This window comes from Xanthobacter sp. DMC47 (genome assembly GCF_056313845.1).
In genome coordinates this window covers 166,889-222,831 of sequence record NZ_JBQUZM010000001.1, presented here as the reverse complement: position 1 = coordinate 222,831, position 55,943 = coordinate 166,889, and the positions used below count along the sequence as shown (strand labels likewise).

General features: G+C 68.6%; 51 protein-coding genes and 3 tRNA genes (2 of these 54 running past the window's edge). 31 read left to right on the top strand and 23 right to left on the bottom strand.

Translation table 11 applies throughout. From position 1 onward, the window contains the following. The 5 genes from nuoN to ACT54R_RS01060 all read left to right on the top strand — a co-directional run. Positions 1-1,214 carry the 3' portion of an NADH-quinone oxidoreductase subunit NuoN gene (gene nuoN, locus ACT54R_RS01080; RefSeq protein WP_168458146.1) on the top strand. 217 nt of this gene lie to the left of the window's left edge, so 1,214 of the gene's 1,431 nt are visible here — the last part of the coding sequence; the start codon falls outside the window, past its left edge; its stop codon occupies positions 1,212-1,214. Positions 1,215-1,218: 4 nt separating this feature from the next. Continuing rightward, positions 1,219-1,986 (top strand): biotin--[acetyl-CoA-carboxylase] ligase, encoded by a 768-nt coding sequence (locus ACT54R_RS01075; RefSeq protein ID WP_476322561.1) that lies wholly within the window; start codon positions 1,219-1,221, stop codon positions 1,984-1,986. 173 nt (positions 1,987-2,159) lie between these two features. After that, positions 2,160-3,830 (top strand): ribonuclease J, encoded by a 1,671-nt coding sequence (locus ACT54R_RS01070; protein WP_168458144.1) that lies wholly within the window; start codon positions 2,160-2,162, stop codon positions 3,828-3,830. A gap of 138 nt (positions 3,831-3,968) precedes the next feature. After that, a complete protein-coding gene (mce, locus tag ACT54R_RS01065; RefSeq protein WP_168458143.1) occupies positions 3,969-4,373 on the top strand; it encodes a methylmalonyl-CoA epimerase in 405 nt (134 codons plus the stop codon). A gap of 151 nt (positions 4,374-4,524) precedes the next feature. Then, the gene (locus ACT54R_RS01060) at positions 4,525-4,794 is read left to right on the top strand and encodes a DUF1467 family protein (protein WP_168458142.1); all 270 of its coding nucleotides are present in this window, start codon (positions 4,525-4,527) and stop codon (positions 4,792-4,794) included. 46 nt (positions 4,795-4,840) lie between these two features. On the opposite strand, the gene ACT54R_RS01055 is transcribed toward ACT54R_RS01060, so the two are convergent. Next, positions 4,841-8,662 (bottom strand): sensor domain-containing protein, encoded by a 3,822-nt coding sequence (locus ACT54R_RS01055; RefSeq protein ID WP_476322556.1) that lies wholly within the window; start codon positions 8,660-8,662, stop codon positions 4,841-4,843. 273 nt (positions 8,663-8,935) lie between these two features. Here ACT54R_RS01055 and ACT54R_RS01050 point away from each other — a divergent pair, with 273 nt between their 5' ends. The 7 genes from ACT54R_RS01050 (at position 8,936) to ACT54R_RS01020 (ending at position 13,745) form a co-directional block, all read left to right on the top strand. Continuing rightward, complete coding sequence (locus ACT54R_RS01050; RefSeq protein WP_168458140.1) at positions 8,936-9,334, top strand: HesB/IscA family protein; 399 nt, start codon at positions 8,936-8,938, stop codon at positions 9,332-9,334. A gap of 135 nt (positions 9,335-9,469) precedes the next feature. Then, positions 9,470-9,895, top strand: coding sequence for a DoxX family protein (locus tag ACT54R_RS01045; RefSeq protein ID WP_476322552.1), 426 nt, complete (start codon positions 9,470-9,472; stop codon positions 9,893-9,895). Positions 9,896-9,983: 88 nt separating this feature from the next. After that, positions 9,984-10,068, top strand: a tRNA-Leu gene (locus tag ACT54R_RS01040). A 160-nt stretch (positions 10,069-10,228) separates the two neighbouring features. Continuing rightward, positions 10,229-10,978, top strand: coding sequence for an AzlC family ABC transporter permease (locus ACT54R_RS01035; RefSeq protein WP_476322549.1), 750 nt, complete (start codon positions 10,229-10,231; stop codon positions 10,976-10,978). Beyond that, positions 10,975-11,334: an AzlD domain-containing protein gene (locus ACT54R_RS01030; RefSeq protein WP_476322546.1), complete on the top strand. Its 360-nt coding sequence runs from the start codon at positions 10,975-10,977 to the stop codon at positions 11,332-11,334. Before ACT54R_RS01035 ends, ACT54R_RS01030 begins: the two co-directional genes overlap by 4 nt. Before the next feature lie 193 nt (positions 11,335-11,527). Next, a tRNA-Met gene (locus ACT54R_RS01025) sits at positions 11,528-11,604 on the top strand. Positions 11,605-11,822: 218 nt separating this feature from the next. Beyond that, the gene (locus ACT54R_RS01020; protein WP_476322543.1) at positions 11,823-13,745 is read left to right on the top strand and encodes a sensor domain-containing phosphodiesterase; all 1,923 of its coding nucleotides are present in this window, start codon (positions 11,823-11,825) and stop codon (positions 13,743-13,745) included. Here ACT54R_RS01020 and ACT54R_RS01015 read toward each other — a convergent pair. Further along, positions 13,732-14,307: a CGNR zinc finger domain-containing protein gene (locus ACT54R_RS01015; protein WP_476322540.1), complete on the bottom strand. Its 576-nt coding sequence runs from the start codon at positions 14,305-14,307 to the stop codon at positions 13,732-13,734. The two genes, ACT54R_RS01020 and ACT54R_RS01015, sit on opposite strands and share 14 nt — an antisense overlap. Positions 14,308-14,489: 182 nt before the next feature. On the opposite strand from ACT54R_RS01015, the gene ACT54R_RS01010 reads away from it, so the two are divergent. Together ACT54R_RS01010 and ACT54R_RS01005 are read left to right on the top strand one after the other, a co-directional pair. Next, positions 14,490-15,392 carry an alpha/beta fold hydrolase gene (locus tag ACT54R_RS01010; RefSeq protein WP_476322537.1) on the top strand — a complete coding sequence of 301 codons (903 nt, stop codon included), beginning with the start codon at positions 14,490-14,492 and terminating at the stop codon, positions 15,390-15,392. A 120-nt stretch (positions 15,393-15,512) separates the two neighbouring features. Continuing rightward, positions 15,513-16,487 carry an alpha/beta fold hydrolase gene (locus ACT54R_RS01005; RefSeq protein ID WP_476326328.1) on the top strand — a complete coding sequence of 325 codons (975 nt, stop codon included), beginning with the start codon at positions 15,513-15,515 and terminating at the stop codon, positions 16,485-16,487. A 58-nt stretch (positions 16,488-16,545) separates the two neighbouring features. Here ACT54R_RS01005 and ACT54R_RS01000 read toward each other — a convergent pair whose 3' ends face one another. Both ACT54R_RS01000 and ACT54R_RS00995 read right to left on the bottom strand, forming a co-directional pair. Continuing rightward, on the bottom strand, positions 16,546-17,184 hold the full coding sequence (locus ACT54R_RS01000; protein WP_476322534.1) for an NrsF family protein: 639 nt from the start codon (positions 17,182-17,184) through the stop codon (positions 16,546-16,548). Beyond that, positions 17,181-17,732 carry a sigma-70 family RNA polymerase sigma factor gene (locus tag ACT54R_RS00995; protein ID WP_168458135.1) on the bottom strand — a complete coding sequence of 184 codons (552 nt, stop codon included), beginning with the start codon at positions 17,730-17,732 and terminating at the stop codon, positions 17,181-17,183. Before ACT54R_RS00995 ends, ACT54R_RS01000 begins: the two co-directional genes overlap by 4 nt. Positions 17,733-17,977: 245 nt before the next feature. Here ACT54R_RS00995 and ACT54R_RS00990 point away from each other — a divergent pair, with 245 nt between their 5' ends. Then, on the top strand, positions 17,978-18,247 hold the full coding sequence (locus ACT54R_RS00990; RefSeq protein WP_476322531.1) for a hypothetical protein: 270 nt from the start codon (positions 17,978-17,980) through the stop codon (positions 18,245-18,247). 68 nt (positions 18,248-18,315) lie between these two features. Here the strand turns inward: ACT54R_RS00990 and ACT54R_RS00985 are convergent, their stop codons facing one another. From ACT54R_RS00985 to ACT54R_RS00975, 3 genes are read right to left on the bottom strand one after another with little or no spacing between them, the layout of a single operon-like run. Continuing rightward, on the bottom strand, positions 18,316-20,331 hold the full coding sequence (locus tag ACT54R_RS00985; RefSeq protein ID WP_476322528.1) for a hypothetical protein: 2,016 nt from the start codon (positions 20,329-20,331) through the stop codon (positions 18,316-18,318). Between the two features lie 16 nt (positions 20,332-20,347). Further along, positions 20,348-21,139 carry a molybdopterin-dependent oxidoreductase gene (locus ACT54R_RS00980; protein WP_476322525.1) on the bottom strand — a complete coding sequence of 264 codons (792 nt, stop codon included), beginning with the start codon at positions 21,137-21,139 and terminating at the stop codon, positions 20,348-20,350. 15 nt (positions 21,140-21,154) lie between these two features. Then, on the bottom strand, positions 21,155-21,796 hold the full coding sequence (locus ACT54R_RS00975; protein WP_476322522.1) for a cytochrome b/b6 domain-containing protein: 642 nt from the start codon (positions 21,794-21,796) through the stop codon (positions 21,155-21,157). A 140-nt stretch (positions 21,797-21,936) separates the two neighbouring features. Between ACT54R_RS00975 and ACT54R_RS00970 the strand changes: the two genes are divergently transcribed. Then, entirely contained in the window at positions 21,937-22,407 is a 471-nt protein-coding gene (locus ACT54R_RS00970; RefSeq protein ID WP_476322519.1) for a PRC-barrel domain-containing protein, read from the top strand. 16 nt (positions 22,408-22,423) lie between these two features. Here the strand turns inward: ACT54R_RS00970 and mtnK are convergent, their stop codons facing one another. From mtnK to ACT54R_RS00935, 7 genes are all read right to left on the bottom strand, one after another. Next, entirely contained in the window at positions 22,424-23,686 is a 1,263-nt protein-coding gene (mtnK, locus tag ACT54R_RS00965) for an S-methyl-5-thioribose kinase (protein WP_476322517.1), read from the bottom strand. A 12-nt stretch (positions 23,687-23,698) separates the two neighbouring features. After that, positions 23,699-24,568 (bottom strand): nucleoside phosphorylase, encoded by an 870-nt coding sequence (locus tag ACT54R_RS00960; RefSeq protein WP_476326326.1) that lies wholly within the window; start codon positions 24,566-24,568, stop codon positions 23,699-23,701. Positions 24,569-24,577: 9 nt separating this feature from the next. Next, complete coding sequence (locus ACT54R_RS00955; protein WP_476322514.1) at positions 24,578-25,306, bottom strand: glycosyltransferase family 2 protein; 729 nt, start codon at positions 25,304-25,306, stop codon at positions 24,578-24,580. Further along, positions 25,307-26,374, bottom strand: coding sequence for a radical SAM protein (locus tag ACT54R_RS00950; protein ID WP_476322511.1), 1,068 nt, complete (start codon positions 26,372-26,374; stop codon positions 25,307-25,309). A 37-nt stretch (positions 26,375-26,411) separates the two neighbouring features. Next, positions 26,412-27,206, bottom strand: a complete 795-nt coding sequence (locus ACT54R_RS00945; protein ID WP_476322508.1) for a TIGR04282 family arsenosugar biosynthesis glycosyltransferase — start codon at positions 27,204-27,206, stop codon at positions 26,412-26,414. A 98-nt stretch (positions 27,207-27,304) separates the two neighbouring features. Continuing rightward, on the bottom strand, positions 27,305-27,952 hold the full coding sequence (locus tag ACT54R_RS00940; protein WP_476322505.1) for a pyridoxamine 5'-phosphate oxidase family protein: 648 nt from the start codon (positions 27,950-27,952) through the stop codon (positions 27,305-27,307). A gap of 139 nt (positions 27,953-28,091) precedes the next feature. After that, the gene (locus ACT54R_RS00935; RefSeq protein ID WP_476322502.1) at positions 28,092-28,652 is read right to left on the bottom strand and encodes a carboxymuconolactone decarboxylase family protein; all 561 of its coding nucleotides are present in this window, start codon (positions 28,650-28,652) and stop codon (positions 28,092-28,094) included. A gap of 136 nt (positions 28,653-28,788) precedes the next feature. On the opposite strand from ACT54R_RS00935, the gene ACT54R_RS00930 reads away from it, so the two are divergent. The 5 genes from ACT54R_RS00930 (at position 28,789) to ACT54R_RS00910 (ending at position 32,868) form a co-directional block, all read left to right on the top strand. Continuing rightward, a complete protein-coding gene (locus tag ACT54R_RS00930; protein WP_476322499.1) occupies positions 28,789-29,736 on the top strand; it encodes a LysR family transcriptional regulator in 948 nt (315 codons plus the stop codon). 128 nt (positions 29,737-29,864) lie between these two features. Next, positions 29,865-30,833, top strand: a complete 969-nt coding sequence (locus ACT54R_RS00925; RefSeq protein ID WP_476322496.1) for a metallophosphoesterase family protein — start codon at positions 29,865-29,867, stop codon at positions 30,831-30,833. A 63-nt stretch (positions 30,834-30,896) separates the two neighbouring features. Continuing rightward, complete coding sequence (locus ACT54R_RS00920; protein ID WP_168458121.1) at positions 30,897-31,244, top strand: cupredoxin domain-containing protein; 348 nt, start codon at positions 30,897-30,899, stop codon at positions 31,242-31,244. A 53-nt stretch (positions 31,245-31,297) separates the two neighbouring features. Continuing rightward, positions 31,298-32,041, top strand: coding sequence for a sigma-70 family RNA polymerase sigma factor (locus ACT54R_RS00915; protein ID WP_476322493.1), 744 nt, complete (start codon positions 31,298-31,300; stop codon positions 32,039-32,041). After that, a complete protein-coding gene (locus ACT54R_RS00910) occupies positions 32,038-32,868 on the top strand; it encodes an anti-sigma factor family protein (protein WP_476322490.1) in 831 nt (276 codons plus the stop codon). Before ACT54R_RS00915 ends, ACT54R_RS00910 begins: the two co-directional genes overlap by 4 nt. A gap of 9 nt (positions 32,869-32,877) precedes the next feature. Here the strand turns inward: ACT54R_RS00910 and ACT54R_RS00905 are convergent, their stop codons facing one another. From ACT54R_RS00905 to ACT54R_RS00895, 3 genes are all read right to left on the bottom strand, one after another. Continuing rightward, entirely contained in the window at positions 32,878-33,615 is a 738-nt protein-coding gene (locus tag ACT54R_RS00905; RefSeq protein ID WP_476322488.1) for a haloacid dehalogenase type II, read from the bottom strand. 39 nt (positions 33,616-33,654) lie between these two features. Next, positions 33,655-34,254: a TetR/AcrR family transcriptional regulator gene (locus ACT54R_RS00900; protein WP_168458118.1), complete on the bottom strand. Its 600-nt coding sequence runs from the start codon at positions 34,252-34,254 to the stop codon at positions 33,655-33,657. A gap of 63 nt (positions 34,255-34,317) precedes the next feature. Further along, complete coding sequence (locus ACT54R_RS00895) at positions 34,318-35,016, bottom strand: glutathione binding-like protein (protein WP_476322485.1); 699 nt, start codon at positions 35,014-35,016, stop codon at positions 34,318-34,320. A 163-nt stretch (positions 35,017-35,179) separates the two neighbouring features. Between ACT54R_RS00895 and ACT54R_RS00890 the strand changes: the two genes are divergently transcribed. Continuing rightward, positions 35,180-35,887, top strand: coding sequence for a glutathione S-transferase family protein (locus ACT54R_RS00890; RefSeq protein ID WP_476322482.1), 708 nt, complete (start codon positions 35,180-35,182; stop codon positions 35,885-35,887). A gap of 18 nt (positions 35,888-35,905) precedes the next feature. After that, positions 35,906-36,712, top strand: coding sequence for an SDR family NAD(P)-dependent oxidoreductase (locus ACT54R_RS00885; protein WP_476322479.1), 807 nt, complete (start codon positions 35,906-35,908; stop codon positions 36,710-36,712). Between the two features lie 3 nt (positions 36,713-36,715). On the opposite strand, the gene ACT54R_RS00880 is transcribed toward ACT54R_RS00885, so the two are convergent. Both ACT54R_RS00880 and ACT54R_RS00875 read right to left on the bottom strand, forming a co-directional pair. After that, a complete protein-coding gene (locus ACT54R_RS00880) occupies positions 36,716-38,914 on the bottom strand; it encodes an amylo-alpha-1,6-glucosidase (protein WP_476322476.1) in 2,199 nt (732 codons plus the stop codon). Then, complete coding sequence (locus tag ACT54R_RS00875) at positions 38,901-39,983, bottom strand: glycosyltransferase family 4 protein (protein WP_476322473.1); 1,083 nt, start codon at positions 39,981-39,983, stop codon at positions 38,901-38,903. The genes ACT54R_RS00880 and ACT54R_RS00875 overlap by 14 nt, the downstream gene beginning before the upstream one ends. A gap of 286 nt (positions 39,984-40,269) precedes the next feature. Between ACT54R_RS00875 and recA the strand changes: the two genes are divergently transcribed. The 4 genes from recA to ACT54R_RS00855 all read left to right on the top strand — a co-directional run bounded on the left by recA (position 40,270) and on the right by ACT54R_RS00855 (position 47,412). Continuing rightward, positions 40,270-41,355, top strand: coding sequence for a recombinase RecA (gene recA, locus ACT54R_RS00870; protein WP_168458112.1), 1,086 nt, complete (start codon positions 40,270-40,272; stop codon positions 41,353-41,355). A 296-nt stretch (positions 41,356-41,651) separates the two neighbouring features. Then, entirely contained in the window at positions 41,652-44,303 is a 2,652-nt protein-coding gene (alaS, locus tag ACT54R_RS00865) for an alanine--tRNA ligase (protein WP_476322469.1), read from the top strand. Positions 44,304-44,486: 183 nt separating this feature from the next. After that, entirely contained in the window at positions 44,487-46,229 is a 1,743-nt protein-coding gene (locus ACT54R_RS00860; RefSeq protein WP_476322467.1) for a cation:proton antiporter domain-containing protein, read from the top strand. 7 nt (positions 46,230-46,236) lie between these two features. After that, positions 46,237-47,412, top strand: a complete 1,176-nt coding sequence (locus ACT54R_RS00855; protein WP_476322464.1) for a cyclic nucleotide-gated ion channel — start codon at positions 46,237-46,239, stop codon at positions 47,410-47,412. 95 nt (positions 47,413-47,507) lie between these two features. On the opposite strand, the gene ACT54R_RS00850 is transcribed toward ACT54R_RS00855, so the two are convergent. Beyond that, entirely contained in the window at positions 47,508-48,722 is a 1,215-nt protein-coding gene (locus tag ACT54R_RS00850) for an NADP-dependent isocitrate dehydrogenase (RefSeq protein ID WP_476322461.1), read from the bottom strand. Between the two features lie 233 nt (positions 48,723-48,955). Here ACT54R_RS00850 and ACT54R_RS00845 point away from each other — a divergent pair, with 233 nt between their 5' ends. Then, positions 48,956-49,792 (top strand): RNA methyltransferase, encoded by an 837-nt coding sequence (locus ACT54R_RS00845; protein ID WP_476322458.1) that lies wholly within the window; start codon positions 48,956-48,958, stop codon positions 49,790-49,792. A 77-nt stretch (positions 49,793-49,869) separates the two neighbouring features. On the opposite strand, the gene glnA is transcribed toward ACT54R_RS00845, so the two are convergent. Both glnA and ACT54R_RS00835 read right to left on the bottom strand, forming a co-directional pair. Next, positions 49,870-51,285 (bottom strand): type I glutamate--ammonia ligase, encoded by a 1,416-nt coding sequence (gene glnA / locus ACT54R_RS00840; RefSeq protein WP_476322456.1) that lies wholly within the window; start codon positions 51,283-51,285, stop codon positions 49,870-49,872. A 61-nt stretch (positions 51,286-51,346) separates the two neighbouring features. Then, a complete protein-coding gene (locus ACT54R_RS00835) occupies positions 51,347-51,685 on the bottom strand; it encodes a P-II family nitrogen regulator (RefSeq protein ID WP_012115561.1) in 339 nt (112 codons plus the stop codon). Between the two features lie 222 nt (positions 51,686-51,907). Here ACT54R_RS00835 and ACT54R_RS00830 point away from each other — a divergent pair, with 222 nt between their 5' ends. After that, the gene (locus ACT54R_RS00830) at positions 51,908-53,398 is read left to right on the top strand and encodes an NAD(P)H-hydrate dehydratase (RefSeq protein ID WP_476322453.1); all 1,491 of its coding nucleotides are present in this window, start codon (positions 51,908-51,910) and stop codon (positions 53,396-53,398) included. A gap of 141 nt (positions 53,399-53,539) precedes the next feature. Here ACT54R_RS00830 and ACT54R_RS00825 read toward each other — a convergent pair whose 3' ends face one another. Beyond that, on the bottom strand, positions 53,540-54,781 hold the full coding sequence (locus ACT54R_RS00825; protein ID WP_476322451.1) for a multicopper oxidase family protein: 1,242 nt from the start codon (positions 54,779-54,781) through the stop codon (positions 53,540-53,542). Positions 54,782-55,236: 455 nt separating this feature from the next. On the opposite strand from ACT54R_RS00825, the gene ACT54R_RS00820 reads away from it, so the two are divergent. After that, positions 55,237-55,321: transfer RNA gene (locus ACT54R_RS00820), tRNA-Leu, on the top strand. Between the two features lie 157 nt (positions 55,322-55,478). Beyond that, positions 55,479-55,943, top strand: the 5' portion of a protein-coding gene (gene tig / locus ACT54R_RS00815) for a trigger factor (RefSeq protein WP_476322448.1). It continues 888 nt past the right edge of the window; only the first 465 of its 1,353 coding nucleotides appear in the window; it begins with the start codon at positions 55,479-55,481; its stop codon lies beyond the right edge, outside the window.

The following is a 55,943-nucleotide window of genomic DNA, read 5'->3' as shown; positions in this document are numbered from 1 at the left end:
CCTTCGGCCGCTTCATGAAGGTGCTGGCGTCCATCGGCGCGCTGGTCTCCCTCATCATGTCGGTGGACTGGCAGGCGCGGGAGAAGCAGGCGAAGTTTGAATATGCAGTGCTGGTGGTCATCGCCACGCTCGGCATGTTCATGCTGGTGTCCGCCGGCGACCTCATCGCCCTCTATCTCGGCCTGGAGCTGATGAGCCTCTCACTCTATGTGGTGGCGGCCATCAACCGCGACTCGGTGCGCTCCACCGAGGCGGGCCTGAAGTATTTCGTCCTCGGCGCGCTCTCCTCGGGCATGCTGCTCTACGGCGCCTCGCTGATTTACGGCTTCACCGGCTCGGTGAACTTCCTGCAGATTGCCGCCGTGGCGAAGGAGCCGAGCATCGGCCTCATCTTCGGCCTCGTGTTCCTGGTGGCGGGCCTGTGCTTCAAGGTCTCGGCCGTGCCGTTCCACATGTGGACGCCGGACGTGTATGAGGGCGCGCCCACCCCGGTCACCGCCTTCTTCGCTTCCGCCCCGAAGGTCGCCGGCATGGCCATCTTCGTGCGCGTGCTCATCGAGGCGTTCCCGCACGTCTCGCACCAGTGGCAGCAGATCGTCGCCTTCGTCTCGCTCGCCTCCATGGTGCTCGGCGCCTTCGCCGCCATCGGCCAGCGCAACATCAAGCGACTGCTTGCCTATTCCTCCATCGGCCACATGGGCTTCGCCCTCGTCGGCCTCGCCGCCGGCACCACCGAGGGCGTGCGCGGCGTGCTGCTCTACATGGCCATCTATCTGGTGATGACGCTCGGCACCTTCGCCTGCGTCCTCACCATGCGCCGCAAGGGCCAGGCGGTGGAGACGGTGGACGACCTCGCCGGCCTCGCCCGCCGCAACCCGCTGATGGCGCTGATGCTCGGCGCTCTGATGTTCTCGCTGGCCGGCATCCCGCCGCTCGCGGGCTTCCTCGCCAAATATTACGTCTTCGTCGCCGCCATCCAGGCCGGCCTCTACGGCCTCGCTGTGGTGGGCGTGCTCGCCTCGGTGGTGGGTGCCTTCTACTACCTGCGCGTCGTCAAGATCATGTATTTCGACGAGCCGGTGGACGCCTTCGACCCCATGCCGACCGAGCTGAAGGCGGTGCTGGCGGTGAGCGGCCTTTTCACCATCTTCTATTTCGTCTATCCCGCTCCTCTCATTGAGGCTGCGAGTGCCGCTGCCCGTTCGCTCTTCTGAGACGATGGCTCATTACGAATTCCAGGGTTCCACGGTTCCCATCGTCCGCTTCACCCAGATCGGCTCCACCAACGCCGAGGGGATGGCGCGCCTGCAACGCGGCGAGACCTTCCCGGTGTGGCTGGTCGCCGACATCCAGACGGCCGGGCGGGGACGCCGCGGCCGGCCGTGGACGTCCGAGCTCGGCAATCTCTTCGCCACCCTCGTGCTGCCCAACCCGGCGCCTGTGGCGAATCTGGCGCAGCTCTGCTTCGTCGCCGGCCTCGCGCTGCGTGATGCGGTGATCTCCGCCGCGCCGCAGATCGCGACGGACAACATGAAGCTCAAGTGGCCGAACGATCTCTTGATCGACGGCGGCAAGGTCGCCGGCATCCTGGTGGAGGGCGGCACCGATCCGCATGGCCGCCCGGCTGCGGTCATCGGCTTCGGCGTCAATTGCCTGCACCATCCCGAGGACCTGCCCTACAAGGCGACGAGCCTCGAGGCGCTGGGCGCGCCCACCGCGCCGGATCGGATGCTGGAAGCGCTCGACCTCGCCATGGCGGTGCGCCTCAATCAGTGGAACGCCGGCGCCGGCTTCGCCGCCATCCGCTCGGACTGGATGCGCCATGCCTTGGGCATGGGCGACCAGGTGAGCGTGAAGATCGGCGAGCGCGAGGTGGTCGGCCGCTTCGAGAATATCGACACCCGCGGCGCCATGATGCTGCGGCGTCGGGATGGCGTGGCCGAGATCATCACCGCGGGCGATGTCTCCCTCGGCAAGCCCGACTGATCGTCGCGGCCGAGCTCTGAAGGCTTGCATTGCTGCGGCGGGACCCCATCATACGGCCGCCCGCCTTTTCCTGAGCCTCGCGTCGCGGGGCTCTTCCTGTTTGGCGCGTCACGCGCTTGCCGGCACGCCCATGCGCCGGCGCGCAGGGCGCCGCGTTTGGAAGTGACCCCCTGATGGCACCCACGGATGAACTGGTCTTCGCGCCCCTCGGCGGCGTGGGCGAGATCGGAATGAACCTCGGCCTTTACGGCTTCGGCCCGAAGAAGGCGCGGGAATGGCTCGTGGTCGATCTCGGCATGAGCTTCGCGGGAGAGGAGGCCCCGGGCGTCGACCTGGTGCTGCCGGACATCCGCTTCCTGGAGACCGAGCGCAAGAAGATCGCCGGGCTCGTGCTGACCCATGGTCATGAGGACCATATCGGCGCGGTGCTGGACCTCTGGCCACGCCTGAAGTGCCCCATCTACACCACCCGCTTCACCGCTGGCCTGCTGGAGGCGAAGCGCGCCGGGGAGCCGGGCGCGCCGTCCGAGCTGCCCATCGAGGTGGTGCGCGCGCGGCAGCCCGTGCAGATCGGGCCGTTCTCCGTAGAGTTCGTGCCAGTCTCGCACTCCATCCCGGACAGCCACGCCCTCGCCATCCGCACCAAGGCGGGGCTGGTGGTGCATACCGGCGACTGGAAGCTCGACCCGACCCCCCTCGTGGGCGAGGCCACCGACGTGGCGCGCCTGAAGGCGCTGGGAGATGAGGGCGTGCGCGCCATCATCTGCGATTCCACCAATGCCATCCGCGACGGCATCTCCCCGTCCGAGTCAGACGTGGCCGCCTCGCTGAAGGGCATCGTCGCCAAGGCGAAGCACCGCATCGCCTTCACCACCTTCTCCTCCAACGTGGCGCGCATCCGCGCCATCGCCGAGGCGGCCCATGCCAACGGGCGCGAGGTGGTGCTGGTGGGCCGGGCGCTGGAGCGCGTCATCGGCGTCGCGCGCGAGCAGGGGTTGCTGGACGGCATTCCCGCCTTCCGCGGTGCGGACGCCTATGGATACCTGCCGCGCGAGCGCGTGGTGGCCATCCTCACCGGCAGCCAGGGCGAGCCGCGCGCCGCGCTGCGCCGCATCGCCGACGATGACCATCCGGAGATCGCGCTGTCGCCGGGCGACCAGGTGGTGTTCTCCTCGCGCACCATTCCCGGCAACGAGAAGGTGGTGAACCACATCGTCAACGCGCTCATCAAGCGCGGAGTGGAGGTCATCACCGACCGCACGGCCCTCGTCCACGTCTCCGGCCATCCGCGCCGGGGCGAGCTGGAGGAGATGTACCGCATGATCCGCCCGCAGGTGGCGATTCCGGTGCATGGCGAGGCGCTGCATCTTCACGAGCACGCGCTGCTCGCCCGCCGCCTCGGCGTGCCGGAGGTGGTGAATTGCTACGACGGCAATGTCATCCGCCTCGCCCCCGGCCCGGCCGAGCGGGTGGACGATGTGCCATTCGGCCGCCTCTACAAGGATGGCCGCCTGCTGCTCGCCGAGGGCGCCCGCGCCATCCCCGAGCGGCGCAAGCTCGGTTATGTGGGCGCCATCTCCATCGCCGTTGCGGTGAACAAGCAGGGCGGCCTTGCGGGCGATCCCTCCGTCGAGATCACCGGCGTGCCGGAGCGCGGGGAGGGCGGCATCGACATGCTCGACCACGTGCTGGACACGGTGGTCGCGACCCTCGACAACCTTCCCAAGGCCCGCCGCCGCGACCCCGAGGCGCTCGCGGAGAGCCTGGAGCGGGCGGTGCGCTCGGCCGTCAATGCGGCGTGGGGCAAGAAGCCGGTCTGCCACGTCCACGTGCTGGAGGTGTGAGCCGGTTCGGAGGCCGCGTATCCGAACCAAGCCTGCGCGGCGCCTGAGCGGGGCAACCCAACATCCGCTCTCCTGCGGAGGTCGTGTTTCTCGGCTCGCCTCGTTGCGCTATGGATCGGTGAGGAACCGGAGGGAAACATGATCGGACGGCTCAACCACGTGGCCATCGCGGTGCGCGATATCGCGGCCGCCTCGGCGCTCTATCGCGACACGCTCGGCGCGGAGGTCTCCGCCGCGGTGCCCCAGCAGGAGCACGGGGTGACCACGGTGTTCGTGACCCTGCCCAACACCAAGATCGAGTTCCTGGAGCCCCTCGGCGCGGATTCGCCCATCGCCAAGTTTCTGGAGCGCAATCCGGACGGCGGCATCCACCATCTGTGCTACGAGGTGGACGACATCATCGTCGCCCGCGACCAGCTCAAGGCGAAGGGCGCGCGCGTCCTCGGCTCGGGCGAGCCGAAGATCGGCGCCCACGGCAAGCCGGTGCTCTTCCTTCATCCGAAGGATTTCAACGGCACGCTGGTGGAACTGGAGCAGGCCTGAGCCCATCGCCTGCGGGCTTGTCTCACGGGCCGTGCCCAGCCCGCGCGGCGCGAGAACGAGCCCTTTCGGCGCCGGTCGAAGACCGGGGCCGATGGCCTGAAATTCCCTTCGCGGCGCCGGCCTCACGGCGCCGCCAGTCAAGGAAGACGCCGTGTCGGTCGGTGCCGTCGTCGCCATCTATTTCATCGTCTGGTGGACCAGCCTGTTCGCCGTGCTGCCGTGGGGCGTGCGCTCCCAGGCCGAGAGCGCGGACGTCACGCCGGGCACCGATCCCGGTGCGCCGGTGCGGCCGCTGATGCTCTACAAGGTGATTGCCACCAGCGTCATCGCGCTCATCATCACCGCCGGCATCGTCTACATCATGACCAGCGGCATCATCTCGCTGGAAGACATCCCGATGCCCTTCAAAACCCAGGAATAGGCAATAACCGGGAATAGGGCCGCCTTCCGAAATCAGCTTCCCGGCATCAGTGCAGGGAGGTGCTGCCGATCGGTCCCGCGCCGCGCGGCGCGGCCGGTGCAGGCCCGGGCGCCAGCGGGCCGCTGAGCGCAAGGCGCAGAAGGCGCTCGCCTGTCACTGCCCGGCTGAACAGGTGGCCCTGGCCGAAGTCGCAGCCGCGCGCCTGCAGGAAATCGTGCTGACGCGGATCCTCGATGCCCTCCGCCACCACCGAGAAGCCGAGCGCACGGGCGATGGAGATGATGGCCGTGGCGATCTCCGCGTCGGCGGTGCGCGGCAGGTCGCGTACGAAGCTGCGGTCGATCTTCAGCTTGGAAATGGGGAAGCGCTTGAGATAGGCGAGCGAGGAATAGCCGGTGCCGAAATCGTCCAGCGCGATGCGCACGCCGGTTTCCTTGAGCTGGCGCAGCTTGCGCTCGGCGGCCGCGCGGGCGTCGAACAGCGTGCTCTCGGTGATCTCCACCTCCAGCTTGTGCGCGGGCAGGCCGGTTCGGCGCAGCACGTCGTCCACGAACTCGCACAGGGCGCCGCGCTGGAACTGGCGCGGTGACAGATTGACCGCGACGAAGTCGAGATCGGCGCCCTTGTCGAGCCATTCGACCATCTGCCGGCAGGCCGCCTCCATCACCCAGTTGCCCAGCGGCTCGATGAGGCCGGTTTCCTCGGCGAGCGGGATGAAGCGGTTGGGGGTGACGAGACCGTGGGTCGGGCTCTGCCAGCGCACCAGCGCCTCGGTGCCGCTGATGCGGCCGGTGGCAAGGTTCACCACCGGCTGGAAGTTCAGGATGAATTCCTCGCGGGCCAGGGCGCGCCGCAGGTCCGCCTCCATCTCCATGCGCACCCGGGCGCCGCGGGTGAGCGCCTGGGTGTAGAAGGCGTAGCCGCCGCGGCCGTGGGACTTCGCCTCCGCCAGCGCCGAATCCGCGTGCTGGAGGAGGCTCGCCGGCGTGTCCGCATCCTCGGGGAACAGGCTGATGCCGACGCTGGCGCCGAGGTAGATTTCCCCGCCGTTCGGCATGGCGAAGGGGCGGCCCATCTCCTGGATGATATGGGTCGCGACGGTGGCGGCCGTCTCCGGCCCCTCGATGCCCTCGAGGATGATGACGAACTCGTCGCCGCCGTGGCGCCCGAGGGTGGCGCCGCTCTCCAGCCCGTCCTGGATGCGCTGGGCGGCCATCTGCAGCACGGTGTCGCCGGCCATGTGGCCGAGGCTGTCGTTGACGGTCTTGAAGCGGTCGAGGTCCACGAACAGCACCGCGCAGCGTGATCCCGGCCGGCTCAGGGCGAGGTCGAGCAGCGAGGCGAGAAGCGTCCGGTTCGGCAGATCGGTGAGCGGGTCGTAGTGGGCGATCCGGTCCAGCTCGAATTCGGAATGCTTGGTCTGGGTGATGTCCTGGAAGGCGCCGACGAAATTCTGCGCGGCGCCGCTGTCGTCGTAGACGGTGGTGATGTTGAGCTGCTGGAGGAAGATCTCGCCGTTCTTGCGGCGGTTCCAGATTTCGCCCTGCCAGATGCCGGTGGTGGTCAGTTCGCTCCACAGGCTGCGGTAGAATTCGCGGTCGTGTCGGCCGGAATGCAGGAGCCGCATGTTCTGGCCGAGGATTTCCTCCTCGGTGTAGCCGGTGATGCGCGAGAAGGCCGGATTGACGGCGGACACCTCGGACCTGAGGTTCGTCACCACCAGCCCGTCGTGGGAATTTGCGAACACCGCCGCCGCGAGCCGCAGGTGGCGCTCGGTCTGCTTCGAGCCCGTGATATCCGCGAGAAGCCCGACCGCGCGGCTGACGGAGCCGGCGGCATCCCGGGCGGCGAGGCCGTGCCAGCGGAAATCGTGATAGCTGCCGTCGGGCCGGCGCAGGCGGATGTCCAGCTCCAGCGTCGGCGCCCCGCCGCTCAGGAAGGCCTTCCAGGCAGCCGCCACCTTGCGGCGGTCGTCGGGGTGAAGCAGCTCGTGCCAGGGGCGCTGGACGTCCACGGCCTCGTCGGCGCCGACACCGAGCATCTCGCGCGCCCGCTGCGAGAGATAGAGTCCGCCGGTGCGCAGGTTGAGATCCCACACGCCCTGGTCCGAGCCCTTCACCGCCAGGCCGAAGCGCTCCTCGCTCTCGCGCAGGGCGGCCTCGGCGGCGCGCCGGGCGGAGATGTCCTGGGCCACCAGGAGGATGTGGTCCGCCTCGCGATCGGCATTGCGTACCAGCGAGAAGGTGAAAGCGAGCCAGACCGCCGAGCCGTCCGGCCGCACGAGGCTCTCCTCGGTGTCGATCTCGGCCGTCCGGCCATCGAGCAGCGGGCGGATCACGTCGGTGCCGGCGGCGGCGTGGTCCGGCCCCCTCAGGTGCCAGAGGCTTTCGCCGGCGAGCGCACTCGCCGGCCGGCCAAGCATCCCGCAGGCCTTGTCGTTGGCCCGCAGAATGGTGCCGTCGAGGTCGAGGTGGAGGATGCCGGTCGCGGCCTGATCGAAAGCGGCGCGGAAGCGCGCTTCCGCCTCGCTCACCGCGCGGGCCGCGGACAGCTCCCGCGCCGCCTCGCGCATCCGAGATTTCTGCAGGAGGCCGCGCCCCACGGCCAGGGCCAGCAGTAGAAGCACGCAGGCGAGCGCCGCCGAGAAAAAGGCAGAGGTGCGCGCACCGCTCAGAATCTCGTCGCGGTTCACCTTGAGCACCAGGGCCGACTGATCGCCGGGGATGGCCGTGCGCACAGCCAGCACGGCGCGGCCGGAGGGATCGGCACCGGTCCCGGCGACGCCAGGCCGATCGCTGCCGGCCGCGAAGGCGAAAGGATCGGCGATGAAGGTCCGCGGCAGCGGGGCGGCCTGATCGCGCGAGACCGCCGAGGTGACGCGCACGCCGCCGCGCGGGTCCGGCCCCACCAGCAGCGCCTCGGCGGTGCGGGCGGTGCGGAACACGGCCGAGAGCATGGGGTGGGCTTCCGGCCGCACCGCCGACTGCAGGAACAGCACGCAGCACGGATCATGCGTGGCATCCCGCACCGGCACATTGACGAGAAAGGCGAAGCCGTGCGCGCGGGCGGAATCGCGCGGCGGAGGGGCCTCCGACATCTGGCCGGTGGCCGCAACCTCCCGCACCGCCTCCGCCACGTCCGGCCGGCCGGGCTCCGCGCCGGAGGCCATAATGAAGGCCCCGTTGTTGGCCCACAGCTCGGCTCCGGTGAAGCCGAAGGCGCGCGCGCTCTCCCCCAGCAGCAGACGCAGGCGCTCGCGCCGCTCGGATGAGGGCTCCGCGTGCCAGCCGGCCACGTCGTCCGCCAGGAAGCGGCTCGACCCGAGGGCCAGCGCCCCGGTCTCCAGCCGCTGCCGCTCCTGGGCGAGGCTGCGCACCTGCACCTCGGCGAGGGTGGCAAGAAGTCGCCGGGTGTCGGCGATCGCCGTCTGCACGCTCGCTTGATAGACGAGGACCGTGACCACGAGGAGGAGCGCGCCCAGCCCCAGCAGCAGGAGCACGGCGCGCATGGCGCCGCTGGGCAAGGCCGGGGCTGCGCCGTTCATCCCTGGCTGTCCTGCCGCCGGACGCCCGGTCGCGGCTCGTTCCGTTGCAGCCTTCCCTGTTACGGCCATGACCGTCGCCGGTTGGCCGGTGCCGGCCCCCGCTGCCGCGCGGCGCCGGGTGACGAGGAGCGTGGCCATGAACGCGGCAGCGCCGATTGCTGCGGCTGCAACGAGGGCGATGAGCGTGGTCTTCAGTGTGGGCGCGCCGCCGAGGCTGCCGGGGGATAGGGAGGGCTGGGCTTCGGCCGCACGGCTCCACAGCACGGCAACCGCCATGATGGCGGTCGCCGCGCGGAACCGCCCGCTGGCCGGTTGCGCCCTCATGATGCCTCGTTCCGCCGCCTTAGGGCCGGCGTTTAGCCGCCGCTCTGATGCCCGTATCCTGGACCTATATCTTGGCCTGTGCCGGGAAAAAGCGAAACCACGCAATTTCCCTGATAAAAAGGTTTTAGAATACCGAACGTGCGTTGCGTGGCGATCCTGTGGGATGGGTGACCCTCCGCACCCTTATCCTGAGACTTGCTCCTGCCGCGATCATCCACCATTTGTATGAGGCTGGCCCGCCGACCTTGAACCGGCCGGGTCTGGAGGTCTGCCATGAGTGTCGCCGAAACGCCCCCCGTCCGCCCCGCCCGGCGCAGCCTGCCGCCGGTCATCCGCATCACCGACATCGCCGCCGAGCGCCTGCGCGAGATTCTCGCCGATGCCGAGCCGGGAACGGCTGTGCGGGTCGGCATCGAGAACGGCGGTTGCGCCGGCATGTCCTACAAGCTCGATTTCACCACCGACGTGGCGCCGCTCGACGCGGTGGTCGAGGACAAGGGCGTGAAGGTGGTGGTGGATTCCAAGGCGGTGCTCTTCCTCATCGGCACCGAGATGGATTTCAAGACGGACAAGGTCTCGTCCCAGTTCGTCTTCAACAATCCCAACCAGACGTCATCCTGCGGCTGCGGCGAATCCGTCGCCATCACTCCGGCGGCCGCCGACGCGTCCTGAGGGCCGGCCGCGCGCAGGACGGGCAGGGCGGTTCAGCCGCCGTTCAGACTGGCCCGGGCAAGAGAGGGGCGTTGCATGGCGCCGGCTTCGGCCGGCGGTTCGTGCGCGCTGCCTCAACTGCCCACAGGTGCCATCTTGACCCCTCGTCCCATCGCCGCACTCCTGTCGAGCCCCGCATTCGGCATCGTCGCCCGTGCCCTGCTCACCTTCATCTTCTGGGGAGCGGGCCTGGACAAGCTGTTCAATTTCGGCGAGGCGCTGGCGCTGTTCGAGTTCTTCGGCGTCAAGCCTCCGCTGTTCTTCGTGCCGCTGGCCATCGTCGTGCTGCTCGGCGGCTCGGCCATGGTCATCGCCAACCGCATGGCCTGGCTCGGCTTCGGCATGCTCGCGGTGTTCACCGCACTGACCATCCCCATCGCGCACCCCTTCTGGACCATGCAGGGCGAGCAGCGCCTGTTCGAGTTCCACGTGGTGGTGGAGCACATCAGCCTGATCGGCGGCCTGATGATCGGCGCCATCCTGTGCTGGCGCCTGGAGAAAGAGCGCACCGGCAGGCGCTGACCCCCGCCCACGGCGCGTGCGGCGGGAGGTACACTCCCGCCGCGAAACATGCTCTAAGACACGTCCGCCGGGCCCTGTGCCCGGCCCCGCGGACGTGGCGAAACCGGTAGACGCACGAGACTTAAAATCTTGCGCCGCAAGGCGTGCGGGTTCGAGTCCCGCCGTCCGCACCACCCACTGACTCCCGCGCCAGACGTTCCATTCCCGCATGACCGGCGTCGGCGCCCTGCGGCGGCCTCACTCCCCGGCGATGGGCGGAAGTGCTATTGGGAGGCATTCGCCGGCTTCTGGCGACCAGCATCTCCTCTGCCCCTCGCCCCGGACCCACGCCGCGTGAACGTCCCGCCGTCCCTCCACCACGCGCATCATGCGCCGCCGGTCTATTTCCTCCAGGGGATGCGCCGGTCCGTTTCGGTGCCTGCGCTGGTGCTGTTCGCGAGCTATCTCGGATTCGGCGCGGTGCTGCAGGGGGTGGGCTTTCCCCTCGGGGCCGGCGTCGCCTCGACCTTTCTGGTGTGGGCGCTGCCGGCGCAGTTGATCCTCATCGGCGGCCTTGCGGCAGGCACGGCGCTGCCGGCGATCGCGCTCGCCGTCGGTCTTTCGTCCATACGCCTCCTGCCCATGGTGGTATCGGTGGCACCCTATATGCGCGGCCCGCGCCGCAGCCTGTTCTGGGAGCTGGTCTGCGCGCATTTCGTCGCGATGACGGTCTGGCTCGAAGGGCTCCGGATGCTCCCGCACCTGCCGGGCGAGGCGCGGGTGCCCTTCACCCTCGGCCTCGGCCTGTCGCTGATCGGCGTGAGCTGCCTCGGCACGGTGGCGGGCTATACGGTGGCGGGCGAGGTGCCGGGCTGGGTCGCGGCCGGGCTGCTGCTGCTGACGCCCCTGTCCTTCACGGTGCTGATGGTGCGCAATTCCGTATCCGTCACCGACTGGCTGGCGCTCGCCGCCGGTCTCGTCCTGATGCCGCTGACGCTGAACCTTGAGGGCGGCCTCGACCTGATGATCTCCGGCATCGGCGGCGGCACTCTCGCCTACATTGCCGGCCGGCTGCTCGAGCGGCGGCGAGGGGCCACCCCATGATTGCTCCCACGATCGCCCCTATGAGTGAGGGCGCCGCTCTGCTGCTGGTCGTCCTCATCGGCTTCCTGCCGACGGAGGTCTGGCGCACCCTCGCCGTCATTGCTGGCCGCCGGGTGGAGGAGGGCAGCGCCGTCTTTCACTGGGTGAAGGCGGTCGCCACCGCACTGCTCGCGGCCGTGATCGCGCGCCTCTTGTTCGCGCCGGCCGGCGCCCTCGCCGAGGTGCCGCTGGCGCTGCGCCTCGGCGCGGTCGTGGCGGGGGTCGCGGGCTTCCTCGTTGTGCGCCGCTCCGTGTTCGTCGGCGTGGTGGTGGGCGAGATCGTGCTCATGGGCGGCGCCTATCTCCTTCATGGCTGAGGCTGCGCCGTACCTTCGCCAGCCGTTGCGGGGGAAGGCGTTGCGGGTGGCAGGCCGGCCTCCGTCGTCATGCGTCATCCACAGGGCAGGCGTGTCGGGCCATAAATTATGGCGCGTGCCCTTTCCATCGGGGGCGGGGATTGCTACATACGCCTCGCCGAACACCGGTTCGCCGGCAAAGTCTCGGTTCTGACGCGGGGTGGAGCAGCCCGGTAGCTCGTCAGGCTCATAACCTGAAGGTCGCAGGTTCAAATCCTGCCCCCGCAACCAAAATCCTTGATCTCAAGGTCTCAAAGGGTCGCCGCAAGGCGGCCCTTTTGCGTTTCCGCCCGGCGCGGCGGGACCCGGGTAAGCCCAAGCTTACGTATCAATCCCGAGACGGCTCAGCGCACGCTCTCCTCGCGTTCCCGGTCGCCTGGTGCTACTTTAAAGCGAAATAACGACCCGGTTTCGTGCGGCTTAACCTGCTGGCGAAAAGGGGAAAAGGGATGAAATGTCCTCCAATACCTCCCCACGAGAAGGACAGGCTCGCGGCGCTCGATAGCTACGGCCTTGCCGGGCAGGGAACGGTCGCGGGGCTCACGCCGTTGGTGGAGATGGCGCTGCGCATCTTCAATGTGCCGATGGCCGCCGTGAACATGATCGGCGCCGACAGCGTCTTTTTCGCCGCAAGCGCGGGCTTCGGCGACGACGTGGACAAGCGGCGGGAAGTCTCCTTCTGTGCCCACACCATCCTTCAGGGCGCCACCATGGTGGTGCCGGATGCCACGCACGACGAGCGCTTCCACGACAATCCCCTTGTTTCCGGGGCCACCAACATCCGCTTCTATGCCGGATTCCCCCTGCTCTCGTCGGACGGGCATGCCATCGGCGTGCTCTGCATCCTCGATACGGTGCCCTATGACGGCTTTACCGACGAGGATCGCATCCGCCTGAGCGATCTCGCGCACATGGTGATGGACCGGCTGGAGATTCGCCGAATGGCCATCGCCGCCTCGGTGGGCGGGATGGCGACAGCGAGCCCGGTGGTGGCGCCGGAACAGCTGGCACATCTCGCCCAAATCGATGCCCTGACGAGCCTGCCCAACCGCCGCCACTTCTATAGAGCGGTGGAGGCGGCGCTTCTCACCGGCCGGCCGTGCGGGCTGCTGATGATCGATGTGGACGGCTTCAAGGACATCAACAACATCCTCGGCCCCACCTCGGGCGATGACGTGTTGAGAGCGATCGGTCAGGTGCTGTCCACCGAGGTGCCGGCGAGGGCCGCCGTCGCCCGCATGGGCGGCGACGAGTTCGCCGTTCTGGTTGGCGGTCTGACGGAGGAGGCGGCGGAGCCCTTTGCGCGCAGGCTCCTCGGAAGGATCTCCGAGCTCGCGCCCACCGGGCACGAGGAGATGCAGATCTCTGCCAGCTGCGGCATCGCGCTTTCGCCACGGGATGCCCTGGAGCCGGTGGAACTCATCGGCGACGCCGACCTCGCGCTCCATGCCGGCAAGGCGAAAGGGAGCGCGAGCATCGCGGTTTATTCGCCGGCGCTGCGCACCGATGCGCTCGACCGCCGCCTCTCCAGCATCGATCTCCACCGGGCGGTGGCCAACGGGGAGTTCGTGCTCTTCTACCAGCCGCAGGTGCGGTTGTCCGACGGCGCGCTGGTCGGCGCGGAAGCGCTCATCCGCTGGCTGCATCCCAGCCGCGGCCTGCTGTCGCCCGCGGTCTTCCTGCCGACGCTGGAAGCGGGCGCGCTGGCGCCACAGGTCGGGCATTGGGTGATCGAGGAAGGGTGCGCACAGGCGGCCCGCTGGCGGCGGCAGGGGGCCGCGGATTTCCGCATCGCCGTCAATCTCTTCGCGTCGCAGTTCCGCACCGGCGATCTGCCCCGCGAGGTGGCGGAGGCCCTGGCCCGGCACGGCCTGCCGCCGGAGGCGCTGGAGCTCGAGATCACTGAGAACATCGTCCTGTCGGACCATTCCACCGCCATGGATATGCTGACGCGGCTGCGGCAGATGGGCGTGCGCATCGCCTTCGACGATTTCGGTACCGGCTATGCCTCGCTCAGCATGCTGACGCGGTGCCCGGTGAACTGCATCAAGATCGATCGCAGCTTCGTTCAGGCCATGCTGCGCTCGCCGCGCGAGGCGGCGGTAATTTCCGCCATCCTGGAGATGGGGCGGACGCTGGACATGGATGTCATCGCCGAGGGCATCGAGACCGAGGCCGAGCGCGCCTACCTCACCGAGCGCGGGTGTCCCGAGGGACAGGGCTATCTCTTCGGCCGGCCCGTCCCGGCGCTGGAGTTCGAGGCCCGTCTGGGCCGCGCAACCTTCTTCGTGCCGCCGGTCGATGCGGACTGCCAACCGCCGGCAGGGGCGCTTGCGAAGCGACGCAGCTATCGGCGCCCTAGCCCTCGGTGACCGCCGAAGCCCGCAGGCGGTGGCTCCGCACCTTGCTGCGGTTGCCGCAGGCGGCCATGGAGCACCAGCGGCGGGTGCCGTTGCGGGCGGTGTCGTAGAAGACGAGGCTGCACTCGGGATTGGCACAGTGCCTGAGCCGCGCAGGCTCATAATGGGCGGCGAAATCGGCGAAATCGGCAGCGATGGCGGCCAGCGGCCCGGCGCCTTCGGGCCGGCGATGCTCCACCTCCAGCGCATCACCCCGCCAGACAAGGTGCGGCTGGGGCACACCCGCCGCCAGCAGGGCATTGATGGCCTCAACATCCGCCGGCTTCGGCTTCGCGCCGGTGCTCAGGCATTCGAACAGGCGGGCGAGCGTCTCGCGCAGGGCGAGCGCCTCCCGACGCAACGCCTCGGCGCTGGCCGCTTCGAGGCCGGCCGCTTTCAGCCAGCGCTGCCAGCCCTCGTCGGTGCCCAGAAAATCCCCCAGCGCGACCGGGGCGGAATTGACGAGATCGATCCACAGGCGGCTGCCCAGGAAGGGCATCCCGTCGCGGAAATCGCTCTCTTGCGGTGTCGTCACGCGATCCTCTCGTCTCTGCCCGTTCTGGGCCGCTTGGAATGGAGGTGTAACCGGAAAGATAGGCCATTACCGGTCGGGCACAAGCGGGCATCGTCTCCGTAACCACTAAAAATAGCGTTGACAGGTTTGTTCAGGCGTGTAACCCCATAATTGGCATTAAGCTAGTTACGTGGAGACATCCCATGCACGCCGTCAACACCGCCGCGCGCTCCGGCGCCGGAACCGAGGTCGCCTATCACCGTGCCGCCATCCAGGGGCTGGACATCTTCTACCGGGAGGCCGGCCCGGCTGATGCGCCGGTGGTCGTGCTGCTGCACGGCTTTCCCTCCTCCTCGCACATGTTCCGCAACCTCATTCCGGCCCTCGCCGACCGCTACCGGGTGATCGCGCCCGACTATCCGGGCTTCGGCCAGTCCAGCGCGCCGGCGCCGGAGGCTTTCGCCTACAGCTTCGACAAACTCGCGGACGTGGTGGAGGCGCTGCTCGAAGGGCTCGGCATCCGCCGCTATGCCCTCTACATGCAGGATTACGGCGGTCCGGTGGGCTTCCGGCTCGCGGTCCGGCATCCCGAGCGGGTGACTGGGCTCGTCGTGCAGAATGCGGTGGCGAACCTCGAAGGCTTTCACGCCAATGCGGCCGCCGCTTTCGGCCCCTACTGGACCGACCGCAACGCGGAAACGGAAAAGCCGGTCCGCGGCTTCCTCGCCGCCGAGACCACCCGCTTCCAGTATGAGCACGGCTCGTCCAGCCGCGCCGACCGCCTCTCGCCCGACACCTGGACCCACGATCAGGCGCTGCTCGACCGCCCCGGCAATGACCGCATCCAGCTGGAGCTGCTCTATCGCTATCAGGACAATGTGGGCGCCTATCCCGCCTTCCAGTCCTACCTGAAGGACCGCCAGCCCAACATCCTGGTGGTGTGGGGCGACAACGATCCCTTCTTCACCGCCGAGGGGCGCGACTTGTTCAAGGCGCTGGTGCCCACCACTGAAGTGCACGCCTACGACGCCGGCCATTTCGCGCTGGAAACCCACCTGCCCGAGATCGCCGGCGCCATTCGCGGCTTCCTTGCCCGCGTCGCCTGACGCCCGTCCCGGTCCTCGCCGCGCCGGAGAATCCGGCGCGGCCTTCCCTTCAATGGAGCCAGCCCCGTGCCCCTGACCCTGTCCCCGTCCTCCATCTCCGGCCGGATCTCACTTGCCGCGATGGCCGTGCTCGTCGCTCTGTCGCTGCCGACACCCACATCCGCCGCCCCGCCGTCCGCAGCCGCGGCTCCGGCCACGCTCTCGCCCACGGTGCACTACCGCTCGAAGAGCATCGGCGGTGTCGAGGTCTTCTATCGCGAGGCGGGCCCGGTGGATGCGCCGGTGCTTCTGCTGCTGCACGGCTTTCCGTCCTCCTCGCACATGTTCCGAAACCTCATCCCACTGCTCGCCGACCGCTACCGGGTGATCGCGCCGGACTATCCAGGCTTCGGCCACAGCGGCGTGCCGGATCGGGCCCAGTTCACATATGGCTTCGCCGCCTTCGCCGATCTGGTCGACGGCCTCATGGGCACCCTCGGTGCGGAACGTTACGCGCTCTACGTGATGGATTACGGCGCGCCGGTGGGGTACCGGCTGGCGCTCAAGCATCCCGAGCGGTTGACCGCGCTGGTGGTGCAGAACGGCAATGCCTATGAGGAGGGCCTGAGCCCGTTCTGGTCGCCGCTCAAGGCCTATTGGGCGGACGCATCACAGGCCAACCGCGAGGTGCTCCGCGCGGGCCTCACCCGCGAGGCGACCCGCTCGCAATATGTGAACGGCGTTGCCGATGTCTCGCGTGTCGATCCCGACACCTGGCTGGTGGCCCAGGCCCTGCTCGATCGGCCCGGCGTGGACGAAATCATGCTCGATCTGTTCAAGGACTATGCGAGCAACATCGCTCTCTATCCGCAGTTCCACGCCTTCTTCCGTGAGCGGAAGCCCCCGACGCTGATCGTATGGGGAGCCAATGACGAGATCTTCCCGGCGGCCGGCGCACGGGCCTATCTGAGGGATCTGCCAAAGGCGGAGCTTCACCTCCTGAACAGCGGCCACTTCGCCCTGGAGGACAAGGGCGCCGAGATCGCCGTCCTGATGCGTGACTTCCTCGGACGCTCGCTCCCGGCCAACGCGCCCGGAAAGCCCGCGGCGCGTTGAGAAGAGAATGACCGGCCGCCGTCCGCGCTTCCCGGGCGGACGGTGGACCGGGCTGGGCTCACCACTTGAGGAAACGCGGTCCCGTCAGCCAGCCGAAGCCGGCGACGATGGCGAGTGCGGCCGCATACCAGACGCCCACATAGGCCGGCGCGTCGTTCACGCAGAAAGACGCATAGGCGAGGGCGCCGATGCCGCCGGCCACGAGACCAAGCAGCGCGCCGCAATAATGCAGATCGGTCGGCGCCGTCTCGCGCAGCACCAGGGTCAGCACCACGAGCGGAATGACCGACAGGAGCGGGATGGCGACCACGCAGACCAGCCAGTCCTTGAACATGCCTCCGAGGCTGCTCGACGCCGGCAGGGCGACGATCTGGATCACCGCCGCGAACCACACCAGCGCCAGAGGCAGGAGCACAAGGCGCAGCAGCCGTCCGTTCGCGCGGCCCGCACGGGCCGCGCGGCGCAGACCGTGGGCCGCGATGACCACCACCGCCGAGAGGAAGCCGACCTTCACCACGAAGCCGAACGTGCCGATGGCCTTCAGCAGGTCCGGCCGCACCCCCAGCGCGAAGATGCAGGCGACCGCAGCGAGGCAAAGCGAGCCGGCCATGGCGAGCGTTAGCAGCCGGTCCTGCCGGGCGGGGTCCACGGCCTCGACGCGGGTGGCGAGGAAATCGATAAGGTCGTCGGTGTTCATGGGCGTGCCTCCGACAAAAGGGCAGCAAGCTTCTTCATGCCGCGATGGATTCCGATTTTCACCGCGGCATCGCTCATGCCGATGCGGGCTGCGGCTTCGGCGATGCTGAGGCCTTCGATCTTCACGTATTCGATGGGGAGGCGAAAATGCCGGGGCAGCGTCTCCAGCGCCCGGTGCAGTTCCCGCGATGTATCCACCGCCTCGTATCTGTCGACGTCGGCGAGATCGTCCATCTCATCGATCTGAACATTGCGCAGCGCCCGCGCATTGAGGCGCAGATGGTCGATGAGCTTGTAGCGGGCAATGCCGTAGATCCAGGCGAGGACGGGCGAGGAGCCGTCATAGGTGTGGCGCTTGGTATGGATCACCAAAAGCGTGTCCTGCACCAGATCCTCCGCATCGTCCGGTCCGGCGCCGCTGCGGCGCAGGCGGTTGCGGAAATAGCTGCGCAGGCGCACGGACACATGCTGCAGAAGCACACGGTGCGCTTGCGTATCGCCGGACTGGCTCGCGCGCATCAGCGCTTCCAGGTCGGGTTCTCGGCTCATGAAATTCCCCCTCATGAGCACGTCTTCGCGGGCCGGTGTTCACAGGTTACGCCCCGCGCGATCACGAGGACGCGAGGCGTCGGAGGCGCAGCGGAGAGACATTGATGCGCGAGCGTTTACGGACGGGACTAAGGGGAAATGCGCGGCCTCAAAATCTGTTGAACATGTCTTTCTCGCTCCCTGTAACCAGGGTGCATAGACTTGCGGAATATCCAGCATCATCGCTTCGATACTGGAGAAGATACATGCGTAAGTCGATCCTGCCCTTCGTCGTCCTCGCATCCGCGCTGGCCTTCGGCACCGCCGCTTTCGCGGACGAGACCGAGACCGCCGTGAACCGCGAGAGCCTGCGCGTCGCCGCCGGCATCGGCCCCGCCGATCAGGCCCCGCTCGGTTATGGCGCCATCTCCGGCGGCCACCGCGGTTTTGCCGGCGCGCAGAGCGCCGAGCACACGCTTTCCGACGCCGACCGCGCGCTGTTCAAGCTCGGTGATCGCGGCCTCGGCAGCAACTGATCAGGCCTGAAAAAGCCGGCCGCGGTGGTTCGCCCATCGCGGCCGGCTTTTCGCGTTCAAGAGCGAGATCAGCGTGCGGCCTCGCGCGCCACATAGATGCGCCAGCGCCCGTCTTCCTCCTGTGTCAGCCGATAAAGCGGACTGGACGCGAAGGGATCGGCGGACCAGGCGCCGTCCTGCGCCGTGACGACGATGGCGCCGCAGCCGAAGGCCCTGCGCAAGGTCGCCACGTCCTCCGCCGTTCCGGTTCCGGAGAACACCCGGTCGAAGAGCCCCGCCGCCTCCACACGCTCCGACGCGGAGAGAGGCGCGAAGGCGAGCGCCATCTCCCGTCCGCCGAAGCAGGAGCGGCGGCGTGACAGGAGCGCCCATGACAGGTTGATGGGCCAGGGCGTCAGCTTCTCCAGCCGCCCCGGGTTGCTGGCGATCCGCACCTTCGGGCCCACCTCCCGCCGCACCGCCCGCCACAGGGCCGGGTCGCCGGCGAAGACGCGGCCCTCCGCGCTCGGTTCGCCCGTGATGTTGCGCTGGGCGAGGGCGAAGGTGTCGGGCAGTCCGAGGGCGATGAGGGCGAGGCCGGCGGCGAGAAGGGGGCGCGCGCGCCGAGACCGCATCGTCTGTGCCGCCATCGACAGCGCCGCCGAGAGCGCGACGCCCGTAAAGGCCGCGAGCACCAGGACCGCGGGCAGCACGGCGCGCCAGCCGAGATCGTTGTTTTCGCCCGCCGTGCTCTGCAGGGTGGCGCTCACCAGCAGTGCGACAACCGCCAGCGCCGCCAGAGGAGGCGTGAGCCGCCGGGCCGGCCTTCCGCCCAGACGCCTAGCAAGCCCCAGCGCCAGACCCGCCCCCCCGACAAACAGGATGGCCGGAAACTCCACCGGCAGCAGCACTAGCCAGTAGGCGAGAGGATCGAGCACCGCCCGTGCCGCGTCCGTCCAGGCGGAGCCGAGCACGGGCATCGGGGCGAGTTGGATGGGCGTGCCGCCGCCCCGCGCCGCCGCGGCCTGAATCTGCGCCATCAACAAGGGCGCGGTGAGTGCGAGTGCTACCAGCGCCGCGCCCGCGAGCGCCAAGACGACGCGCAGGCGTCCCTTGGCCGGAGGCAAGAACACCACCACAAGCGCCGCCGCCGTTCCTGCCAGCGCGAAGGTGACGCCACCCACCCATAGCGAACTGCTGAAGGCCGCAGCTGCCGCCAGCCCGATCAATCCCGCCAGCACCGCCCCGTGCCTGGCATCGGAGGCCGCGCGCAACCGTGCCATCAGCAGCACGGCGATCACGCAGGCGGTGGCCGAGGCGACATGATGCGGGCTCCAGCTCGTCTGATAGAGGAGGCCGGCGAGGCCCGAGGCGGGTTCGAGCGCGAGATCCACCCGCGCGCCGCCGAACAGCGCCGCCGCCACCGGCCGGAGGGACCCCGCCGACGCGGCGAGGAGCGCGAGGAGTGGGGCGGACATGCCGGGGCGCAGGCGGAAGGCGAGCCCCGCCACGAGAGCTAGCGCCGCGAAGCCCGTGAACCAGGTGGCCACCGCGTCCGCGGCCCAGCCGTGCGCGCCGGACAGGACGGCGAGTTCCGCCGCGCCGAAGTGCCAGAGATAATAATAGGCCACCGTCCCCGCCGCGCCGTCCGCCCCGAACACCGGGTTGGCGGGCGGGATGGATCCGTTCTGCGCGATTTCGTCGATGAGGATGATCTTGGCGTGGTCGTAGATGGGCGAGGCGAGGGCGATGGCGCCGTCCGGCATCACCTTCGGCAGCACGCCCAGCATCGGCACGAGCGCGAGGAGGCCGGCGAACACCAGCGCGACCAGCGGAAAGCGCCCTCCGGCCGGTGCGCGGGGAAGGGCGAGCGCGCACAGGCCCACCGCCGCCGCCGATCCGATGATGACGACCGGCGCCAGGTCGAACAGGTGTGCCGCGGCGAGGGCGACCGGCGTCTGGGTCGCCCATCCGAGCGCCGGAGCCAATGCGAGCGCGGCTGTCCGGCCGTAACCCAGCCCGCGCGCCAGCAGCCAGCCCGGCGCCCCCCACAGCAGGAGCGCGAGCGGGAGGCACAGGAGGAGGCTCGTGAGAGGCACCATCACGGGGTGGCGCCGGCCGTCACAGGCCCGCGAACCAGTTGAAGCCCTGCTTTTCCCAGAAGCCGAGGGGGTAGGTGTTGGTCACCTCGATGGCGCGGATCCATTTGGGGTTCTTGAACCCGAGCTTCACCGCCGTGCGCAGCCGCATGGGCGCGCCGAACGGGTCGGTGATGGGCTCGCCCGCATAGTGCGTGGCGAGAATGGTCTGCGGATGGAGCGCCGAGGCCATGTCGATGCTCTCCATGTAGTCGTCATTGCCGTAGAAGGCGATGTACTTGGCTGAAAGGTCCGCGCCAACGCGGGTGAGGAAGTCCCTCAGGTTCGGCCCGGACCACTGGCCGATATAATCCCACCCCTCCACGCAGATGTGGCGGATGATGACTTCTTGTTGCGGCAGCGCATTGATGCGGTCCAGCGTCCAGGGGCGCTTGTCCTTGATGAGGCCGGAGAGTTCCAGCTGCCAGGTGGAGAGGTCCACCGGCTTCACCTCGTCGATCTCGTAATAGGCGTTGAAGCGCGGCGGCTTCACCACGAGGTCGCGGGAATAGGTGGGGGCGAGCCGCTTCGGGTCGAACAGGGCGGCCTGTACGCCGTCGTTGAAATCGGAAACGGTCCGCAGGACGCCCTGCACCTCTTCGCGATTGGAGATGTCGCAGCCGGCCAGCAGCGACAGCGCGCCAAGGCTCAGCGAGCCGCGCAGCAGCTTGCGGCGGTCGATGCGCTCGAGGAGGACATGGTTCTCCACGAGGAGGCTCTGGTCGGGCCGCGCAATGGAGGCCCGGTTTGGCCGGAAGAAGGAGCGGAGGGACATTGGCGTGGCCTCAGGTCAGCGCGAAGGATCGGGCGCGGGCGCGCCATCGGCGGGGATAGTGTCGGGATCGGGCAGGCGCGGGCCGCCCGTGAACATGGCGACGAGTGTCTTCGGCACCAGCAGCGCGAGGGCGACGTGGACCACCATGAACAGCACGATGGCCGCCATGCCGAGGAAGTGGATCAGGCGGGCCGACTGGAACCCGCCGAACAGCGAGATCAGCCCTGAGAATTGGACCGGCTTCCAGATGGCGAGACCAGAGGCCACCTGCACCACGATGAGGGTGATGACGCCCACATAGAGCAGCTTCTGCACCGCATTGTAGTGGGTGAGATCCTGGTGCTTCAGCCGGAAGGTCAAAGCGGCGAGCGCCTCGGAAATCACCTCGCTCGGGCGGATGGGGAAGAGCAGGCGTGCGAAGCGGCCGGTGGCGATGCCGTAGGCGAGATAGGCAAGGCCGTTCAGCACCAGCACCCACATGCCGAAGAAGTGCCATTGCAGCCCATGCTGCGCCCATACGCCGAGCACGATGGCCTGCGGGAAGTGCAGGAAGCCGAAGATCACCTCGTCGTTATAGATTTTCCAGCCGCTGCCGATCATCACGATCATGGCGATGGCGTTGGTCCAGTGCATGATCCGCAAGGGGAGCGGATGCATGCGTCTTGATGTATATTTTTTCATGTGCATCGCTCTCGCTCCGGATTTATTGAATTTAATTACGTGTCGCGTAATAAATGTTGACCGTTCATCGTAAGTATAGGTGTGTATAGTCAATCAAACGATCTTGGAGACTTCGAATGCGCCCCAATCGTTCTGTTCTTGCCCTCGCTCTTGTCCTCGGCGTCACCGCCGCCGGAGCGCCGGCGTTCGCGGCCGGCCCACCCCACGCCAACACCCAGACCGCGCCGGGGGAGGACGACCTGACCCCCGCCGAACGGATGGCCGAGCGCTTTCCCCAGAAGGTGCGCGTGGGCGATCTCGTGGGCCTGCCGCTGCTTGATTTCGACGACCGCACGCTGGGCTTCGTCACCGAGGTGGCGCGCACGCCGGAGGGCGGCATCGTGCTGGTGGTGCCGGTGGGCGGCTGGTTCGGCCGCGGCGGTCGCCCGGTGCCGGTGCCTCTCGAGACGGTGGCGATCCTTGGCCGGCAGATCGCGCTCCTCGACATCCCGCGCGATGACCTGCCGAAGCTCGCCTCCTGGACGCCGGGCGCGGGCCAGAGCGTGCCGGCAGATGACATCATCCGCATCGCCATCACACGGCGCTGATGGGGAAAGGGCGCGGTCATGGCCGCGCCCTCTGCGTTTCCGCGAGGAGATTGGCCGCCTCGATGGACGGGATCTGCCTCCGGTTCAGCGCCAGGTGCCGGCCGAAGGCGAGGGCGCGCCGTTCCAGCCGTGCGCGCAGGCTTACGTCCGCGATGGTCTCGAACTCGGCGATATGGGCAAGGCCCAGAATGCGGCGGCTGATCTCCATGCCAGCGAAGCCCAGGGCATCCTGCCAGACGGACGTGAGATGGGCAGCCAGCGCCACCTGTGCGCCGGCCTCGTCTCCCTGCGCCTCGAACAGGTCGGAGCCGCCGAGGATGCCGGTTCGCTCATGGGCCCAGAGGCGGGAGAATTCCGCCTCGAAGGTCCGCCAGAGGATGCCGGCGGTGGCCAGCAGGAATTCGCAATAGGCCGCCGCCGCCCGCGCCTCGGCACGGTGGCCCTCCTGCGCGAAGGCCGCCATCCAGAGGTTGGCGAGGCACACGCCCACATCAAAGCCCATGGGGCCATAGAGGGCGAACTCGGCGTCGATCACCCGCGTATCGGTGGGCGTCGCCATCACCGATCCCGTGTGCAGGTCGCCGTGCAGCAGGGTCTCGGCGCAGGTGCAGAAGCGCGCCTTCATCTCCGCCGCCGCGAGCTTCAGCGCGCGGTCGGTGCGGAAGGCGGTGGCGATATCTTCCAGCCCCGGCGTGTGTCGGTTGAGGGGGGCCGCCTTGAACGGGTCGGAAAAGACCAGTTCCTCGGTGATGCCAGCGAGTTCCGCATTGCCCGCGAACAAGGCGAGGTCGGCCTTGCGCGCCACGGTGAGCATGGACCAATCTGAGCCCCGGAACAGCGTGCGGGCGAGATAGAGCCCGAGATGTGTGCCGAGCAGCGGCAGTTCCTCCCCCGCCATGAAGGCGCGGCGCGCCACCTTGTGCGGGCTGAGGTGCTCCATGGCGAGCATCGCCTGGGCGGGATCGAAGAGGATCAGTTCGGGCGTGCGGCCGGGATCGCGCGCGCCCAGGCGCGAGAGCGCCTCATGCTCGAAGAAGGCGCGGTCGAGGGACATGGGCCAGCTCTCGCCCACCACGCGGGCATAGGGCAGCGCCTGCTTCACCACCACCGAGCCCTTCGGCCCCTCGACGATGAAGACGAGGTTGAGGTTGCCATCCCCCACCTCCCGCACCTGCCACGCGTCCGCCGGCCCGAGGCGGTGGAAAAGCTCCGGCCGTTCGCCGAGGCGGTGGGGCAGGCTTTCGGCGTCGAGGGCGAGATAGGCGGTGCGGTCGAGCATCGGGCCGTCCTCTCAACGGGGGTGAACGGCGCAGTGCGCCATCCAGGCGGTGGCGAAGCCAACGGCGAGGGCGATGGAGCGCGCCGCGCCGTTGTGGTCGCCCTTCTCGAAATCGCCATGCACCCGGCCGAGCTGGTTGGTGACATGGGCGAGGCACAGCACCGGCTTTCCTTGCGCGTGTGCGAAGGCGTAGAGCGCGGCCGCCTCCATCTCCACCGCCAGCAGGCCTTCGGCCTTGCGGCGGGCGATGGCGGCCTCGGTTTCGCGGAAGGGGGCGTCGGTGGTCCAGGTCGCGCCGGTCAGCACCGGCCCGGTATCGTCGCTGCAGGCCGCGCGAGCGATGGTGATGACCTCCGGGTCTGCCGGGGCGAAAGGGGCGGGCGGCAGATAGTGGTAGCTGGTGCCCTCGTCGCGCAGCGCCCGCTCGATGATGATGTGGTAGGAGGGCGGCGCGTGCGCGGCGATCTGCCCGGCCGAGGCTACCGAGATCAGAAGCTCACAGCCGCAGACGAAGGCCTGCTCCGCCACCAGCACGGAGAAGGACGCGCCCACCGCATAGCCGACGATGCCGAATGAGAGGCCCTCCGCTTCCCAGGTCCACATATCGGTGTGGTAGCAGGCCCAGTAGGGCGAGCGGACGGCGCCGAAATGCGCGCGCACATAGTCCACCATGTCGCCGTCGGGATCGAGCAGCACCACGCGCGGCACCGGGCCGGCGTCGAGCCCCTTCTGGCGGCGCGCCTCGCGCATCATGTTCTCGGGCCGGAACACCGATGGCGCGCGATGGTCGGCCCGCTCGATCAGCGGCAGGAATCCTGAGGGTACAGGCGCGGCACGGAAGCGGGTGATATCGTCGGCATCGTCGAAGGGCTGGAGCAGCATGGCGATCACTCACATCTTGTTCGGCGCGACGGCGGGCGCGGCACTCTGGGTCGCGACCCGCAGGAAGGTGGAGATGATGCGGGTGCCGGCGGTCAGGGTCGTGGAGAGGTTGCCGGCGACCTTGGAGACACCGCCCCTGCGGCGGCGGTAGGCGACGGGAATCTCGACGACGGCGAGCCCGGCGCGGGCGGCGCGCATCTGCATCTCGATGTTCCAGCCATAGGTCAGCTCCCGCATGCCGAGGCCGACCAGCGCCTCGCGGCGGATGGCGCGGAAGGTGCACATGTCCGAATAGGCGACGCCGTAGAGCGCGCGGATGCCAAAGCCTGCCGCCCGTCCCGCAGCGACCTGGTGCCAGGCCATGGCGCCTGGCTCGCGTACGCCCCGGGTGCGGGAGGCGATGGCGAAGTCCGCCTTGCCCTCGGCGAGCGGCTTCAGCAGCGCCGGCAGGAAGGCGGGGTCGTCCGCCCCGTCCGCATCCATGAAGGCGACGATGTCGGCGTCACGGGCCTCGCACACCCCTTCCAGACAGGCCCGCCCGAAGCCTCGGCCCGAGGCGAGGACGGTGGCGCCGGACGCCGCCGCGATCTCGCGCGTGCCGTCGGTGGAACCGCCGTCGGCGACCACCACGAGATCGACGACGCCGCTCGGAATCTCCGCGAGGGTGCCGGCGATGGCCTCGGCCTCGTTCAGCGTCGGGATGACGAGGGCGACCCTCGGAGCGGGGGCGCGGGCCATCTAGAGGCTCCAGCGCAGGCCGCAATTGGCGCAGGCGGCCGGCGGCGTTTCGGAGAGGAGGCCGGCGCGGAACGCCTTGTAGGCGTCGCCGTGCCAGATGTCGGAGAGCGACTGGGTTGTCGCGTCGCCCAGCGTGTAGTTCTCGTAGCCGCGCTGGGAGAAGGGCGCGATGCAGCAGGGCAGCGCGCGCCCGTTGGCGGTGAAGTACATGACCGTCCACGGCCGCCGGCACATGGACCAGGGCGAGCCGTCCTCCGGCCGCTTCAGGCTCATGCCCGGCTCGGAGGCCGCGCCGGAGGCGGAGAACACCATCCCCAGCTCCGCCGCTACCCGCGCCGCCTCGGCTATATAGGCGGCCTCGTCGGTGTTGATCTGCTCGTAGAGCGCCTGGTCCGGGCGGGCGCGGCCGATGGCCTCCTGCTCGAAGAAGACGAGGCGCTGGAGATAGACCTCCCGCACCCCCAGTTCCGCCGCTACGCGCACGAAGTCCGGCAGCTCGGAGATCGTCTCCTTGAGGCCCGTCAGCCAGGCGGAAACGCGGGGATTGGCGTGGCCCTCGCGCTCCTGCAATTCCCGGAAAGCGCGCACGTTCTTCAGGATCCGGTCGAAGTAGTTCTTGCCGCGGATGACGCGGTAGGAATGGGCGTTGGCGGCGTCGAGGGAGACGCGCAATTCGTCGAGCCCGGCGGCGATCATTGCCCGGCCGTTCTTCTCGGTCAGCACCGTGCCGTTGGTGTTGAACAGCACGTAGGTCCCGCGGTCCTTCAGGTAGCGGACCATGCGGTCGAGGTCCGGCACCAGCATGGGCTCGCCCACGCCGTGGAGCACGCAGCGCTCCAGATCGGGGATCTGGTCCACGATGGAGGTGAACAGCTCCCAACTCATGTCCGCCGGCGGCTCAAGCTCCTCATAGGTGCGCGGGCAGGTGGTGCAGAGCAGGTTGCAGCGGTTGGTGGTCTCCAGATAGAGGCACACTGGCTTCCGGACCGGCACGCTGGTGCGGTCCGTTTCCACCCGCTCGAAATAGCGTTTGGAGATGGCGGGCGCGCCGGGGGTCAGGGCGTTCATCGGCAAGGTCCGTTGCTGGAAGGAGAGGCGGCCGCGATCAGGAGGCGCGGCGGCAGGGAGGATCGATGTCGGCGACGGGCAGGCCGAGCCGTTCGGCGAGGCGTCCCTGGGCGAGGAGGCGCCTGAGCAGGTCCGCGCTATTGCGCGCCGCGCCGCGGGCGAAGGGCGTGGTGCCGAAGGGGACGCCGGCGATCAGCTCGCCATGGAGCAGGCGCAGCGCGTGCGCATCGTCCACGTCGTACCAGGGGGGCAGCACATGGACGGGAAGGCCGATCTCGGCGGCGCGGGCCAGCGTCTGCTCGCAGACGCGCTCGGTGCTCCAGTCGATGTCCGCGAACAGGTGCCAGTGCGGCGCCTTCAGGCCGAGCACATAATAGCCGCCGTCTGTGGAGGGGCCGAGCACGGCGCGGTCGCCGGGCCGGGCGAGCACATCGGCGAGTTCCGCGAGCAGGGCAGGAGGCAGCGTCGGGCTGTCGGAATTCAAAACGGCCGCCGCGGGATGTCCGAGGGCGAAAAGATGGGCGAGGGTCATCGTGAGGCAGGCGCCGAAGTTGGCGGCCACGGCCTCCATCCGCCCGACGCCCGGAGGGAGCACGGCATCGAAGAAATGCGCGGCACCGGTCGGTCCGTAGGCCACATAAGGCGAGACCGGCGCCATTCGTCCGGCGGCGAGGATGTTGCCGACGATGTCCTGGATGAAGGCAGTGTTGAACGCCGCCGCCTCCGACGGAGAGAGAGGCGGACAGAGCCGTGTCTTGGTGCGGCCCGGCGCCGAGGCCTTCGCCATCACGGCGATGGCACAGGAACGCGCGTCCTCGCGCAGGTCGATCATGGCTCGTCCCCGTTCCGGTTTTGCTTGTCTGTGGAAGAATTCGTGGTGGAAGCGGCCCCCGTTACGTCGCTCACGAACGAGTGAACGGGAGCTTCGCTTCACGTAACTGCGGTGTCGCCCGCGCCGACGAGGCTGCGCAGGCGCGCGACTTCCATTTCCAGGGCGGCGATGCGTGCCTCGCGCTCCTGCAAGGCGGCGGCGACGAGCGCGGCGTCGATCTTCTGCGGGATGTGCTGCGGGCAGTTGATGTCCCAGGCCGAGACCTTGAGGAGCAAGGCGCGCTCGGGAAGGGCGCCATAGTCTTCGGGCATCAGTCGGGCCACGAGATCCGTATCGCCCTCCACCACGGAGAGTTCGCCCCACACCTTGATGCGGCGGCGGTGGGTGTAGTCCATCAGGAAGAGGAAGGCCTTCGGGTTTTCCGAGGCATTGCCGACCGTGATGTACTGCCGGTTTCCGCTGAAGTCCGCCATGCCGAGGGTGTGTTCATCCAGCACGCGGATGAAGCCCTTCGGTCCGCCGCGATGCTGGACATAGGGCTGACCGGCGGCGTTCGCGGTGGCGAGGAAGGCGGTGTCGATGCCGCCGAGGAATTGCACGAAATCCGGCGTCAGCTCGGTGCGGAAGCCGCCGCGCGCTTCCACACGGGCATAGGCCTGGCGCGAGCCGCGCGCCTGCTGCGCCGCCTTCACCGCCGCCGTGAAGGCGACGTCGCTGGACGGGGGGATCGCATGGGGTTCGGACATGGCAGCCTCCTTCGGAAAACGCGAGGTGCCGGGCCCCGTGAGGGGCCCGGCGGTGAGGCTTCGGCTGGCACCCATCCACGCTCCGCCGTTTGAGGGGCGGTTCGTCCGGCGGAGCGCGTTCGGATGCCGGCCGCAGGCCTCAGGCGGCCCGCGGCGCGCCGGAGCGCACCACGGGAAAGTCGATCTCGGTGCCGGCGACGTTGTTGAGGTAGTTGGTGAAGATGTTCACGGCGACATGCGCCACCACTTCCACCAGCGCACCGTCGTCGAGGCCGGCAGCGCGAGCGGCGGAAAGCTCCGCATCGCTCACCTGGCCGCGCTTGGCGACCACCGCGCGGGCGAAGGCGATTGCGCCTTCCGCCTTGCTGTCCGCCGCGCGTCCGGCGCGGGCGAGGGTGACATCGGCGTCGGAGAGGCCGGCGCCCTTGCCGATCAGGGTGTGGGCGGAAAGGCAATAGTCGCAGCCATTCACCTCGGCGACGGCGATGGCGAGGCTCTCGCGCGTCTTCGCCGGCAGAGCACCGGCGCCCAGCGCGCCCGACAGGCCGATGAGGCCTTCAAGGGCGGCGGGGGCATTGGCGGCGACCTTGAACAGGTTGGGCGTGGCGCCGAATTTCGCCTGGACGGCGGAGAGCAGCTCCTTCGCCTTGCCGGCGGTGGTGGCGGGATCGAGAGCCGGGATGCGGCTGGTGTGGTCCATGGGGGCGCCTTTCGCGTTTCGCTTGGGGTCGGGCCGGCGTTCGATCGCGGCCCGGTGACGAATAGCTAGGGCTTCCCGCTCTTGTGCTGAATGGCTATAATCTGAAAGCTATTGTTTCATTATCTGAAATCGAAGAATGGACCGCATCGACGCCATGACCGCCTTCGTCGCCGCGCTGGACGAGGGGAGCCTTGCCGGCGCGGCGCGGCGGCTCGGGCGCTCGCCGGCGGCCATCACGCGGGCGGTTGCTCTTCTGGAAGAGCGGCTCGGCACACGCCTCCTCCACCGCACGACCCGCGCGCTGCATCTCACCAAGGCCGGCGAGCGCTATCTCGCCGCCTGCCGCGCGATCCTTGCCGAACTTGCCGAGGCGGACCAGCTCGCGGCGGGCGAGCGCACCGATCCGCGCGGCCTTCTCTCCCTCACCGCGCCGGTCACCTTCGGGCGGCTGCATGTGGCGCCGCTGGTGGAGGAATTGCTGGAGGCAAATCCGAAGCTGGAGGCGCGTCTGCTGCTGGTGGATCGGGTGGTGAGCCTGATCGATGAAGGCCACGACGCGGCGGTGCGCATCGGTCAACTGCCGGATTCCAGCCTGGTCGCGACGCGGGTGGGGGAGGTGCGCCGCGTGGTCTGCGCCAGCCCGGCCTACCTCTCCGCCCACGGCGCGCCGCTTGTGCCGGCAGACCTCGCGGGCCACCGCGTCGTCTCCTTTTCCCAGATCACCGACAATGCCATCTGGAGCTTCGCGCCCGGTCCCGGCGGCGGGTCGCGCAAGCAGGTGACGGTGCGCCCGCACTATGTGGTGAACGGCGCCGAGGCCGCCATCGACGCCGCCGTGCGCGGCCGTGGCATCACGCGCGTGCTCTCCTATCAGGTGGAGGAGGCGGTGGCGGCCAAGCGCCTCGTGCTGCTTCTGGAAGACTATGAAGGGCCGCCCTTGCCGGTGGCCATCGTCTACCCCGAGGCGCGCCTGCCGGCGGCGAAGCTGCGCGCTTTCGTGTCGTTCACTGTGCCCCGCCTGCGCAGCCGGCTCGCCGCCCTGCCGGTGTCCTCCGCCGCAAAAAATCTCTCAGGTCGGGAATAAACCGGCCCGCTCCCCGGTCTTGGCCCCTGTGGGACGCCCTGAGGCGACGCCCACGCCTCGACCGCCGCCGCTCCGAACGGGCGCGGGGTCGCAGCGCCGGCCGCGCCCGGCGCCATGCGGAGAGATCCATGAGCAGACACGAACGGCCGTCCTCCGAGACCGCCCCCTTGCGCGACGCGGACGGCATCGACCGGCGCGGCTTCCTCGAATGCATGACCTGGGCCGGCACCGGCATCCTGTGGTCCATGTCCGGCGGCGTCGCGAGCGGCGTCGGCCTCGGGCGCGCGCTCGCGGCGGAGCCGGCGAAGACGCTGACCTTCCTGCAGATTTCCGACAGCCATGTGGGCTTCGACAAGGCCGCCAACCCGGATGCGCTGGGCACGCTGCGCGAGGCCGTGGCCCGCATCCGAACCCTGAAGGAAAAGCCCGCCTTCATGATCCACACCGGCGACATCAGCCACCTGTCCAAGGACAAGGAGTTCGACGACGCCGACCAGATCATCAAGGAGGCCGGCATCCCTGTCTTCTACGTCCCGGGCGAGCACGATCTGCTCGACGAGGGGCAGGGCAAGGCCTATCTCGACCGCTACGGCAAGGGATCGAAGGGCGCCGGCTGGTACAGCTACGATCATGGCGGCGTGCATTTCATCGCGCTGGTCAACGTGGTGAACCTGAAGGCAGGCGGCCTCGGCAATCTCGGTGCCGAGCAACTGGAATGGCTGGAGAACGACGTCGCCGGCCTGCCGTCCTCGACACCCCTCGTGGTGTTCGCCCACATCCCGCTCTGGACCGTCTATCCCGAATGGGGCTGGGGCACCGCCGATGGGCTGGAGGCCCTGTCCTACCTGAAAAGGTTCGGCTCGGTGACGGTGCTCAACGGGCATATCCACCAGGTGATGCAGAAGGTGGAAGGCAACGTCTCCTTCCACACCGCGCGCTCCACCGCCTTCCCGCAGCCCGCGCCCGGCACTGCCCCCTCGCCGGGGCCGCTGAAGCTGCCGGCGGGCGAGCTGAGGAAGAATCTCGGCATCGCCACGGTCAATTTCGTCCGCGGCTCGGAACCGCTCGCCATTATCGACAGCCCCCTCGAAGGCTGAGGCGACGTTCGCCGCCGCGTTACGGCCGGCTGCGGCCGGCCTCATCCAGCAAGGAGCTTCCCCTTGAAACCGTCGCGTCTTCTCATCCCGCCGCAGGTCGCGGCGCTCGCAATTTGTCTCGCCCTTGGTGCGCTCGCCACGCCGGCCCTCGCCGAGGACGTCACGGTCAGCATCGACAATTTTACCTTCACGCCCGCCGAAGTCACCGTGACGCCGGGGACCACCGTCACCTGGATCAACAATGACGATATTCCACACACGGTGGTGGATAAAAAGCAGGCGTTCCGCTCGAAGGCTCTCGATACGGAAGGCAAGTTCTCCTTCACCTTCACGAATGCGGGAGATTACTCGTATTTCTGTTCCCTTCACCCGCACATGGTCGGAAAGGTCATCGTGAAAGCGGGCGGCTGACGCCCGGTCGGGGAGCGGCTGCGGCCGCTCCCTCCATCTGGAATGGGCATGGGATGATCTCGATCGCGACCTTCCCGCTGGCAGGCGGGCGGCGGTGGTGCGGCGCCGGCCCGAGCGGGCTGCGCGGCCTCGTCGCTGCCGTTGCCCCTGCGGTGCGCGCCCTCTTCGCCGTGGCCGCCGCACCGGTGGAGGGCGCTGCCCCGCGCGCCGAGGAGACGCGGCCCGGCCGGCCTCTCACAGCCACGGAGGCGGCGCGCTTCCGCGCCAGCATGCTGCCGCATCTCGACGCCGCATATACGCTCGCCCGCTATCTCACCCGCGATGCGGACGCCGCGCAGGATATCGTGCAGGAGGCCTACCTGCGCGCGTATCGCGCCTTCGCCGATTTCCGGGGCGGCAGCGCGCGCGCCTGGCTGCTCGCCATCGTGCGCAACTGCCACCTGAACTGGCGCGAAGATCGCCGCCGCGAGATGCAGCGCCGCGCGCCGGACCTCCCGTCCGCGGACGAGGACGCAGGGATGGAGGATGCGCTTGATCTGCTGGTGGACGGCGAGACGCCCGAAACCATCCTGCTTCGCCGCGCACAGGCGGACCGGGTGCGCGGCACACTCGAGCTGCTCCCAGAGCCCCTGCGCGAGGTGCTGGTGCTGCGCGAGTTGGATGACCTCTCCTATCGCGAAATCGCGGATGTCGCGGGCGTGCCCGTAGGCACCGTCATGTCGCGCCTTTCCCGCGCGCGGCGCCATTTCGCCGACCTGTGGGAACACGTCGCCGGAGGGGCGGAGGCGGTGCGATGAGCGAAGATCCGGGTCGCGCGCCCGAGCCCTGCGCGGAGTGGGACGCGCTTCTCAATTCCTACCTCGACGGGGAACTCGACGCCGTCCATGTGATGGAGGTGGAGCGGCATCTGGCCTCCTGCCCCGCCTGCGCGGCGCACCTGCGGCGGCTGGAAGATGCGCACGCGCTGCTCTCCTCCGGCGCGGCACGCTGGCCCGTGCCCGAGGGGCTGCACGCGAGCGTGGTCGCCGCCCTCGCGGCGGAGGAGGCCGGCACTTCACCGGCGGCCGGGTGGAGTCCGGCGGCGCTGTGGCACCGCGTCTGGGGCAACGCGGGGCGGACCGTGACGCGCCAGCGCTTAGCGAAATGGAGTCTCGTGCCCTCCCTCGCGGTGCTGGCGGTGGCGATCTTCATCGCCGTGCTGCCGCCGCGCGGGGGCGCGCTGGAGGACGAGCTGGTCGCCGGCCATGTGCGCTCCTTGCTGGCCGATCACCTCACCGACGTGGCCTCCTCCAACCAGCACACGGTGAAGCCGTGGTTCGGCGGCCGCATCGATTTCTCCCCGCCGGTGGTGGACCTTTCCGCCCGCGGGTTTCCGCTGGTGGGCGGGCGTCTCGATTATGTGGGGGGGCGGGTCGTCGCGGCGCTGGTCTATCGCCGCAACGGCCATGTCATCAACGTCTTCGTCTGGCCCGGCGCGTCCGGCGCTCATACGGCGAAGGGCCGCGACGGCTACACGCTCATGGGCTGGAGCGAGGCGGGGCTCTCCTATTGGGCGGTGTCCGATCTCAATCCGGTGGAGCTGAAGGAGTTTCAGGAGGATTTCGTGGAGGCGCTGCCGAAATAGGGCCCCGCCTCAGCCCGCGATGTGGCGGCTCACCAGTTCTGACAGGCTGGTGACAACCACGTCCGGCGCATGGCCGAGGGCTTCCTCCTGCGTCCGCAGGGCACGGTAGAAGGCCGAGGCCGTCAACGGTCCGGTCGCTGTCAGCTCCGCCGCGAGGGCGGCTTCCGGCACGCGGGAGATGCGGGCGACGTTGAACCCGAAACTCTTGGCGCCGGCGATGTCGAACCCGTTGGAGGAAACGAACATCACCTCGTGGGGCTTCACGCCCAGCCGTTCCTCAACGAGCTCATAGGCACGGGGATCCGGCTTGAAGCAGCGCTTCGCATCGACGCTGATGGTATCCTCGATGAAGGGCGCCAGCGGCGAGTTGCCCACCAGCGCCTGCAACATGCCGGGGCTTCCGTTGGAGAGGATCGCCCGTCGCACGCCGGTGAGGGCGGCCAGCGCCTCGGCGGCGTCCGGATAGGGCGTCAGGCGGTTGTAGGCCTCGGCGAGGGCATCGAACAGCGCTTCGGTCGGCTGGAGCCCGAGGATGCCGAGCGTGTAGGTGAGGGCGCGGCGCGTGACGGACCAGAAGTCCTCATAGTCCCCCATGAGCGAGCAGAGCCAGCTGTATTCCAGCTGTTTCATCCGCCACACCTGCGTGATGATCTCGCCATGGCCGGGGAAGGCCGCATCGGTGACGGCACTCACCGACTGCACATCGAACAACGTGCCATAGGCATCGAACACATAGGCCCGGATCATGGGAGGCGTCCTGCTGCGGGGGAGGGATCGCCCGCCGGATCAGCCCGGCGGGCGCGGATCGAGGGCGGCGAGGGCAGGCTTCACCACCCCCTCCAGCAGTTCACGGCCGGGGCGCAGGCGTGCCAGCACGCGCAGGCCGAGGTGGACGCCGAGGAGCATGCGCGCCAGCTCCTGCGCGGTCTCCCGCTTCTGGATCGTCCCGTCCTTGCGGCCGGCCTCGACGCGGCGGGTGAGGAAAGCTTCCACCTCGCCGAGGGAGGCGAGGGCGGCGGCGCGCAGCTCGGGGTCGTGCGGCCCCATCTCCACCGCCGCATTCACGACGAAACAGCCCTTCATGTCCGGATCGTCGAGCGCGCGCTCCAGCGTCTCCCGGAAGAAGCCGGCGATGGCGTCGCGCGGGGCAATGCCGGGAGCCTCCAGCCGGCGGATGCGTTCCGCCATGCTGTGGCTGGCATAGCGCTCGAGCGCCTTCTCATAGAGCGTGCGCTTGTCGCCGAAGGCGTTGTAGAGGCTGGCGCCGGTGAGCCCCATGGAGGCGGCGAGATCGCGCACCGAGGTCGCTTCGTAGCCGCGGGTCCAGAAGCAGCGCAACGCCGCGTCCAGTACCTCGCCCTCGTCGAATGCCCTCGGCCGCGCCATCGTAACCCGTCTTTCCCGCGTCTTTTCAAACCCGGCGCAGCGTAACCCGTGCCGGGGGAGGCGTCATCCGGCCTGCCGCGCGGTCTGGCCGAACAGGATCTTCTTGCCTTCCTCGGTCACTGTCGGCCGCTTGGTGAAGGGCTCGCCCTTGGCATAGGCCGCGATGGTGGCCGGACGTGCCGCCACCGCATCGAACCAGCGCTTGAGGTGCGGGAAGGTGTCGAGGTCCTGCTGCTGGCGCTGGTGTGGCACGATCCAGGGATAGATGGCCATGTCGGCGATGGAATAGTCCTCCCCCGCCACGTTCGCGCACTTGCCGAGGCGGGTGTTGAGCACGCCATAGAGACGGTTCGTCTCCTTCACGTAGCGCTCCATGGCATAGGGGATCCGCTCCGGCGCGTACTGGACGAAATGGTGGTTCTGCCCGGCCATGGGGCCGAGCCCGCCGACCTGCCAGAACAGCCATTCCAGCACGCTTTTCCGCCCGCGCACGTCGGTCGGAACGAAGCGGCCGGTCTTCTCCGCGAGATAGAGGAGGATGGCGCCGGATTCGAAGATCGAAATGGGCGCGCCGCCGTCCGCAGGCGCATGATCGACGATGGCCGGCATGCGGTTGTTGGGGGCAATGGCAAGAAAATCCGGCTTGAATTGATCGCCCGCGCTGATGTCGACGGGGATGACGTTGTAGTCGATGCCCGTTTCTTCCAGGAACATCGTGATCTTGTGACCGTTCGGAGTCGGCCAATAATGCAGGTCGATCATTCTGGATCATCCATGGCGTGTCATGCCGCCGCCGGGATCTGGCATGCGACAGGAATTTGCGACGCAGACAGCTTGCGCGGGCGTCCGATGCGTGCATTCTATATCAGTCGTTCTAAAACGCAAACGCGCCCGCTTCGGCGGTCGCCAGCGAAGGGTGATCCCGTTGATCCGCTTCTATTTCCATCCCACGCCCAACCCGGCCAAGGTCGCGCTCTTCCTGGAGGAGACGGGACTTCCCTACGAGGTGATCCCGGTGGACACCGCCAAGGGCGAGCAGCACCTGCCGGCGTTCCGCGCCATCAATCCCAACGGCAAGGTGCCGGCCATCGTGGATACGGACGGGCCGGGGGGCGTCGAGGCGCGGGTGTTCGATTCCACCGCCATCCTCATCTATCTCGCGGAGAAGACTGGCCGCTTCGGCGGCGACCCCAAGGACCGTCCGGAACTGCTGTCCTGGCTCCTCTTCATCGCCAGCGGGCTCGGGCCATTCTCCGGTCAGGCGGTGCATTTCCAGCACGCTGCGCCCGATGGCCTCGGCTATGCCGTGAACCGCTACAGGCGCGAGGCGGAGCGGCACTATCAGGTGCTCGATGACCTCCTCGCCACCCGCCCCTACATCACGGGCAAGGACTACACCATCGCTGACATGTCGGCCTGGGGCTGGGTCCTCCGGGCATCGCGGGTGCTGAAGGGCGAGGACGATCCCCTCGCGCGCTTCCCGCACATCAAGCGCTGGTTCGCCGAGATCGATGCCCGCCCCGCCGCCGTCCGCGCCCGCGAGGTGGGCAAGGACCACACGTTCAAGGCCTCGGGCGACGAAGCCTCCCGGCGCGCGCTCTTCCCCTCCAACTATCCGCCCGCGGCGGAGTGAGGGGCGGAGAGAGCGGCCATGAAGATTCAGGGAAAGCGGATCCTCCTCACCGGCGGATCAAGCGGTATCGGCCGCGCCATCGCCACCGCGCTGGCGGCGGAGGGGGCGCGCCTCGTGCTCACCGGCCGCCGGCCGAACGTGTTGGCGGAGGCGGTGGGCGCGCTGAAGGCCTCCGGCGCCGAGGCCCACGGGATCGCCGGCGATGTGACTGAGCCAACCGCCCGGGCGGCCATGCTGGACGGCGCGGTGGCGGCGCTCGGAGGGCTCGACATCCTCATCAACAACGCGGGTGGCGTGCGCGCCGGCCGGCTGGAGCAGACGAGCGAAGCCGACATCCGCGCCATGATCGAGGTGGACCTGATCGCGCCCATCCTCCTCACCCGCGCCGCGCTGCCGGCGCTGCGCGCGAGCGGGGAGGGGCTGATCGTGGACATCACCTCCGCCATCGCGCTCATCGGCATGCCGTTCTACGCCACCTACGCGGCGGCGAAGGCGGGGCTCGCGCGCTTCGACGAGGCGCTGCGGCGGGAACTGGCGGGGGAAGGCATGCGGGTGCTCACCGTCTATCCCGGTGCGACCGACACGCCCATGATGCGCAGCAGCCGCGCCGGACCGGAGGTCGGCTTCAGCCGCGAGCCGGCCGAGGCGGTGGCCGAGGCGGTCGTGGCGGGCATCGTGTCCGACGCCTTCGAGGTGGTGCGGGGCGGCGAGGCGCGGGCGCAAATGATCGCCCTCAACCGGAGTGACCCGCTCGCGCTCGACGCCCGCTTCGCCACCCTCAAGGATGCGCTCGGGGAAGCGGTGCGCGACCACGCCGCCCTTTAGCGCTCACGCCTCCACCCGGATGCCCACGTCGCCTTGGCGGTCGATCACCGACAGGGCGGCGGTGGCGCCCACCCGCTCCACCTTCACGTCGATCTTCCCATCCGCGACGGCGAGGCCTGTGAGGGTGAGCGTATCGAGGAATTCCGGCAGCATGGGCCTCTCGAACACCGCCCGCCGTTCCGCCACGTCGAAGCCGAGGCCCAGGGACGCCTGCAGAAGCGCCAGCGGCGCCGCCGCTGCCCAGGCCTGCGGCGCGCAGGCGACCGGATAGCCCACCGGCCCCCTGTTGCGTTGGCGCGCGAAGCCGCAGAACAGCTCGGGGATGCGTCGCAGGTCGAAATAGACCGAGGCGCGGAACAGCCCCTCGAAGATGCGCGCCGCCTCGGCCCGGAAGCCGTAGCGGGCAAGCCCCAGCGCGACCACCGCATTGTCGTGCGGCCACACCGAGCCATTGTGATAGCTCATGGGATTGAACCGCGCCTCTCCCGCCGCGAGCGTCCGCACGCCCCAACCCGAGAACGAACTGCTGGTCATCAAGGTCGCCGCCACCGCTTCCGCCCGCTCCGGCAACGCGATGCCCGCGAACAGGGCGTGCCCGGCATTGGAGGTGCGCACCCGGCAGGGCGCCTTGTCGCCGTCCAGCGCCAGCACATAGGTGCCGAGGGCCCGATCGAAGAAGGCGGCATCGAAGGCAGTTCGCATGTCGCGTGCCCGTGCCGCATAGTCCTCCGCCGCGGCTGGATCGCCGAGCGCGCGGGCGATGGCGGTCGCCGCATTCCACGCGGCATAGGCATAGCCCTGCACCTCGACCAGTGCGATGGGGCCTTTCGCGAGCCGTCCATCCGCGTGGAAGATGCTGTCGTGGCTGTCCTTCCAGCCTTGATTGACCAGACCATCGCCGCGCCGGCGGCCGTATTCGATGAAGCCGTCGCCGTCGCGGTCGCCGTGCTCGCGCATCCAGCCCAGCGCCGCCTCGACGGCCGGCCACAGCATGCGGGCCGTCTCCAGATCGCCGGTGCGCGCCAGATAGGCGCCGGCCAGCATCACGAAGAGCGGGGTGGAATCGATGCTGCCATAATAGCGGCGAAACGGCACCTCCCCCAGCTCCGCCATTTCGCCGAACCGCACCTCGTGCAGGATCTTGCCGGGCTCGGCATCGGCTTCGGGATCGAAGGTGGTGGCCTGATTGGCGGCGAGGTGCAGCAGCACGCCGCGCGCCAGGGAGGGCGTGAGCCACAACGTCTCGAAGGCGGTGATGAGCGCGTCCCGCCCGAACACGGTCGAGAACCACGGCACGCCCGCGTAGGGGTAGGGTCCCTCCGGCAGGTCGGTGATGAGCACGTTCAGATCGCTCACCGCCCGCCGTAGTCCCTCATTGAAGTGATCGTTCGAGGAGGAGACGCCTGCCGAGCGCGCGGTCCGCGCCCGCATGTCGGCGCGGATATCTTTCAGTCCCAGCCGGAAGGCCTGCCGGGCATCGCGCTCCGGCTCGGCCCCGTCGCAGCGGATCTCGGCGAAGATCACGAACCCCTCGCCGGGCTTGAGGGTGAGTTGGTAAAGCGCCCGGTCGGCTGTGAGCACACTCGGCCGCGGTGCGAATGCGAGCCGGGTGGTGCGGGTGCGGGCGTCGAGGCCGCGATAGGCGAGGCCCACATGGCTTTCTCCCACCACCGGCACCGCGACGCGCCCGCGCTTGGCCCTGTGGGAACCGCGCACCTCGAACAGGTCCACGAAATCCGCATCGAAGAACAGGCCGATCTCGAACGTGCGCGTCTCGCCATCGAAATTGCGGATGGAGAGGCATTCGTGGCAGGCGCCCCGGAACAGGAAGCGCGAGCGGCGCAGGTGGATGAGATCGTGCGCCAGCTCGTCCCCCCCGCCGCGGGCCGGCAGGTCCGGATTGGTGAGGTCGCAGCTCAGCGTGGCATTGTCGTCCCGCACGGTGGAACCGAGCAGCAGGGGCCGCACGCCATCGATGGTGAGGAAGAATTGCGACAGATGGCGCGTATCGCGGTGGAACAGGCCGTGGTTGCTGGCGAGACCGGGCACGGCATCGCCATGGGCATCGAATACGGCGAACGTGTCGTCGTGCTTGAGCGTGCGCGGCACCGCCTCGATCTGCGAGGCGCTGGCCGCGATGGCATAGCCCGGTTCCTGCGGGTCTGTGCCGGCGACCCGGGCCGCAGCGTCAGACGGAGACATTCAGACTTCCTGCGCCCAGCTCGCGCTTCTTGCGCGGGCTCGCGGGGGCGGCAAGGCGCTCGTAGAGGGCCGCATAGTCCCGCGCCATCCGCCCCGCGGAAAAACGCTTCTCGAAGGTCCGCCGGATGGCGGCGCGATCAAGCCGATCGAGGTCGGCGACACGGGCCACCGCCTCATCCTGACCGGAAACGATGTAACCGGTGAGGCCGTCCTCCAGCACCTCGGGTACGGAGCCGCAGCCATAGGCGATGGTGGGGGTGCCGCAGGACATGGCCTCGATCATCACCAGCCCGAAGGGTTCCGGCCAGTCGATGGGGAAGAGCAGGGCCTTGGCATTGCCCAGGAAGTGCGCCTTCTGCCGCTCGTCGATCTCGCCGATGAATTCGACGCCGGGCGTGGCCTCCACCATGGGGCGGATCTTCTGCTCCCAATAGTCCTCGTCCACCCGGTCCACCTTGGCTGCGATCTTCAGCGGCAGGCCGGCGCGCGCGGCGATCTCGATGGCCCGGTCGGGCCGTTTTTCCGGCGAGATGCGGCCGAGGAAGGCGAGATAGTCGCAGCCGTCGGGATTGAACGGCAGCAGGGTCTCCGGCAGGCCGTGATAGATGGTCGAGGCCCAGTTCACCGGCGGCATGGGCTTGCGCTGGTGGTTGGAGATCGAGACCAGCGGGAACTCGTCATAGAGCGCATATAGCCGGTGGGCGGCCACGCTATCGAGCCGGCCGTGCAGGGTGGTGAGCGTGCGCGGAGCATGCTCCTTCAGCACCGCATAGTGCAGCACGTCCACATGGACGTGGAGGATGTCGAATTCGTCCGCGCGCCGCCGCACCTGCTCCAGCATGAGCATGTGGAAGACGATGGGATCGACCGGCCCCGGCGACAGTCGCAGGCCCATCTCGCACATGGGTTCGAGCTGCGCCGAAGTCAGGGAGTCCCCGCTGGCGAACAGCGTCACGTCGTGGCCCTGCGCCACCAGCGCTTCGCACAGATAGGAGACGATGCGTTCGGTTCCGCCGTAGCGACGCGGGGGCACGCTCTCGATGAGCGGCGCGATCTGGGCGATGCGCATATGTGTCTCCTCCGGCGTCGCCGGCGCGATGTGAACCGAGGATGCGGGCGCTTGTCCCGTGCTCTTCGGCCTGAACGCGGCAGGCCGGCTCAGGGTTTCACCGCACCTGCGAAAGAAGGCCGCGCCGAAGCGGCAGCTCGGCGTTAGGGCAGGTGTGCGGGACGCGCCGCGTTACGAAATGTTATCCACATGCTGTGGACGAAAGAGAACATATTGCGAACTTAGAACAAAACAGGTACAACTGCCACGTTCTTAATTCCCCTTGCACCCGCACCGGAGCGCGGCGATGACTCAGGCGACACTCCGACTCGTCGAAGGTTCTTCCATGGACAAGACCAAGGCGCTGGATGCCGCGCTCTCGCAGATCGAGCGGCATTTCGGCAAGGGCTCCATCATGCGGCTCGGCAAGGGGGGAAAAGCCCTTGAGATCGAGAGCATTCCCACCGGTTCGCTGGGGCTCGACATCGCGCTGGGCATCGGCGGGCTGCCCAAGGGGCGCGTCGTGGAGATCTACGGCCCGGAATCCTCGGGCAAGACCACGCTTGCGCTGCACACCATCGCCGAATCGCAGAAGCGCGGCGGCACCTGTGCCTTCATCGATGCCGAACATGCGCTCGATCCGGTCTATGCCCGCAAGCTCGGCGTGAACCTGGACGACCTGCTCATCTCCCAGCCTGACGCTGGCGAGCAGGCGCTGGAGATCGCCGACACGCTGGTGCGCTCCGGCGCCATCGACGTGCTGGTGGTCGATTCGGTGGCCGCCCTCACCCCGCGCGCCGAGCTCGACGGCGAGATGGGCGACAACCAGCCCGGCCTGCAGGCTCGCCTCATGAGCCAGGCGCTGCGCAAGCTCACCGCCTCCATCTCCAAGTCCAACACCATGGTCATCTTCATCAACCAGATCCGGATGAAGATCGGCGTGATGTATGGCTCGCCCGAGACCACCACGGGCGGCAACGCGCTGAAGTTCTATGCCTCCGTGCGCCTCGACATCCGCCGCATCGGTGCCATCAAGGAGCGCGACGAGGTCGTGGGCAACCAGACCCGTGTGAAGGTGGTGAAGAACAAGCTGGCGCCGCCCTTCAAGCAGGTCGAGTTCGACATCATGTATGGAGAGGGTGTCTCCAAGACCGGCGAGCTTCTTGACCTCGGCGTGCGCGCCGGCGTGGTGGAGAAGTCCGGCGCCTGGTTCTCCCACGACAGCCAGCGCCTCGGCCAGGGCCGCGAGAACGCCAAGACCTTCCTGAAGCAGAACCAGGAGATCGCCGGGCGCATCGAGGCGGCCATCCGCCAAAACGCCGGCCTCATCGCCGAAAAGATCCTCGCCGGCGATCCCGAGGAAGACGCCGAGGGCTCCGCTGCCGACGCCTGAGGGGCGTATGCGGAGTGCGTCGTGACGGTTACAGGGCGGGCGGGGACCTAACGGTGCCCGCCCGTTTTTATCGAGGAGCGCGATGTGTCCGGGGCCCAGCTTCGTGTTGCGCCCTCGCGTTTCTGGACAAGCGGCGGGCCCATCGTTAAACGAACCCGGTTCCGCCGGCCGCCACGGTCGAGGGGACCGCGCGACGCCCGAGGGGTGGCCGGAGGTTGGCCCGAGGCGCTGGCGCGCGCAGCGATCACCAGAGCCGGCGGCCGCAAGGCCCGGCCTCCGAGGGACAGTGCCGGCACATGAGCGGCGTCAACGAGATCCGGTCGAGCTTCATCGACTACTTCGTCAAGGAGGGCCACGAGGCCGTCGCCTCGTCGCCCCTCGTGCCGCATAACGACCCCACGCTCATGTTCGCCAACGCGGGCATGGTGCAGTTCAAGAACGTCTTCACCGGCGTCGAGAAGCGGCCCTATTCGCGGGCGGTGACGTCGCAGAAGTGCGTCAGGGCCGGCGGCAAGCACAACGACCTCGACAATGTGGGCTACACCGCGCGGCACCACACCTTCTTTGAAATGCTCGGCAATTTCTCGTTCGGCGACTATTTCAAGGATCGCGCGATCGAGCTCGCCTGGAACCTCGTCACTCGTACCTTCGAATTGCCGAAGGACCGCCTGCTCGTCACGGTCTACAGCGAGGACGAGGAAGCCCACGGCCTGTGGAAGAAGATCGCCGGCCTCTCCGACGACCGCATCATCCGCATCGCGTCGTCGGACAATTTCTGGTCCATGGGCGACACCGGCCCGTGCGGCCCCTGCTCGGAAATCTTCTTCGACCACGGCCCGCACATCTTCGGCGGCCCGCCCGGCTCGGCGGACCAGGACGGCGACCGCTTCATCGAGATCTGGAATCTCGTGTTCATGCAGTATGAACAGCTGCCGGGCGGCGAGCGCGTCGGCCTGCCGCGGCCGTCCATCGACACGGGCATGGGCCTCGAGCGCATCTCGGCGGTGCTGCAGGGCACCCACGACAATTACGAAACCGACCTCATGCGCGCCCTCATCGCCGAGGTCGCCGAATTCACCGGCGTGGATCCCGAGGGCCCGCAGAAGGCGAGCCACCGGGTGATCGCCGACCACCTGCGGGCGTCGGTCTTCCTCACCGCCGATGGCGTGCTGCCCTCGAACGAGGGGCGCGGCTACGTCCTGCGCCGCATCATGCGCCGGGCCATGCGCCACGCGCAGCTGCTCGGCGCCAAGGACCCGCTGATGCACCGCCTCGTGCCCATCCTGGTGCGCGAGATGGGCCGGGCCTATCCCGAGATCGTGCGCGCCGAGCCGCTGGCGGAAGAGACGCTGCTGCTGGAGGAGACTCGCTTCCGCCGCACGCTCGAGCGCGGCCTCTCGATCCTCGAGGAGGAGAGCCAGGGCCTCGTCTCCGGCGCCAGCTTCCCCGGCGAGGTGGCGTTCAAGCTCTACGACACCTACGGCTTCCCCCTCGACTTGACCCAGGACGCCCTGCGGGCCCGCGGTATCGGCGTGGACACGGCGGCGTTCGATGCGGCCATGGCGCGCCAGAAGGCCGAGGCCCGCGCCAACTGGGCCGGCTCCGGCGAAGCGGCCACCGACACGCTGTGGTTCGGCCTGCGCGACAAGGTGGGCGCCACCGACTTCCTCGGCTACGACACGGAGAAGGCGGAAGGCGTGGTCACCGCCCTGGTGCGCGACGGTGCCGAGGTCGCGGCTCTCAACGCCGGCGAGACCGGCCTCGTGGTGCTCAACCAGACCCCGTTCTACGCCGAATCCGGCGGCCAGGTCGGCGATACCGGCCGCATGACGGGAGAGGGCGGCCTCGTCGCCGAGGTGCGCATCACCCAGAAGAAGCTGGGCGACCTGTTCCTGCACGACGTGAAGGTGGAGAGCGGCACGCTCAAGCCCGGCACCGCTTTGGTGCTGGAGGTCGACCACGATCGCCGCGCGGCCGTGCGCGCCAACCATTCCGCCACCCATCTGCTGCACGAGGCGCTGCGCCGTGTGCTCGGCGAGCATGTGGCGCAGAAGGGCTCGCTCGTCGCGCCCGACCGCCTGCGCTTCGACTTCTCCCACCCCAAGCCGCTCAGCGAGGCCGAGGTGGCGGAGGTGGAGGAGATCGCCAACCGCTTCGTGCTGCGCAACGAGCCGGTGGAAACTCGCGTCCTTGCGGTGGACGATGCCATCAAGTCCGGCGCTCGCGCTCTGTTCGGCGAGAAGTATGGCGAGGAGGTGCGCGTCGTCTCCATGGGTACCGACGACGGCAACGGCGCGCCCTATTCGGTGGAGCTGTGCGGCGGCACCCATGTGAAGCGCACCGGCGACATCGGCCTGATCTCCGTGGTCTCCGAAGGCGCTGTGGCCTCCGGCGTCCGCCGCATCGAGGCACTCACCGCCCGTGCGGCGCGCAAGCACCTGAATGGCGCGAATGCCGCGCTCATCGCCACGGCCTCCGCGCTGAAGGCGCCGGTTGGCGAGGTGGAGGCGCGCGTCGCCGCCCTCGTCGAGGAACGGCGCAAGCTGGAGCGTGAGCTGGCCGAGACCCGCAAGAAGCTGGCCATGGGCGGCGGCCAGGGCGCGGGAGATGCGGTGCGCACGGTCGGCGACATCAAGCTGCTCGCGCGCCAGGTGGAAGGCATCGAGATCAAGGATCTCAAGGGCCTGGTGGACGAGGGCAAGAAGCAGATCGGCTCGGGCGTCGTCGCCATCGTCGGCGTCACGTCCGACGGCAAGGCCGGCATTGTGGTGGGCGTCACCGCCGACCTCACCGCCCGCGTCGATGCCGTTTCTCTGGTGCGGCTGGGCGCCGAGGCACTGGGCGGCAAGGGCGGCGGCGGCCGCCCCGACATGGCCCAGGCCGGCGGACCCGACGGCGACAAGGCCGACGCGGCGCTCTCCGCTATCGAGGCGGCCCTGGCGGGCTGAACGGCAGGGCGGTTTCGCCCTCGCCACGCACGCGACAGGCCGACCCGGTCCGGCTTGGGCGGCGTTCGTGCGACGGCTCCATGGCGCGCGGCGTGGATTTGACGCAAGCCCCTTGCGCAGCGCCATCCCTTCTTGCCACACAGGGGGCGGGGCGCCGGCAGCAGGCAGCGGAGTGGCGGTGCGGTGAACGACAGCTTCCTGAAGGATGCGTTCGTCTATCTCCTCGCCGCCGGGGTGCTGGTGCCGCTGTTTCACCGCGCCCGCATCGGTGCCGTGGTGGGCTTCATCGCGGTGGGCGCGCTCGTGGGTCCGCACGGGCTCGGACGTCTCGCCGATACGCTGCCGCTGGTGCGCTTCGTCACCATTTCCAGTCCCGCGCGGGCGGCGCCCTTTGGCGAGCTGGGCATCGTCTTCCTCCTGTTTCTGCTCGGGCTCGAGTTCTCCACCGCGCGGCTGTGGGCGCTCCGGCGCGAGGTGTTCGGCGTCGGCTGCCTGCAGGTTGTCCTGTGCGGCGTGCCGCTGGCGCTGGGGGCCACGCTCGCCGGCTATCCGCCGGGGGTGGCGCTGGTGCTGGGCTCGGCGCTGGCGCTATCGTCGACGGCCGTCGTGAGCCAGTTGCTGATCGATCAGCACCGGGCGCTTGCGCCGCTCGGCCAGCTCGTCATCGCCGTCCTGCTGTTCCAGGACCTGATGGTGGTGCCCATCCTCCTGGCGGCCGAGCTTCTCACCGGCAATGCGCCGGATGTCCTCACGCTGGCCGCCCTCGCGCTCGTCAAGGCGGTGAGCGCGGTGGCGCTGATCCTGGTCGCGGGGCGCTTCGTGCTGGCGCCACTGGTCGCCGCCGCGGCGTCCACGCGCTCGCGTGACCTCATCATGGCCATCACGCTGGTCGTGGTGGTGGGCTCCGCGGCGATCACCCACCGGGCGGGCCTCTCCAGCGCCCTCGGCGCCTTCCTGGCGGGGATGCTGCTGTCGGAGACGGCCTACCGCCACCAGATCGAGGTGGACCTTGAACCCTTCAAGGGCCTGCTCATCGGCGTGTTCTTCGTGACCGTCGGCATGAGCGTCGATTTTGCCGTCGTGCTGCCGCGCCTCGGCTGGGTTCTGGTGGGCGTCGCCGGCATTCTCGCCGTGAAGATCGTCGGCACCTATGCCGCTGGCCGCCTCATGAAGGTTGCGCCGCCGGCTGCGGCGGAGGCGGCGGTTCTGCTGGCCCAGACCGGGGAGTTCGCCCTCGTGGTGCTGGCGCTGCTGGCGGCCAGCGGTGCGCTGTCCCGGGCGGATGCCGGCGTCCTCATCGCCATGGTGGGCTTCAGCCTCGCGGCAACGCCGCTGCTGGCGCGGCTGGGCCGCCGGCTGGGACGGACTCTCGACGCGCGGCTCAACGACAACCTTGCCGCGCCGGCGCACAGCAGTGTCGCGGGGCACGTGGTTATCGGCGGTTTCGGGCGGGTGGGCCGCATGGTGGCCGAGGCCCTGGAGGAGGAGGGGGTCGCCTATGTGGCGCTCGACAACGATCCCCGGCGCGTGGCCGAGGCGCGGGGCGTCGGCCTGCCGGTGTATTTCGGCGATGCCGGGCGGGCGGAGATGCTGGCGCGGCTCGGGGCCGAGCGGGCGAGTGTTTTCGTCGTGACCCTCGATGCCCCCAATGCGGCCGAGCGCATGGCGGCCGCGGTGCGGCAACACTGGCCGGCGGCGGCAATCCTCGCGCGCGCCAAGGATACGGAACACGCCCACCGTCTCTCCGCGCTCGGGGTGTCTGGCGTGATCCCCGAGGCGCAGGAGGCCAGCCTCCAGCTCGCCGCCCGCCTCTTGACGCAACTCGGCCTGCCGGACGAGGTGGTGGCGGCGCGCACCGAGCGCGCCCGCGCCCGCATCGAGACGGCACTCGGCGATGCGCGCAGCCAGGGCGGGCAGGGAAATTGAGGACGAGATGAAGGTGCAATCGGCCCGCCGGCGGGTATTCGACATTCTGGAGCGCGACCTGCCCGGCGACCGCACGGCGGATTTCGTCCATTACTTCCTCATCGCCATGGTCCTGCTGTCGGTGGCCGGCGCGGTGCTGGCGACGGTGCGCTCGCTGGAAATCCACGACGCGTGGTGGTTCAAGCTCGGCGAGTTCTGCGCGCTGCTGATCTTCACGGTGGAGTACGGCCTGCGCCTGTGGGTGGCGCCCGAGCACCCGCTGCGACGCGGCATGTCCAACGCCCGCGCCCGCCTCAGCTACGCGATGACCGCACCGGCGCTCATCGACCTGATCGCAATCCTGCCGTGGTTCGTGGCCCTTGCCACCGATTTCGATCCGCACGCCTTGCTGGTGCTGCGCCTCGTGCGCTTCCTCAAGCTCGCGCGTTATTCGTCCGGCTTCAACGCGCTCTACCTCGCGATCAAGCGCGAGCGCTATGCGCTGCTCTCCTGCCTCATCATCCTGTGCTCGGGCGTGCTCATGTCGGCAACCGCCATGTACCTGACGGAGCGAAATGTGCAGCCGGACAAGTTCGGCTCCATCCCGCTGGCCATGTGGTGGTCCATCACCACGCTCACCACGGTGGGCTATGGCGACGTGGTGCCGGTGACCAATCTCGGGCGGTTCATCGGCGGCATCACCATGATTTCCGGCCTGATGATGCTGGCGCTGCCCATTGCCATCATCGCCGGCTCCTTCTCGGAGGTGATCTCGAAGCACAACTTCGTCGTCACTTTCTCCATGATCTCACGCCTGCCGCCCTTCTCGGATCTGGATGCGCCGGTGCTCGGCGACATCCTGCCCATCCTGCATTCGCGCAGCTTCGACCGCGGTCACCACGTCATGCGGCGAGGCGAGGAGGCGGCGCACCTGTTCGTGGTGCTGGAAGGCAAGGTGGAGATGGAAGGCGCGGAGGGCGTACGCACGCTGGGGCCGGGCGAGGTGTTCGGCCTGCTGCCGGGACATACGAAGCCAGATCCCGTCACGGTGCGCGCAATGGCCAAGACCAAGATCCTCTCCATAGAGGAAAACGAGCTCTATATGCTCGCCTTGCGACACCCCGACGTGATCGGCCGCCTCTCGGAACTGCACTCAGACGGGAAAATTTCCGGCGAGGTGCCGGAGGCTCCGCCGTCGGCGTGAGCCGGGCCCATTCCTGAAATGAAAAGGGGCCGCACGCGGCGGCCCCTTCGCAGCGAAGCGGCAGCACCGGGCTGCCGCTGAAGCTCGTTTGTGCCTCAGGCCGCCATGGCCTTGGTGAGGTTCTCGGACACCTTGTCGAGGAAGCCGGTCGTGGAGAGCCACTTCTGGTCGGCACCGACGAGGAGCGCGAGGTCCTTGGTCATGTCGCCGGCCTCGACCGTGTCCACGCACACCTTCTCGAGCGTCGCGGCGAACTTGGCGAGTTCCTCGTTGCCGTCGAGCTTGGCGCGATGGGCAAGGCCCCGGGTCCAGGCGAAGATGGAGGCGATGGAGTTGGTTGAGGTCTCCTTGCCCTTCTGGTGCTCGCGATAGTGGCGGGTGACGGTGCCGTGGGCGGCTTCCGCCTCCACCGTCTTGCCATCGGGCGTCATCAGCACGGAGGTCATCAGGCCGAGCGAGCCGAAGCCCTGGGCCACGATGTCCGACTGCACGTCGCCGTCATAGTTCTTGCAGGCCCACACATAGCCGCCGGACCACTTGAGGGCCGAGGCCACCATGTCGTCGATGAGGCGGTGCTCGTAGGTGAGGCCGCGCTTGTCGAACTCGGCCTTGAACTCGGCCTCGTAGACTTCCTGGAAGATATCCTTGAAGCGGCCGTCGTAGGCCTTGAGGATCGTGTTCTTGGTGGAGAGGTAGACGGGATAGTTGCGCAGCAGGCCGTAGTTGAGCGAGGCGCGGGCGAACTCGCGGATCGACTCGTCGAGGTTGTACATGGCCATGGCCACGCCGGCACCGGGGAAGCTGTAGACTTCCTTCTCGATCTTGGTGCCGTCCTCGCCCACGAAGGAGATGGTCAGCTTGCCCTTGCCGGGCACCTTGAAGTCGGTGGCGCGATACTGGTCGCCGAAGGCGTGGCGGCCGACGACGATGGGCTTGGTCCAGCCCGGCACCAGGCGCGGCACGTTCTTGCAGATGATGGGCTCGCGGAAGATCACGCCGCCGAGGATGTTGCGGATGGTGCCGTTGGGCGACTTCCACATCTCCTTGAGGTTGAACTCCTCCACGCGGGCCTCGTCCGGCGTGATGGTGGCGCACTTCACGCCCACGCCGTGCTTCTTGATGGCCTCGGCGGCGGCGATCGTGACCTGATCGTTGGTGGCGTCGCGGTTCTCGACGGAGAGGTCGTAATACTCGAGGTCAATGTCGAGATAGGGGTGGATCAGCTTGTCCTTGATGTACTGCCAGATGATCCGGGTCATCTCGTCGCCGTCGAGTTCGACGACCGGATTTGCCACCTTGATCTTCGCCATGGGACGGCCTTTCGCGACTGCTCAATGAGCCTTGGTAGAGCGGGGGAGAGCGCAACGACGCGGTGAGCGCCAGCCGGCCTCCGGCAAGGGCCGCTATAGCACCGGTGCAGTGCGGCGCAAGACGGAAACCCGGCTAATGCCGTGAGATCGTTTCCCACGCCGGCGCGCCTCGGAGGCCAGCCCTCGACACGTCCGGCCGCCTTATGCGACCAAGGCGGCCACAAGGAGATCACATGCCGGGTTCGGGTACCGACAGCACCAAGCCGTGGACGGCCGGAGGGCCGCTCGTCATCCTGGTGGAGCCGCAGCTCGGGGACAATATCGGCTCGGCGGCGCGCGCCATGGGCAATTTCGGCCTGTCGCGCTTGCGCATCGTCAATCCGCGTCAGGGCTGGCCGAACGACCGCGCACGCACCTTCGCCGCCGGGGCCGACCGCATCCTCGACGAGGCGCAACTCTTCCCGGACCTGCGCGCGGCCCTGCATGACGTGAAGTTCGCCTTCGCCACCACCGCCCGCGAGCGCGGCATGGCCAAGACCGTGGTGGGCGCGGACGCCGCGGCTACGGAGGCCCGCAGCCGCATGGCGGCCGGCGAGGAGGTGGCGCTGGTGTTCGGCCGCGAGCGCACGGGCCTCTATACGGAGGAGGTATCGCTTTGCGATGCCATTCTCACCCTTCCGGTGAACCCGGCCTTCGCCTCGCTGAACCTTGCCACTTGTGTGGCGGTCGCGGCCTATGAATGGTCGAAGGCGGAAAGCGGCGGCGCCCTGCCGTTCGCCCCGCCGGATCGCTCGCCGCTCGCCGACAAGGGCGATCTGTTCGCCTTCTTCGACCATCTGGAGACGGCTCTCCAGACCTCCGGCTTCTTCCGCTCGCCGGAAAAGGCGCCCTCCACCATCCGCAACCTGCGCAACATCTTCCATCGCCTGGGTCTCACCCGGCAGGACCTCGCCACCCTGCATGGCGCGGTGACGGCGCTGGAGGAGGGCCGGGAAGGGCGCGAGGCGCGCAAGGCCGAGAACAACGCCCGCGCCGCCGCACGCAAGGCGGGCTCCGGCGAGGCGGGCTGAGCCGGACTTCCACAGAGACCACCCCAACGAAAACGGGCGCCCGAAGGGGCGCCCGCTCTCTTTCGGATGATGGTCGATCAGACCGAGTAGTACATCTCGAACTCGACCGGGTGCGGCGTCATCTCGAAGCGCATCACCTCGGTCATCTTCAGGTCGATGTAGGACTCGATGAAGTCCTTCTGGAACACGTCGCCCTTCAGCAGGTACTCGTGATCCGCCTCGAGGGAGGCCAGCGCCTCGCGGAGCGAGCCGCAGACGGTGGGGATCTGCTTCAGCTCGGCCGGGGGCAGGTCGTAGAGATCCTTGTCCATGGCCTGGCCGGGGTCGATCCGGTTCAGGATGCCGTCCATGCCCGCCATGAACAGGGCCGCGAAGGCGAGGTAGGGGTTCGCGCCGGGATCCGGGAAGCGAACCTCGACGCGCTTGGCCTTCGGGTTGTTGGTGTAGGGGATGCGGCAGGAGGCGGAGCGGTTGCGCGCCGAATAGGCGAGCAGCACGGGAGCCTCATAGCCCGGGACCAGACGCTTGTAGGAGTTGGTCAGCGGGTTGGTGAAGGCGTTCAGCGACTTGGCGTGCTTGATGATGCCGCCGATGTACCACAGGCAGTACTCGGAGAGGTCGGCATACTTGTCGCCGGCGAAGAGGGGCTTGCCCTCCTTCCAGATCGACTGGTGCACGTGCATGCCCGAGCCGTTGTCGCCGAACACCGGCTTCGGCATGAAGGTCGCCGTCTTGCCGTAGATGTTGGCCACCTGATGGATGCAGTACTTATAGACCTGCAGGTGGTCGGCCATGGTCACGAGCGAGCCGAACTTGAGGCCGAGCTCGTGCTGGGCGGAGGCCACCTCGTGGTGGTGCTTCTCCACCTTGGCGCCCATCTTGGCCATGGCGGCCAGCATCTCGGAGCGCATGTCCTGCGCCGAGTCGATGGGGGGCACGGGGAAGTAGCCGCCCTTGGTCTTCACGCGGTGACCGAGGTTGCCGCCTTCATATTCGGTGTCGCCGTTGGTCGGCAGCTCGATGGAGTCGAGCTTGAAGCCGGTGTTGTACGGGTCGGCCTTGAAGCGAACGTCGTCGAAGATGAAGAACTCGGCCTCGGGGCCGAAATACACCGCGTCGCCGACGCCGGTGGACTTGGCATAGGCCTCGGCCTTCCGGGCGATGGAGCGCGGGTCGCGACCGTAGGGCTGGCCGGTGGTCGGCTCCAGCACGTCGCAGACGATGGAGAGCGTGGTCTCCGAGAAAAAGGGATCGACGCAGGTGGTCGTCGGATCCGGCATGAGCAGCATGTCGGACTCGTTGATGGCCTTCCAGCCGGCGATGGACGAACCGTCGAAGGCGGTGCCTTCGGTCAGGAATTCCTCGTCGACCATGCTGATGTCGAACGTGACATGCTGCCACTTGCCGCGCGGATCGGTGAAGCGCAGGTCGACATATTTCACGTCCTCGCTCTTGATGAGGTCGAGGACGTCCTTGGCCGTCTTGGTCGTCATGGGTTTTGCTACCTTTCTGCTGGCCTGCAGTTCGTTTCTTGGACGATTTGTTTCGGACGCGTCAGATCGCGTCGAGGCCGGATTCGCCGGTCCGGATACGGATCGCCTCTTCGATGGACGACACGAAGATCTTCCCGTCTCCGATCCGCCCGGTCTGGGCCGCGCGGCGAATGGCATCGACGGCCCGGTCTACCATATCGTCGGAGAGGACAACCTCGATTTTCACCTTCGGCAGGAAATCGACCACATATTCGGCACCGCGGTACAGCTCGGTATGGCCCTTCTGGCGGCCGAATCCCTTGGCTTCCGTAACCGTAATGCCTTGCAGGCCGACGTCCTGAAGGGCTTCCTTCACCTCATCGAGCTTGAAGGGCTTGATGATTGCCTCGATCTTCTTCATCCGCTCCGTCTCCCTGACCCGATCCGCCGCCGCACGGTCGAGACGCCTTTTGTAAGCATGATATGTGCCATGCCTTGCGTCATTTGCCCATGCAGAAGACAGGCAAAGGGGATGGGTCGCAATGCCTAGTTCTTGATCTTAGTGATGAAATATTGGGCTTACACCTGGGTTTTCAGCCCGCAGACATGAGCATGATCTGAGCATCTGAGGACGGGGGCATCGGTGGACGCACTGCTTGATCCAGACGAAATGGCGCGCGCGGATAAATTAGCCGTCGAATTGGGCACCCCGTCCATGACGCTGATGGACCGCGCAGGCACGGCGGTTGCCGATGCGGTCGCACGCTATCCCTACCCCACGCGCATCCTGGTGCTCTGCGGGCCGGGCAACAACGGGGGCGACGGATTCGTTGCGGCGCGGGTGCTGGCGCAACGCGGGTTCAAGGTGCGCCTCGCCCTTCTCGGCGACAGGGACAGGCTCACCGGCGACGCCCGCCGCGCCGCCGAGCGCTGGCGCGGCGCGGTGGAGGAGCCGGCGGCCGTGGATCTCGGCGAAGCGGGGGTGATCGTCGATGCTTTGTTCGGCGCGGGCCTCGCCCGCGACCTCGACGGCGCCGCCCGTGCGCTGGTGGAGCGCATGGCGCAATCCAGCAGGCCAATCATCGCCGTGGACCTGCCGTCCGGCCTCGATGGCGCCACCGGCAAGGTGCGCGGCGCGGCGGCGCAGGCGGTGGAGACCGTCACCTTTTTCCGCCGCAAGCCGGGCCACCTGCTGGAGCCCGGGCGCAGCCTGTGCGGCCGGGTGCGGGTGGCCGACATCGGCATTCCCGACGAAGTGCTGGAGACGATTCGTCCGCAGGCCTTTGTGGATACGCCGGACCTCTGGCGCGACGCCTTTCCCATGCCCGCATCGAGCGGCCACAAATATTCCCGGGGCCACGCGGTGGTGGTGAGCGGGGCGGCCTGGACCTCCGGCGCGGCGCGGCTGTCGGCCCGAGGGGCGCTCAGGGCCGGCGCCGGGCTCGTCACCATCGCGCTGCCGCGGGAGGCTTTGCCGCTGCAGGCGGCGTCCTACGCGGCCATCATGCCGCGCCCGGTGGACGGGGCAGGGGAGTTGGCCGACCTGCTGTCCGACCGGCGCCTGAACGCGGTGGTGATTGGGCCGGGCCTCGGCAGCGGTGCGGAAACCCGCCGCAAGATCGACGTTGCCGCTCCCGGCCGCCGTCTGGTGCTCGATGCCGATGCACTGACCAGCTACGAAGGCGTGCCATGGGCGCTGGCCGATGTGGCGGGGCGCAGTGCGGGACTCATCGTGACCCCCCACGAGGGTGAGTTCGCCCGCATGTTCCACGGCGATCCCGAGGTTCTGGACGCGCCGTCCAAGCTCGCCCGCACCCGAGCCGCCGCGCGGCGGCTCGGGGCCGTGGTGGTGCTGAAAGGGGCCGACACGGTGATTGCCCATCCCGATGGCCGCGCCGCCATTGCCGAGAATGCGCCACCATATCTGGCGACGGCGGGGGCGGGGGATGTGCTGGCTGGAATCGCGGGCGGCCTGCTCGCGCAGGGTATGCCCCCGTTCGAGGCCGCCTGCGCGGCGGTGTGGCTACATGGCGAGGCAGCGCGGGAGGCCGGCCCCGGATTGATCGCCGACGACCTGCCCGATGCGCTGCGAGGGGTCTATAGCCGGCTATATTCTATGATTGAAAGGGCTTGACCGAATCGCACGAATCGGAACCCCACTTGGGGTGGTCGGAATGGCGCTTGTTCATCGGTGATTTCAGGGGATGGCCGCGAGCCACTTGCAGCCGCCGGATGGGTCCGGCGACGAAACCCCTGATTCTGCGACCAAAACGGCTCAGGCAGTGACCTGGTAGGTGGCTGAGGCTACAACTTCGCCATCACCCCCGCGCTGCGCGGTCACGTTCCAGGTGCCCGCCGCCTGGGCGAGAAGGGCAACCCTTACTGTCGTTTTAGCCGGCACAGGAACTGTGTCGTGCCACCAGGGCTTCCAGCCGTCGTCAAGCCCATCGAGAAGCCGCACGGCGTGGCCGGCCACATGCACCGAGACGGGTGCATCGAGGCTGTTCGCGAGGGTCAAAACCATTGCCTTGCCGGACTTCACGGTGCCGAGCGAAGCGGGCGCGCCGCTCTTCCCGCTGATGGCGAGTTCGACACGAACGGCATCTTTCAGGGGAATATCAGCCGGCAAATCATTTGGCGGGAGCGGCGCGGGCGGGCCGGAGGGCATCGGCCCGGCGGGACCCACGGGCGTAACCACCGCGAGCCGGATCGGCTCCTGCGAGGTTTCGATCTCGATGATGGTCGCGTCCGCATCGTCAATGGTCGCGGCCACGTCCACCCGGCCGCCCGGCGGGATCTGCAGGCGGCCTTCCTTCAGCTCGAAGGGTTGGGCAACCGGCTGCCCGTCGATGGCAATCGCGAAGACCGCCGGACCCTTGAGCCGCAGACGCAGGAACAGGGGCGTGGCGTTCACCAGCCGCAACCGGCTGCGGCCGCTGGCCGGACCCTGGAAAGTCGGCGAGAACTCGCCGTTCACGGGGAAGATCGGAACCCCGCTCTCAGGCGGAAAAGACTGGATGAACAGGAGGTTGTCCGAGGCGTAGGCCGGTGTGCCCGGCTCATCCACGACGAGGGCCCCGCAGAGCGCGCGGCGGGCAAGGGTCGGGGAGGTTGCGTGGTACCAGAAGGTGCCGGCGTCCTTCGGCGTGAACTGGAGCAGCTTGCTCTGCCCGTCCCCGACCCCGGCAGATGCGGCGGTGGCCGCGTCGGCCGACAGGCGCACGCCTTGCCATGTCAGAGCCACGCTCTCCTTGAGCGAATTGGCGAATTGCACCGCGAGCTCGCTGCCCTTCTTCACCCGCAGCAGCGGGCCCGGGAGTGAGTCGTTGAACAGCGCGAGGTTGCCCTGGCCGGCGATGGCCGGTCGGCTACCCTCCGCGGCCGTAAGCGCAACCGGTCCGTTGGCCGGCCCCTGCGCAAGCGCCCAATCCGGGATCAAGGCGCCGGCGGCCCCGGCAAAAGACAGGGCCGCAGCCCCCTTGAGAACGTTGCGACGAGAGGGAATCGGCGTGCTCACGCTGCATCTCCTGGCAGGGTGGGTGGACCATGTTACGCGGCCGGAAAAAGGGCAAGCGGCTTTGCTCATGCGCGTCGCATCGCCGTGGATGGTGGCGCGCGCCATGCGGGCGGGGGCTGCGCATGTCACCGAGGAGCGGGAGCTTGGCAGCACTCGCTTTCGGCCTGCGCACCGGCGCGTTTCGGCCGGGGCGTCGCCGGCGCGGGATGCGGCGTCCTGCCGTGGCGCCAGCGGGATGGAAGCCTCCACCCGTGCGCGCCATTTTCTTGCTGCGCGCCCGCGCGGGCATGATATAAGCCGCGACCCGAACGGCGCGTGCGGCCTCGTGCGCGAGCGGTGGAGCCGTGCCCGGAGGCGTCGTGCGCTCAAGCGCGTCGACGGTTCTCCCGTGCCCGGCCTCCCTTCGCGGGCATGACGGGCCTTTGGGCGCGACGGGCCTTTGGCGAGACGGGGCCGCGGGCGTGGCGGAACTGGTAGACGCGCGGGATTTAGGTTCCCGTGACGCAAGTCGTGGGGGTTCGAAACCCTCCGCCCGCACCAATGCCGCCGCATGCCCGCGCGTCGGCCGCCGCAAGGCGGTCCGCTCGGGGGCAGGTCCACCGTGCCGCGCGGCCTCCGGCGATTGCCGCGGGATGCCGGTGACAGCGCTGAATTCAAGTTAACGCGCCTGGCGCGATGAGGATGTGAAGGCAAGACGATGCAGGTGACCGAGACCGGGGCCGAGGGCCTCAAGCGCGCTTTCCGTGTGGTGGTGTCCGCCGCCGACCTCGACGCCCGGGCCGACGCCCGGCTCAACGAGCTGAAGGGCCAGGTGAAGCTGAACGGCTTCCGCCCCGGCAAGGTGCCCGTGGCCCATCTCAAGCGCGTCTACGGCAAGTCCGTGATGTCCGAGATCATCGAGCAGACTGTCAACGAAACCAACGGCAAGATCGTCGAGGAGCACGGCTTCAAGCTCGCGCTCCAGCCCCGGATCAAGGGTCCGGAAGAGGATCCCCAGTTCCAGACCCTGCTCGATGGCGGAAAGGACCTCGCCTACGACGTGGAGCTGGAGATTCTGCCGAAGATCGAGCTCGGCAACTTCAAGGACATCTCCGTCGAGAAGCCGGTGGTCGAGGTGACCCAGGCCGAGGTCGACGAGGCGGTGCAGCGCATCGCCGACGCC

What these genes read in the sequence shown, in the direction of transcription:
- ACT54R_RS00960 (WP_476326326.1), bottom strand. Translation starts at nt 24,568, where the DNA reads ATGCTGCTCCAGCCCTTCGACGATGCCGACGATATCACCCGCTTCCGT.
- ACT54R_RS00850 (WP_476322461.1), bottom strand. Translation starts at nt 48,722, where the DNA reads ATGGCGAAGATCAAGGTGGCAAATCCGGTCGTCGAACTCGACGGCGAC.
- ACT54R_RS01020 (WP_476322543.1), top strand. Translation starts at nt 11,823, where the DNA reads ATGAAATGTCCTCCAATACCTCCCCACGAGAAGGACAGGCTCGCGGCG.
- ACT54R_RS00935 (WP_476322502.1), bottom strand. Translation starts at nt 28,652, where the DNA reads ATGGACCACACCAGCCGCATCCCGGCTCTCGATCCCGCCACCACCGCC.
- ACT54R_RS00845 (WP_476322458.1), top strand. Translation starts at nt 48,956, where the DNA reads ATGCCGGGTTCGGGTACCGACAGCACCAAGCCGTGGACGGCCGGAGGG.
- ACT54R_RS00905 (WP_476322488.1), bottom strand. Translation starts at nt 33,615, where the DNA reads ATGATCCGGGCCTATGTGTTCGATGCCTATGGCACGTTGTTCGATGTG.
- mtnK (WP_476322517.1), bottom strand. Translation starts at nt 23,686, where the DNA reads ATGCTCGACCGCACCGCCTATCTCGCCCTCGACGCCGAAAGCCTGCCC.
- ACT54R_RS00955 (WP_476322514.1), bottom strand. Translation starts at nt 25,306, where the DNA reads ATGGCCCGCGCCCCCGCTCCGAGGGTCGCCCTCGTCATCCCGACGCTG.
- ACT54R_RS00980 (WP_476322525.1), bottom strand. Translation starts at nt 21,139, where the DNA reads ATGTCCCTCCGCTCCTTCTTCCGGCCAAACCGGGCCTCCATTGCGCGG.
- ACT54R_RS00880 (WP_476322476.1), bottom strand. Translation starts at nt 38,914, where the DNA reads ATGTCTCCGTCTGACGCTGCGGCCCGGGTCGCCGGCACAGACCCGCAG.
- ACT54R_RS00975 (WP_476322522.1), bottom strand. Translation starts at nt 21,796, where the DNA reads ATGCATCCGCTCCCCTTGCGGATCATGCACTGGACCAACGCCATCGCC.
- ACT54R_RS00900 (WP_168458118.1), bottom strand. Translation starts at nt 34,254, where the DNA reads ATGGCGCGGCCGAGGGCATTCGACGAGGGCGAGGTACTGGACGCGGCG.
- mce (WP_168458143.1), top strand. Translation starts at nt 3,969, where the DNA reads ATGATCGGACGGCTCAACCACGTGGCCATCGCGGTGCGCGATATCGCG.
- recA (WP_168458112.1), top strand. Translation starts at nt 40,270, where the DNA reads ATGACTCAGGCGACACTCCGACTCGTCGAAGGTTCTTCCATGGACAAG.
- ACT54R_RS00950 (WP_476322511.1), bottom strand. Translation starts at nt 26,374, where the DNA reads ATGAACGCCCTGACCCCCGGCGCGCCCGCCATCTCCAAACGCTATTTC.
- ACT54R_RS00875 (WP_476322473.1), bottom strand. Translation starts at nt 39,983, where the DNA reads ATGCGCATCGCCCAGATCGCGCCGCTCATCGAGAGCGTGCCCCCGCGT.
- ACT54R_RS00910 (WP_476322490.1), top strand. Translation starts at nt 32,038, where the DNA reads ATGAGCGAAGATCCGGGTCGCGCGCCCGAGCCCTGCGCGGAGTGGGAC.
- ACT54R_RS00990 (WP_476322531.1), top strand. Translation starts at nt 17,978, where the DNA reads ATGCGTAAGTCGATCCTGCCCTTCGTCGTCCTCGCATCCGCGCTGGCC.
- ACT54R_RS00885 (WP_476322479.1), top strand. Translation starts at nt 35,906, where the DNA reads ATGAAGATTCAGGGAAAGCGGATCCTCCTCACCGGCGGATCAAGCGGT.
- ACT54R_RS00915 (WP_476322493.1), top strand. Translation starts at nt 31,298, where the DNA reads ATGATCTCGATCGCGACCTTCCCGCTGGCAGGCGGGCGGCGGTGGTGC.
- ACT54R_RS00945 (WP_476322508.1), bottom strand. Translation starts at nt 27,206, where the DNA reads ATGATCGACCTGCGCGAGGACGCGCGTTCCTGTGCCATCGCCGTGATG.
- ACT54R_RS00835 (WP_012115561.1), bottom strand. Translation starts at nt 51,685, where the DNA reads ATGAAGAAGATCGAGGCAATCATCAAGCCCTTCAAGCTCGATGAGGTG.
- ACT54R_RS01000 (WP_476322534.1), bottom strand. Translation starts at nt 17,184, where the DNA reads ATGAACACCGACGACCTTATCGATTTCCTCGCCACCCGCGTCGAGGCC.
- ACT54R_RS01075 (WP_476322561.1), top strand. Translation starts at nt 1,219, where the DNA reads ATGGCTCATTACGAATTCCAGGGTTCCACGGTTCCCATCGTCCGCTTC.
- alaS (WP_476322469.1), top strand. Translation starts at nt 41,652, where the DNA reads ATGAGCGGCGTCAACGAGATCCGGTCGAGCTTCATCGACTACTTCGTC.
- ACT54R_RS00970 (WP_476322519.1), top strand. Translation starts at nt 21,937, where the DNA reads ATGCGCCCCAATCGTTCTGTTCTTGCCCTCGCTCTTGTCCTCGGCGTC.
- ACT54R_RS00855 (WP_476322464.1), top strand. Translation starts at nt 46,237, where the DNA reads ATGAAGGTGCAATCGGCCCGCCGGCGGGTATTCGACATTCTGGAGCGC.
- ACT54R_RS01010 (WP_476322537.1), top strand. Translation starts at nt 14,490, where the DNA reads ATGCACGCCGTCAACACCGCCGCGCGCTCCGGCGCCGGAACCGAGGTC.
- ACT54R_RS01005 (WP_476326328.1), top strand. Translation starts at nt 15,513, where the DNA reads ATGGCCGTGCTCGTCGCTCTGTCGCTGCCGACACCCACATCCGCCGCC.
- ACT54R_RS01055 (WP_476322556.1), bottom strand. Translation starts at nt 8,662, where the DNA reads ATGAGGGCGCAACCGGCCAGCGGGCGGTTCCGCGCGGCGACCGCCATC.
- ACT54R_RS00940 (WP_476322505.1), bottom strand. Translation starts at nt 27,952, where the DNA reads ATGTCCGAACCCCATGCGATCCCCCCGTCCAGCGACGTCGCCTTCACG.
- ACT54R_RS01030 (WP_476322546.1), top strand. Translation starts at nt 10,975, where the DNA reads ATGATTGCTCCCACGATCGCCCCTATGAGTGAGGGCGCCGCTCTGCTG.
- ACT54R_RS00995 (WP_168458135.1), bottom strand. Translation starts at nt 17,732, where the DNA reads ATGAGCCGAGAACCCGACCTGGAAGCGCTGATGCGCGCGAGCCAGTCC.
- ACT54R_RS00895 (WP_476322485.1), bottom strand. Translation starts at nt 35,016, where the DNA reads ATGATCGACCTGCATTATTGGCCGACTCCGAACGGTCACAAGATCACG.
- glnA (WP_476322456.1), bottom strand. Translation starts at nt 51,285, where the DNA reads ATGACGACCAAGACGGCCAAGGACGTCCTCGACCTCATCAAGAGCGAG.
- ACT54R_RS00930 (WP_476322499.1), top strand. Translation starts at nt 28,789, where the DNA reads ATGGACCGCATCGACGCCATGACCGCCTTCGTCGCCGCGCTGGACGAG.
- ACT54R_RS00925 (WP_476322496.1), top strand. Translation starts at nt 29,865, where the DNA reads ATGAGCAGACACGAACGGCCGTCCTCCGAGACCGCCCCCTTGCGCGAC.
- ACT54R_RS01050 (WP_168458140.1), top strand. Translation starts at nt 8,936, where the DNA reads ATGAGTGTCGCCGAAACGCCCCCCGTCCGCCCCGCCCGGCGCAGCCTG.
- ACT54R_RS01070 (WP_168458144.1), top strand. Translation starts at nt 2,160, where the DNA reads ATGGCACCCACGGATGAACTGGTCTTCGCGCCCCTCGGCGGCGTGGGC.